The organism is Dialister sp. (assembly GCF_036343215.1).
Lineage (GTDB): Bacteria > Bacillota > Negativicutes > Veillonellales > Dialisteraceae > Dialister.
The window spans coordinates 1-40,931 of record NZ_JAZASU010000008.1; the positions used below are offsets into that span (position 1 = coordinate 1).

Genomic DNA, 40,931 nt, shown 5'->3' on the forward strand with positions numbered 1-40,931 from the left:
TCACGAGAAGCATACGCCCATTACGATTTCTGCTGCCGATTGATCAGTATGTCCCGGAATTCTGGGAACCCGGCTCTATCTTCCAGTCCTTCATTTACAGGAGGACTTGTTTTCGTGCTTAAAAGCCGCTCATCACCATGTGATGGGCGGCTATTTTGCGTTATAGTTATCAGTGTTCCCATTCGGGCGGGTCCGCTTGGGTTTCATTTATCTGAAGATTGTGCAATCATTTGGAAATACAGCTGCCCGCAGGGGTGGGAGACTGCGAACTGATAACTTTCTAAATCAAAGTCATCTCACAAAAAAGTTGGCTTTCGGACTAACAGCTAACCAGTCATTTCAGTGTCGTCGCGAGGAAGAACATCAGAAATAAAATCATAATCATCTGGCGGTTGTTTCTCTTTTTGATTTCTTTATCAGAAAGGGAAATCCCCCAGTTCCACTTCGTATAAAGGGCCATGGCGAGCCACATGAGGAATCCTGCTACGGCCACGCGATAGACGCTGTCTACGGGAATCGGAAGGAGTCCCACATCCGCTGATACCAGGATCAGAAGAGAAATACAAACGATGACGGTCACCAGCCAGAGAAGCCATCTCGGCGCTTCATCATGAATGAATTTTTCTTCCTTCGTATGGCAGATGCCAAGGATATAGGATTTGATAAACCAGAGGCAGATGCCCACTGCCACTACGTCAAAAACATAACTGTGCTGCATAGCTTCACCTTCCATAAAGATTCTTTATCTATTATGGACCAGAAAGGAAAATGGGGCAACCGAAAAGTGATTTCTATTTCCCGCCGGAGCTCAAGGAGTCCTCAAAGAGTTCCGGATAAACCGCTTTTGCAGCGGCTTCCATGGCATCGGTGATATGCTGGCTCATGACGTACTTGTATTTTTCAGGGAAACGGACCAGCTCATGATTTTTCACTGCCTTTACGTCCTGAAAGGCAGGATTTGTCATAAGTTCCCTGGCAAATTCATTTTCATTGTCCCCCTCCTTCACTTTCCATACCGGCATGAGGAGGATATCCGGAATGATCTCGGGAAGGATTTCATTGGAGAGATAGGCATTGGTCCCCCTGGGCACGTCATAGACTGCTGCTCCGTCTCTCACATGAGCCATGGAAAGGATTTCGCTGAAAAGAGTGCCTTTCTTCCCCAGGATGCCCCGGAAGGACAGGGCCAGGGCGGTCCGCTCTTTTTCCTTTGGAATGACGGAAAGTTTTTCATCCAGGGCCTGCCTTTTCCGATTCATTTCAGAAACCATGGCTTCTCCTGCTTTTTCTTCATTCACCGCTTTCGCCACGCCCCGCACCTTGATTTCCATTTCTTCCCAGTTGGACGCAATGAGGGACGTATACAAGGGAATTCCCGAATGCTTCAATACTTCCAGCGTATCGGAGGGCACAGAAGTGGAAGCGATGACAAGATCCGGCTTCAGGACCAGGATGGTCTCCGGATTCGTATCCACTTTATTTCCTACTTTTTCTGCCTGTTCTTTCGTGGTAAAAGTGATATCCCCGTTTCCCGCATACCGGGAAAGTCCTTTCACCCTGGAAATATCCACCAGCCCCAGCAGGATTTCGTCGGTCCCATAGGTCAGGGAAATAATGCGGGAAGGATGGAGAGAAAGGCGCACCTCCCGGCCCAGATCATCCGTAATGACCCTCGTCCCCTCCGCCTTTCTCCCGCTTCCGCAGCCGGAAACCATGACCATCAGCAGGCAGGAAAATAAAAGGAAAACCTTTTTCAGAAACAGATTCATATGCACTCCAGTGATTCATTCTCATCAATCATGAAAATAATTATAATTTAATTATTATATTTCTTCTCTCATCTGTCAAATGCCCCACTGAAATACACCGCACAATGAATCACACAGCGAAAAACGACTCCCAAACGGAAGCCGGAGACAAATTACCATGTAACGCCAAAGAAACTCTTCGAAAGTTTTGTTAAATCCGAATCACGTACCACGACAGCCCAAAACCGGCCTCAAAGGGAGCAGGAACGAAATTGCCATATGACACCAAAGGAACTCTTCTAAAGTTTCGCTAAATCCGAGCCACGAGTCACGAGCCACGAATCACGACAGCACAAAGCCGGCCCCAAAAGAGAGCCGGCTATATGTTGAATAAATCTTATTTCCCTTCTTTTTTCAGTTCTTTTTCCAGAGCCATTTCCAGGGTATGCCAGCCGAGGGTGGCGCATTTGACGCGGACCGGCATCTTGGAGATATCTTTGAGCGTAATGGCTGCTTCCAGCTCTTCAAGAGCTGACTCATCGGTCACTTTTCCCCGGATCATATCGAGGAAAAGGCGGCAGAGACGGAGTCCTTCTTCCACGGTCCGATCCCGCAGAAGTTCGGCCATCATGGCTGTGGAGGCCTGGGAAATGGCGCAGCCTGTGCCCGTATAGGCCAGGTCTTTGATGATGCCCTTTTCCACGATCACTTCGATATCGATATCATCGCCGCAGCTCGGATTGTGTCCATGTTCATGGAGGGTGGGGCAGGCGATTTTTCTCTTGTTGGTCCTGTCCTTGTTGTATTCAAGGATGAGGTCCGTATACAGCTGTTTCAGTTCCATCAGTCGTCATACCCCATCACTTTCCGGACGTTTTTCAGCTTTTCGAGGAAATAGTCCACTTCTTCTTCCGTATTGTAGAAATAGAAGGAAGCGCGGCAGGTCGCGTTGATGCCCAGGTATTTATGAAGCGGTTCGGCGCAGTGATGGCCTGTGCGGATGCAGATGGCGTCAGCGGAAAGAATCTGTGCCACATCATGGGGATGGACATCTTCCACGGTGAAGGCGATGAGTCCTTCTTTTTCTTCCGGATTCTTCGGCCCGATGATATGGATGAAAGGCAGCTTTTTCATGCCTTCCAGGCACCGGGTGACCAGTTTTCTTTCCTGGGCCCGGATTTCATCAAAGCCGATTGCCTGGATATATTTGATGGCTGCTACGAGGGAAACTGCCCCTTCCACATACTGGGTGCCGGCTTCGAATTTAGCCGGAAGTTCGGCAAAAGTGGTATGCTGTTCTTCTACCACGTCGATCATATCTCCGCCCCGGAGGAATGGTTCCATTTCCTCCAGCAGTTCTTCTTTCCCATAAAGGACGCCGATGCCTCCCATGGAGCACATTTTGTGTCCGGAGAAAGCGAAGAAATCGCAGTCCAGATCCTGTACGTCCACCGGTTTATGGGGAGTGGACTGGGCTCCATCGAGGACTACGATGGCTCCGTGGGCATGGGCCCTCTGAATGAGGGGTTTCGGATCAAAATCGATGCCCAGCACATTGGAAACTTGCGCAAAGGCAAGAATCTTTACTCTGGGATCGTCAATTTTTTTCAGTTCTTCTTCCGGGAAATGACCGGTTTCTTTGTCTACATAGATATAGTCAAGAATGGCTCCCGTCTTTTCAGCCACCCGCTGCCAGGTGACGAGATTGGAATGGTGTTCCGCAATGGTAATGAGGATATGGTCCCCTGCCTTTACATGGGTTTCTCCCCAGGAGCGGGCCACCAGGTTCAGGGATTCCGTGGTATTTCTCGTATAAATGATTTCTCTTTCGCTTCTCGCGTGGATGAAGTCCCGGACCACTTCCTTGGAAGAATCATAGGCTTCGGATGCGGCGATGGCAAAGACGTGGGCTCCCCGGTGAGGATTGCCATTCTGATGGGTCACATAGTCCATGACCGCCTGAATCACGGGGAGCGGTCTCTGGGTGGTGGCGCCGTTATCAAAGTACACCACTTTGTGACCGCCCACTTCTGTATTGAAAATAGGAAAATCTTTCCTGATCAGTTCACTGTTCATTTAATCTCCTTGGAATCCAGTTTTTCTCTGAGTTCTCTCAGTACTTCTTCTCTCACCGATTCATCCATCTGATCGATAATCGGACGGATGAGGGCTTCAATGACGATTCTTCTTGCTTCTTCCAGGGAGAAGCCGCGGCTCATAAGGAAATAAATGGTATTTCCATCCAGCTGGCCTGCGCTGGATGCATGATTGCCCTGGACGTCATCTTCCGTGCAGAGAAGAAGAGGAAGGGAAATATTCTTCGTTTTCGGGGAAAGCTGGATGGCATAATCGCCTTCATCCCCCACGGAACCGCTGCAGCCTTTCTTGAAGTCCAGGGTTCCCCGGAAAATTTTCTTTGACGTGTCATCCAGGGCGCCTTTCACGTCGATTTCTGCTTTTGTTTTTTGTCCCACATGATCGATGTGGTAGAAAAAGTCCAGATGCTGGCTGCCTTTGCCTGCATAGAGGACCCTTTCAAACATCTGGGAATGATTTCCCAGGAGTTTTCCATAGCTGTGGATGTAAATATTTTCTCCGCCCAGTTCGGCCGCCGTAAAGTCGGCTTTCGCGTTTTCAGAGAGCACCGTATGGCGCTGGTCAAAAATCTTCGCACCTTTGAGGCCGCTTACAAGACGGGACACTTTAAGATTTGCATTTTTATCCAGCTCATAATAAGCAGCAGCAAGAGAAGTGCCCTCGTATTTTCCTTCCATGCGGTATATGAGATTGAGATCTGCTCCTTCTTCCAGCTTGAAAAGGAAGGCAGCCGCAAAGTCGGGATTTTCCGTATTTCCTGAAAGGGTAATGGTCAGATCTGCTTTCACCCCTGCAGGAATGGTAATCGTATAATGACTGCCCTTTTCCAGCGCTTTTACGGTCTCCGGGGAAGCGCCACGGAAAAAGTCCGGAAGCTTTCCTCCTTCGGATACGTAGGAAATATCGGAAAAGGCAGGTGTATTTCCATTCTTCGGCGCTTCAAAGTCCACTTTCGTATCGTTCGTATGAAGATAACGGTACGTGAGGAGAGGCAGCCGGTTGATTCTGATTTCTTCCATATGCCCTCCTTAGCCTATAGCGCCTTCAAATTCAAGATCGATGAGACGGTTCATTTCCACTGCATACTCCAGGGGGAGCGCTTTGGAAATAGGTTCCGCAAAGCCCCGGACCAGCATGGCCTTGGCATCTTCTTCCGAAAGGCCGCGGCTCATGAGGTAGTAAATGTCTTCATCCGGAATGCGGCCGATCTTTGCTTCATGGCCCAGATCGATGTCATCGTTTTCAATGATGATATCCGGAATGGTATCGGATCTGGATTCATTATCCAGCATCAGGGATTCACAGGAAATGGAACCCTTCGTGCCCTTTGCATTCGGTCCGATATAGACAACGCCTCTGTAAATGGCAATGCCTCCGGCTTTTGAAATGGATTTGGAATTCACCGTCATGGAGACGTTCTTTCCCAGGGCTTCCACTTTGGAGCCCGTATCCAGGAACTGTCCCTTCCCGGCAAAGGTAATGCCCGTAAATTCGCAGGTGGACTGGTCGCCTTTCAGCACCGTATCCGGATAGAGGCAGGACGTATGGGAACCAAAGGAACCGGAAACCCAGATCATGTGGCCGTCCTCTTCCACCAGGGATTTCTTGGTGTTCAGGTTGTACATGTTCTTGGACCAGTTTTCAATGGTGGAATAGCGGAGGGAGGCTCCCTTCTTCACATAAAGCTCTACGGCTCCTGCATGAAGGTTGGCCACATTGTAACGGGGTGCCGAACAGCCTTCGATGAAGTGACAGTTGGCCCCTTCTTCCACGATAATCAGGGTATGCTCAAACTGGCCTGCTCCCGGCGCATTGAGTCGGAAATAGCTCTGGAGGGGCATTTTCACATGAACGCCCTTTGGCACATAGACAAAGGAGCCGCCAGACCATACGGCATAATGGAGGGCCGCGAATTTATGATAACTGGGAGTAATCAGTTTTCCGAAATAAGGCTTGATGAGCTCCGGGTATTTCTTCACTGCCGTTTCGAAATCCACATAAATGACGCCCTGTTCTTCCAGCTCTTTCTGGATATTGTGGTACACCACTTCGGAGTCATACTGGGCGCCCACGCCGGCCAGCGATTTCTTTTCCGCTTCCGGAATGCCCAGCCGGTCGAAAGTATCCCGGATGTTCTCGGGAAGGTCTTCCCAGCGGGCTTTCATGTCCGTCTTCGGACGCACATAGGTATCGATGTGCTCCATGTCCAGCTCGGAAATATCCGGCGCCCAGGGCGGGATATCGAGCTTATTGTAAATTTTAAGAGCCTGCAGCCGCTTCTCCAGCATCCATTCCGGTTCCTCTTTTTCGGCGGAAATCTGGCGGATAATGTCTTCATTGAGGCCTTTGTCCGCTTTGTAGGAGAATTCCACCTTGTCCTTCACGTCATAAATGCTGCGATTGACATCTTCGACCTGGCTTCTTACTTTTTCCTCAGCCATGGTCACACCTCGCTGCGATAGGCATCGAAACCATTGGTTTCGATCTCATCCACCAGTTCCGGTCCCCCTTCTTTCACGAATTTCCCGTCAATGAGGACGTGAACGAATTCAGGCCTGATGAATTTCAGGATCTGGTTCAGATGGGTAATGATGAGGATGGAATTGTTTTCATTGTGATATGCGGAAATATTCTTCGATACGATGCGGACTGCATCCACGTCCAGACCGGAATCGGTTTCATCCAGCATGGCCAGCTTCGGGTCCAGGATACGCATCTGAAGAATTTCACTCTTTTTCCTCTCGCCGCCGGAGAAACCGTCATTGAGATACCGGTCCCCATAGGAAGGGTCCATGGCCAGATCTTCCATTCTGCTCTTCATGAGACGCTTGAAAGGGAAAAGGCGCTGCTGTTTGCCGGAAATGGTGGTCTTGGCTGTGCGGATGAAATTTTCCATGGTAATCCCTGCCACGGAAATAGGGTTCTGGAAAGAAAGGAAAATGCCAAGTCTGGCACGTTTGTCGACGGAAAGGTTTGTAATTTCCTCCCCTTCGAAATAAATATGTCCCTCAGTGACTTTGTAGACCGGATTTCCCATGACGGCATGAAGCAGCGTCGACTTGCCTGCCCCGTTAACACCCATAATGACATGGACTTCCCCCGTGTTCACGGTGAGGTTAATGCCGTGGAGGAGTTCTTTCCCGCCTACAGATACGTGGAGATTTTCCACGCGAAGTAATTCGCTCATTTGATCACCTCATATATTGTAATCTGCATGCGCCTTTCGACGTATACAATTAAAAGCTTATTCCATTTTACTGTATTTATCTCTATATGTAAATACAGGGCCCCGAAAAGAAAAAAGAGTTTTGTTTAAATGGAATCCCCGAAATTAATTATCTAGCTTTTTCTATATGAAGTCAAGTTTTCCCTTTTCCTGAAAAAAGCACAACTTCTATCCCTCCGGTTTTCCCTGTTCTTTAAAGAAATGATAAAATAAAAGAAAAAGGAGATCTCCCCATGAATAAGAAATTACTGATTGCTGCCGCGGCAGGATTCATCACCCTGGGCGGCTTTGGCGTATTTGCCGAAAACAAGGCGGATGAAAATGAATATTGTTATGGCGCCCAGGGCGGTTACTGCTATTCCGAAGAAAGCAGGCAGAATGAAACCTATGGCTGTGAGAGCTATGAAAGAAAGGATGGCTGCCGGCCCTATCGGGGCTGCGGATGCGGATACAGAAGATAATCAAAAAAGGACATCGATGGATGTCCTTTTTTGATTGTCTATTTATTTCTTTTCTACCGCTTTATCTTTGAAGAACCATTTCTGTGAAAGGGCATCATAGGTGCCGTCGCTCATGACTTTCTTCAGTGCCTTGTTGACTTCGTCCGCCAGTTTCTGATTATCTTTCGAAACGGCAATACCGAAGTTATCTTCCGCCGGAATGAGTCCCACAATGGTGAGTTTCGAGGATCTTCCTGCTTTCAGGCCATAGATGGAAGCCGGTTCATCCGTAATCCCTGCATCGGCTTCTCCCTTTTCCACGGCATCAAAAACGCGATTGTAATCGCCCATGGATTTGATTTTGGCTGGGCCCATTTCCTTTACTTTTGCTTCACTGGTACTTCCCTGCAGGGTTGCCACCGTCTTCCCCTTAATGGCCCCTTCCCCGCGAAGGCCGGAGTCCTTTTTCACGATGATGGAGTAGCCGCTCATTTTATAGTAAGGATCGGAGAAAGTGACATGTTTTTTTCTCTCATCCCTGATGGAAATGGCGGAAATCCCCATATCCACTTTTTTGCTTTTCACGGCAGAAATGATTTCGCCAAAGTGCATGGTTTCCACTTTAATTTCCGCATTCATTTCCTTTGCCACTGCTTTGGCAAGGTCTAATTCGAAACCCACCACATGGCCATGTTCATCTTTGAAAGAAAGGGGCGCATAGTCACCTTCCGTAGCTACGGTGAGAACCCTTCCGGAAGAGGAAGACTGAGAAGCTTCTTTCTTTGGCGCCTCCCCGCAGCCTGCGATCGTCAGGGAGCCTGCAGCAGCAAGCAGTAAAAGAGCCATTTTCCAATTTTTATTCATTTGATTTCCTCCTGTTCTGAAATCAAGCAGTCATGAAACGTGTTCATATGGCTCTACTATATAGGAGGTTTTCTATGATTTCAACATATACTTTTATTTCTTTAATTTTTCAATTTTATATTCTTATAGTTCGGAATGATTCCCATCAAAAAACCGTGAAGGCCATGGCTTTCACGGTTTTTCATATTTATTTCTTCATGGCCGGCGCTTTATCCGCATTTTCATCGGCAAACCATTTGTCATGAATCTTGTCGTATTCCCCATTCTTCATGAGTTTGTCCAGGGCATCGTTGACCTGTTTCTGGAGGCCTTCATCCTTCTTGTTCAGGAGCATGACAAATCCGCCGCTCCCGGGAAGAATGGCCGCCTGTTTCAGTTTGTCCGAAGCTCCGTGAGCGAGATAGAAACGGGCTACCGGTTTATCGAGGATGAGGGCATCGGCCTTGTTATCCTCTACGGCTTTGATGATCTGGTCATGGGAATCATACTCTTTCACTTCCGCCCCGCATCGTTTCGCGGTTTCCACATAGAGGGTCCCCTTCTGGACGGCTACTTTCTTCCCTTTCAGGTCTTCCGGAGATTTGATCTCATTGTCATCTTTCCCGGCCAGGACGGATACGCTTTCCTTGCTGTAGTAAATATTGCTGAAATTGACTTTTTCCTGACGGTCTTTCGTCATATCTGCAGCGGAAACGGCAATATCGGCCTTGTTGTCTGTCAGGGCAGGAATAAGTTTGTCAAAAGGCAGGGCTTCGTAAACGACTTCTGCTCCCAGCTCTTTGGCTACTGCTCTGGTGATGTCCACGTCAAATCCTGTGATGTTTCCTTTTTCATCTTTGTAGGCAAAAGGCGGATAGGTGGCATTGCAGACGACTTTCAGTTCTTTTTTGACCGGCGCCGATTTGGCGGGAGATGAAGAAGCTTTCTCTCCGCCGCAGCCTGCCATAGTGCCGAGAACGGTCAGTGCCAGGATGGCTGCGCCTGCTTTCGTCCAGTGATTCATAGAGTACCTCCATTGGAAAATATGAATTTGTCTCCATTTTTCTTCATTATATAGAGACCGGCGCCGATTGGCAAATGGAATGTGTTCCTTTAATTGGGAACAGTAGTAAAGCACACAAAAACCGTGAAACAGGAAATCCTGTCTCACGGTCTCGTTATTTCTTAAATGGAAGAAATATTATTTCTTCTTTTCACCAAACCATTTGGCGTAAATCTTGTCATAGGTGCCGTCAGCTTTCAGGTCTTTCAATGCTTTATTGACAGCAGCTACCAGTTCTTTCTTGTCTTTGTTCATAGCCAGTGCCAGAGGTTCGCCGGCTTTCGGGCTGCCTACTGCCTTCAGGTCTTTATCTGCGCCCTTGTGGAGATAGTAGAGGCCTACCGGTTTATCAATGACGAAAGCATCAAGGGTTCCTGCCTGCAGTTCCATGAAGCCCTGGGAGTTGGTATCCAGCTGTTTTACTTCTGCTGCTTTGGCTTCTTTGGCAACGTTGACCTGATCGGTGCCTACCTGAGCACCCACTTTCTTGCCTGCCAGATCAGCCCAGTCTTTGATGGACGTATTGTCTTTCTTGACAATGATGGTATAGCCGGCATCGGTGTAGTAAGGATCAGAGAAAGCAACGGTCTTTGCTCTTTCCGGAGTAGCATTCATGGCTGCAGCAACAATATCAATCTGACCTGCCTGAACTGCCGGAATCAATGCATCGAAGCCCATGGACTTGAATTCCATCTTGCTGCCCATTTTCTTAATGATGGCATCCGTGAGATCCAGGTCGAAGCCTACATATTTATCATTTTCAGTGAATTCAAATGGCGGATAGGTGGTTTCGGAGCCAACGCGGATCACCGGCGGAATTCCGCCTGCTGCAGAAGATGCAGCTTTTTTGTCTCCGCCGCCGCAGCCTGCTGCCAGAAGAGTAGCTGCCATAGCGCCCATAGCCAGTGCGATTTTCAGTTTTGTACCCATCATAACGATCATCTCCAGATTCATTACCCCTGCGAAGGGTCCTGTATATTTATCCTGTCCCTCCGCTGAAATAAAGCTGCTGAGAAATACGGATGATTTCCCATTTCTCCCATCGATGCCCAAGAGCCAACAGAATTTCTGTATTTTCAGTATCTTTATACAAGCTATGCATATTTTATCAATTTTCTGCATAACTGTCAATTGATTTTAAAGAGTATATTGCGATTCTGCAAATATTTTTATTCCCCCTGAAAAGGCGAAATCATATAGCCCATTTCCCTGAAATTCCATTTCTTTTAAAATCTATTACATATAAAGAGGGCAGATTTCGTTGACCCCGATTCTTTGTCATGCTATTATTTTATATACGAGTCCTCAAAGGGGCGAATTTAATATTTTATAAATTCTGCATAATGAATAGATACACTTCCCGATTTACTTTAATCGCAGAATCACATATGGATTTGAAAGTCCCGCCAGCCGGGCAAAAGGTACTTATGGAACTGATTATTACTTTTCTTTCGGACTGGGGTTATCTGGCGCTTTTCATCTGCATGGTGCTGGAAAACATGAATGTCCCCATCCCCAGCGAAATCATCCTGGGCTTCGCAGGATTTCTTGTATCCCAGGAAATATTTTCTTTCTGGCCTACGGTCATCATCGGAACCCTTGCCGGTATTGTCGGTTCCGTGGGGTCCTACTACATGGGTTACCATGGCGGAAGGGATCTCATCCTGAAGCATACGGCCAAAGGAGGCCTGGGGGCAAAGAAAATGATTGCCGCCAGGGACTGGTTTGAAAATTATGGAGCCATCGCCATTTTCACGGGAAGGCTCCTCCCCGGCGTGCGGACTTTCATTTCCCTTCCTGCCGGCATCGCTCAGTTTCCCATGGGCCAGTTCATTTTTCTTACCATTCTGGGTACCGTGCCCTGGACAATTTTCCTCGTCTACATGGGTTCCATTCTGGGTCATAACTGGCGTCTGCTTCTCGATTATAAATGGGAAATCGCCGCTGTCTGCATCCTGATCTCCGCCATCGTGGCCGGCGGGTATTATCTGTATCACAAAAGAAAGTCTAAATGAAAATCAATAAAAACTGTATCTCTCTTTTTATATTCTGCCTCCTCCTCTATGGCACTTTCTGCGGTCTCATACCGCTTCTGGATCCTGATGAACCGGTTTATGGGGAAACGGCCAGGGAAATGCTTCTCACGGGGGACTGGATTTCTCCCCGCATTTATGGGGATTTCTGGTATGACAAGCCGCCCCTTTTCTACTGGCTGGAGGCCATTTCCTTTTCCATTTTCGGCCTGTCCACCTGGTCAGCCCGTTTTCCATCGGTTCTCCTGGGTGCCCTGACTCCGGTCTATCTGTATCTCAGTTCCAGAAAACTGATTGGTGAAAAGGCTGCCCTCCGGGGAGCTTTTATTTGTGCCTCTTCCCTTGAAATTATTGTCCTGGCACGATCCAGCGTCACCGACACGCTTTTGACCTTTACTCTGACTCTGGCACTCATGAGCTTTCTCCGAAAAGAATATTTCCTGGCCTATATTTCCTGTGGTTTGTCACTTCTGGCCAAAGGTCCCATCGGCTTTGGATTTCCTGCTCTTATCGTGGGAATCTGGATGATACTTACGAGACAGTTCAATCTGAAAGGTATCCTGGGCCTCAAATGGTACTGGGGAATCCCTCTCGCCTGTCTCGTGGGTCTTCCCTGGTATATCGAAATGGGCATGCTCCATGGCGATGCTTTCATCGATACCTTCCTGGGCTACCACAATATCACCCGTTTCACCAGTCCGGAACATGCGGGGCAGAACCATTACTGGCTTTATATCGTGGTGCTGCTGGCCGGTTTCTATCCCTGGTGCGGGACCCTTCCCGGCATCTGCCGGAGAGCAAAAGCATGGTTTAAAGATCAAGTCCTTGCCTACTTCATGGTCTGGGCCGCTTTTATTTTTGTTTTCTTTTCCATTTCCTCTACCCAGCTTTTTTCTTACATTCTCCCCATGTTCCCGCCCCTTTCCCTGCTGGCAGGAAAATACATGACGGACTGTGAGGAAACCGGTCATTTTTCAAAGACCTTCCTGGCATTCCATCTCATTTTTGCCTTTGCTTCCGCCACAGCCATTGCTCTCGCTCCTGTGGAACCATTGGGAGGACTTCCCGTGCGAATTGGGGTCGTCCTTTTCATGTCGGCTGCCGCTCTCTATGCGGCATGGAATCTGAAGAAAGGATATTTCCGTCATTTCATGATTTCCCAGGGTGCATTGATCCTTATTTTCGTCATTTCCGTATGGGGTGTCTTTGCCCCATCCGTTTCTTCCAAATTCACTTCCAAAGTGATTGCTGAAGACTTTGCAGTGATGGAAAAAGACCCTTCTATTCCCATTTATATCGATACCTTTTATCGGCCGTCAGTGGCCTTCTATACCGGTATTTACGGTAAAGCGCTGCCGGAATTTGATGTGCGTAAAAAAGCGGTGGATGAAAGGAATGAAGAAAAAGGGGTCCTCCTCCCCGGAAAGGATCAGGAAACCCTTCCCGATACCGCCTATGTTTTAGTCCAGAAAAAAGTCCTCAAAAACTGGCCTGAATCAGAGAAAAAGGATCTTCACCTTCTCTGGGAAAAAGACACGGCCTGCGTATTTTTCAAAACAGGAGGCTGACACTTGAGCAGCACAAGACATAGAAACAAAAAAACGGCCTCTGCCGAAAATATTTCCAGAAAATCGAATACGCCTGCTACTCTTTTCTTTTTCTTCCTTACCGCCTTCATCTTCCTCCTCTGGGGAAGCTGGCTTCTCCCGGTGACAGATCCGGTAGAGTCGAATTATGCCTTGACCGCCAAAGAAATGGTGCTCTCGGGAGACTGGATGAGCCCTCAGATTTACGGGACTTACTGGTATGACAAGCCCATCATGGTTTACTGGCTTCTGTCTATTTCCTATACCCTTCTGGGTTTTACGGATTTAGCCTCCAGGCTCCCCGCTGTTTTCTGCGGCGCTCTTTCCGTGATGCTCCTCATCTGGTACATGATCCGGATCAAAAAAGACAATATCATTGCCACCTGGTCCGGCGCCATGCTGGGTCTGTCCCTGGAATTCTGGGTCATTTCCCATGCCATCATTACGGACAGCATGCTGCTCCTCTTCACCATTCCCACTATGCTTTCCGGTTATATCGGAGTGATGGAAAGAAATAAAAAGCATTTCGTCATCGCCTATGCAGCCGCCGGTCTTGCCTGCCTTTCCAAAGGGCCCGTAGGACTGGTCCTTCCGGGAGCGCTTCTTCTTTTCTGGTGTATTTCCATGAAATCAGGAAAAATGGCACTCCGCCTCTTCCCCTGGCAGGGCATTCTTGCCTTTTTCCTCGTGGTCCTTCCCTGGTATGGGGGAATGTACATCATCCATGGCAGTGATTTCGTAACCCAGTTCCTGGGTCTTCACAACGTAGTCCGTGCCACCTCTTCGGAACATCCCGAAGACAATCACTGGTATTACTATCTTGTCCTCCTGCCGGCAGCCCTTCTCCCCTGGACGTTTACGTCTTTCTATGAAATGGTGAAAGGGTGGAAAGAAAAAATCCCTTTCTATAAATTCCTCATGGTCTGGTGCTGGGGAACTATTCTTTTCTATACCCTGATGGCTACGAAATACGTGACTTATACCTATATTGCCACAGTTCCTGCCATTATCCTTGCCGCCCTTTCAGCACCCAAAATCAGGGAAGGAGAAAAATGGCCCTCTGTCACGGCAGCCATCGGATTTTTCCTTTTCCTCGTCATCGCCCTGGCCGGTTCTTTCTATATCAAAGAAGGTTCCTGGTGGGTGCTCTATGTGGTCATTGCCTATGCCATTTTTGCCCTCCTCATCCGCTGGAAAAAGAATTCCGGCAGAAGGCTCACCATTATGGCTGCCGTCACGGCTTCCGTTTTTCTCTGCCTCATGATGGAAGGACTGCCCCATTACCTTCCCCGCCGCTCTGCCGTGGCTACGGCGCCGGAGATTTACGAAAGGAAGGGAGAGCACTATTTCTTCCGTTCCTATCCGGCGGGCTACACCTTTTACACCGGCGAAATTGCCACCCGTCTTGTACCGCCGCCGGTGAATGAGGAAAATCGAAATCCTCTCTGGAATGAGAAATACGTAATGCCTTCTATTTCCGATCAGGAATTCATGGAAAAGTATCAAAACCAGGCCACCCCCATATTTCTCTTCGTTTCAAAGAGTGATGAGAAATACTTTAATCTCTGGTTCTTTAAGCATCGTTTCATGCCGGTGCAGCAGTTCATCAACGGTACCATCTATATCATGACCCTGGAAGAAGATGTGCCCGATTCTTTCAAAGAAGCCAAAGAAAAAATTCAGGATGAAATGGAAAAGGACCGGGAAAACGGGACCCTCCCGCCCAAACCGGATCCTTCGAAGAATTGACAGAAAAGAGGCAGCCATGAAAAAAGACTTTTCCTGTTTCATGAAACATCTCATAGAATTTAAAGGAGAAAATACCTTTAATCCCTGGAATGATACCAATCCGGACTATGAAGTGGCCGATGCCGTTTCGATTCGCAGAAATAACCTCAAAGATTACTTTTCCCGCCGCCTGGGAAAGGCAAAAATCCTTCTCATCGCCGAAGCCTGCGGCTACCAGGGCGGTCAGTTCTCAGGAATCGCCATGACCTGCGAGCGGATGATATTAAATTTCCATCCTGCGGTAAACAGTGAAATGATTCTGGGTCGGAAGGGCCGGCGCACCAGCAGGACTGACAGCCCCTTCATCACCAAAACCACCCAGGTGGAAAAAGGGTTCAATGAACCCACGGATTCCGTCGTCTGGAAAGCCTGCCTCGAAGCAGGTCTTGGTCCGGATGAATTCATTCTCTGGAACATTTTCCCCTTCCACCCCTACAAGAAAGGGAATCTCCTTACCAACCGCACGCCCACCGATGAGGAACTCTCTATCGGCCTTTCCTATACAAAGGAACTCATGGAAATTACCGGTTTCCTTCCCATCTTCGCCATCGGCAAAAAGAGCGAAACCACGCTGACCGATGCAGGTTTTCAGGTTACCGGGCTTCGCCATCCTGCCAATGGAGGAGCAAATATCTTCCGGGCGCAGCTCAGGGAAGCGATGAAATAGCAGTTGGCCGTTAGCTATTAGCTATTACCCATTACCCATTACCTATTAGCCATTTTCATAAAAAGCTGGTCATTACATGCTGGATAAAATCATTTTAAAGTTTTTCCCCTCCACAGAACGATTCTGGGAAGTTTTCCGCTTCCTCGTGGTAGGCGGTTCCTGTTTCGTTCTGGAATATTTCCTCCTCTTTGCCCTGACGGAATTCGTGGGCTTCGATCCCCTGATTTCCGCCCCCATTGCCTTTACCATTTCCCTCATCGTAAATTACATTCTCTGCGTCTATGTGGTTTTCCACGCCGAAAACCAATCGGGCCGGCAGATGTTTTTCTTCATCCTCACTTCCATCATGGGCCTTGGAATCAACCAGCTGGTCATGTGGTTCTTTATTGATATCATCGGAATCTGGTATATGTTTGCCAAGGTGATTGCTTCTGCTATTGTCATGATTTGGAATTATTTTACGAAACGGTATATATTAAAAAAGTAAAAAATCAGCCGTCAGTTGTCAGCCATCATTCATCACACAAAAACCGTCAATGGAAAATTTCCACTGACGGTTTTTATCATGAAAATTGGAACCCCGATTTCGGAAAATCACTTCTACGATTTCCTGAGCAGTATGCGAATCATATTCATCTGTATTTCCAGATTTTTTCTGGCGTTCTTCACTTCCGTATCCAGCACAAGACCGATACCGAAAGAAACGAGAGCGGCCATCATGAAAAATCCGGATGTCACGAGAGTCGGCATCTTTGGCACGAGGCCGGTGACCATGTATTCATGAAAAACAGGAATAAAAAGAATGAGGGAAATAAAGGCCAGAAGAAGAGCTGTGATGGAGAAGAACCGGAGCGGCCGGTAGTCTTTATAGAGCATAAAGATTGTCTTGAGCACTTTGATGCCGTCACGGAAGGTATGGAGTTTGGAAACGCTTCCCTTCGGCCGGTCCCGGTAGGTCACGGGTACATTGGCAAGGAGAAGGTTCTTGTCCAGGGCATGGATGGTCATTTCCGTTTCTATTTCAAAACCTTTCGAAAGGATGGGAAACGTCTTCACAAACATAGGCGAAAGGGCACGGTACCCAGTCATGACATCCTTGATTTCACAGGCATTTTCACCCCAGAACATATTGATAAACCGCCGCACCAGGACGTTTCCGGAATTGTGAAAAGGTCTTTTATTTTCTTCAAAATAGGTGGAAGACAGCCGGTCGCCGATGACCATATCCGCCTTTCCTTCCAGTACCAGATTCACCATGTCCCTGGCGTTTTCTGCAGAATACGTATCGTCCCCATCCACCATGACATAGCAGTCCGCATCGATATCCCGGAACATGGAGCGGATCACATTTCCCTTCCCCTGACGGTATTCATGCCTTACCACGGCTCCCGCCCTGATGGCAAGTTCTGCCGTGCCATCGGTGGAATTGTTGTCATATACATATATCACTGCTTCCGGAAGGACCCTTTTAAAATCCTTCACCACTTTTTCTATCGTAAGCACTTCATTCCAGCAGGGAACGAGCACGGCAATCCGATCCATGTCTTACCTCCCAAAATATAGTTATTTCTATTGTACTCTATTTTGGAAAAATTGGAGACCCTTGTGGAAAATTCTGCACTAAAAAACTGCCCCATTTCATGGAGCAGTTTTTTAGTAAAAATTTCTCAGCCTTCAGCAGCTTTTGCTTTCTTGGCTCTGAAGTACTGCAGAGCAAATATGCCGGCCAGAATAGCAATCCCAATGATATCGGTCAAAGTGTGCGGATCGATCAGGCACAAACCACCGGCAAGAAGAATGAGTCTTTCAAGAGGATTGGCTTTCGTATAGAACTGGCCGATCATGGCCCCGGAAATACCAGTCATACCGATGAGGGCAGTAATGGTCGTAAAAGTAACATTCAGGAATGTAGCCCCTATGCCAAGGATGGATGGTGAAAGGACGAATACATAAGGTATGATAAAGGCCGCGATACCCAGTTTCGAAGCATTGACACCGGTCTTCAGCGGATCACCGCCGGAAATAGCGGACCCTGCATAAGCCGCCAGGGCTACCGGAGGAGTGATATCGGCGATAATGCCGAAGTAGAATACAAACATGTGAGCAGCCAGGATCGGTACACCCAGCTGAATGAGGGCCGGGGCTGCAATAGTAGAAGTGATGACATAGTTTGCCGTCGTCGGAACGCCCATGCCAAGGATCAGGGATGTCAGCATAGTGCAGACAAGGAGAAGCATAAAGTTACCTGCTGCCACAGTGACGAGGGCAGATGCCAGTTTCAAACCTACACCGGTTTTTGTGACAATCCCGATAATCATGCCGGCCGATGCACAGGCAATGATGACGCCCAGAGCGCCTCTGGCACCTTTGACAAGGCCATCCACAATATCCGGAATACTCATCCGGGTATTCTTGCGGAGCATGGCGGTAAGGATGGAAATAAAGATACCTGCCAGAGCTGCCTTCATCGGGGTGTAGCCGGAAGCCAGGAGACCGATGATAGCAATCAGCGGAATAGCCAGATGGCCTTCTTCCTTCATGATTTCGCCCCAGGGCGGAAGCTGGCTTCTCGGAGTCCCTTTCAGGTTGTTTTTCTTGGCTTCGAAATGAACGCCCAGGAATACGCCGAGGAAGTAAAGGATGGCCGGAACAACAGCTGCCTTCACGACCTCCATATAAGGTACGCCGACAAATTCAGCCATCAGGAAGGCTGCGGCACCCATGATAGGAGGCATCAGCTGACCACCGGTAGAAGCTGCTGCTTCTACGGCACCCGCGAAGTTTTTGTGGTACCCCAGTTTCTTCATCATCGGGATGGTGAAGGAGCCGGAGCCTACAACGTTTGCTACGGAAGAACCGGAAATGGTCCCCTGGAGAGCCGAGGAAATAACGGCTACTTTTGCAGGACCGCCGGAAGCCCACCCGGCAATGGCATTGGCGATATCAATGAAGAATTTGCCAAGCCCTGTCTTTTCAAGGTAGGCGCCGAAGAGGATGAAGAGGAAAATAAATGTGGACGATACGCCCAGCGGAATACCAAAAACACCTTCCGTAGTAAAGAAGATATGACCTACCATCTGGTTGATGGTCAGTCCCCTGTGCGCCAGAGGCCCCGGCATGTAAGGTCCGAGGAACCCGTAAGCCAGGAAGCATACAACTACGATAACAATCGGAAGGCCTACGATACGGCGGGCAGCTTCCAATACCATGAGCATGCCAAGAGTCCCGATAATCGCATCGGTCGGTGTAACAGTACCGGCGCGAAGGATCAGGGCCTGGTAATTGACCAGGATGTAAATCGGCGGAATCATGGCCAGGATGGCCAGAATCACGTCAAGAGGATTGAACCGGCCGTTTTTGATCCAGGATTTCTTAGTCGGGCAGAGCAGGAAAACCAGGCAGATGCCGAAAGAAAGATGGATACAGCGCTGGATCATGGCGTCCCTGGCGCCAAAGATACCGGTATAAATCTGAAAGAGGGAAAAGCAGATACAGATGATGGAAATAATGGTTCCACAGATGCCTGTATAATCTGCCGTATTTGATTCTTTGTCGAGAGCCTTTAATTTGGCCTGCAGGTCCTCGCTGAGCTCTCCCTCAGCCGGCGGGGCTCCTGCGCCAGTCTCTTTTTTCTCTAAATCAGCCAATGTGATCAACTCCTGATTTCTTTTTTCATGTACCACCCTTTATACAGCGGTGCTACATACAGCTTTAATTCCTTTCCCAGCGGGACGAGCTCGTCGAGATTGTAATTCGTATCCCCAACGGTCAGCACGCCATGATTGGTGACTCCGTTGCGGATGGAAAGTTCCGGATATCTCCGGTTGATGTCTTCCAGAATGAACCAGCCGTTTTCTTCCCGGAACTTGCCTTCATCAGCCGAGAAAGGCAGCCCCACCCCCATGGATTGATACCTGGTGGATTTAAGAACAAAACCATCTGTAATCTTGTTGACTTCCAGATATTCGTAAATCATCGTTTTCTGGACGGAATGGTGATAAGTGAGGGTAACCGGGGTTCCCGAGTCTACCCGCTGCCTCAGCACGAAGCCATCTGCCGTCTGCCCGAATACGTAGGGCATGCGGATCCAGTATCCGCCTACCGCCACGATGAGGCATATGATGATTCCGAAAACAATCATCACTGTTTCAAGTTTCCCGTTTTTTTGTTTTCTCATGAAAGCGAGAACGGACCAACAGGTCCGTTCTCCCTCCTTTCTATGCAAGGTTGGATCCTGTCAGGATTCTTCCTTATTTTGCCTTCAGGTACTTTTCTGCGCCTGCGTTCATCTTGATGGACATACCTTCGAGGGCGGTATCCTTCGTGATGTACTTGCCTACGGCATGAGCAGCTTTCATACGATCCAGGTGTTCATAGATGGCTTTTGCGATCTGGCCGCCCAGGTCATCATTGATTTTATCGGTACCAACGATGATGCACTTTACGGCTACGGTCTGAACGTCTGCATCCTGTCCGGGGTAGGTTCCCTTTGGAATGGTCATCTTGGTGTAGTACGGATATTTCTTCATCAGGGTATCGATGGTCTTTTCATCCAGGTTTACGATAGCTGCGGATCTGTTGGCAGCCAGGTCCTGAATAGCTGCGGTCGGATAGCCGGCTACAACTACGCCTACATCTACGTTGCCATCCTTCAGTGCATCAGCAGCTTCGCCGAAGGAGAGGTACTGTACGTCGATATCATTATAAGTGATGCCGTTAGCTTCAAGAATCTGACGGCAGTTTGCTTCTGCGCCGGAACCGGATGCGCCAACTGCGACCTTCTTGCCCTTCAGGTCTGCAATGGTCTTGATTCCTTTATCCTGGGTGGTTACGAACTGAATGGTTTCCGGATAGAGGGCAGCGATGCCGCGGAGGCTGTCTACTTTATTATCTTTGAACATTTCCTTGCCGTTTGCCGCATAGTAGGAAATATCATTCTGGATGAATGCCAGGTCTACGGAGCCGTCTTTCAGCATATTGACGTTTGCAACGGATGCACCGGTGGACTGGGCAGATGCATTCATGCCTTTAATATTCTGGTTCAGAAGTTCTGCCAGAGCGCCGCCCAGTGGATAATAGGTGCCTGCCGTACCGCCGGTTGCGATGTTCAGGAACTGTTTTCCGCCGCCTGCAGAACCACTGGATGCTCCACCGCCGCAGCCTGCAATCAGAGCTGTACCAGCCAGGCAGAGAGCGCCGGCTACCATCAGTTTTTTCAATGCCTTTTTCATAATACTGTCCTCCTTGAATACCCTCTTGGAAATGAAAGCCTGCTTCCATCCTTTTGAATTCCAGTGGCTTTCAAAATTCATGGAACAAAAAAACAGCCTGCCGCACAGAAAAAATCCATGCAAACTGCAAGCTGCTTCGCTCCATGTTATAAAGTTATTATTATAATACTACTTTTCAAAATCTTTGTAAAGAAGGCTCGGCTGAATTCCTTTATTATTCTGATACTTTCCACCGTTATAACTGTCTGCTTCCCCAAGAACCGTATGGAAATAGATCTGGCAGATTTCCACTCCCGCATAAATACGGATTGGCTGGACGCAGAACATTTCCAGTGTCCAGTATCCCGCAAAACCCACATCGCCAAATCCTGCGGTGACATGAATGAAAAGGCCCAGACGGCCGATGGAAGAGCGTCCTTCCAGCATGGGAACAAAGCATTTCGTCTTCGTATATTCATGAGTTCTTCCCAGATAGAGCCTGTTCGGCTGGAGCACGATTCCCTCCTCGGGAATATGGAGCATGTGGCCCAGATTCGGCTTCTTCATGTCCAGTTCATGATTGTCATAGACCATGAGCTCATCAGCCAGGGTGAGATTGTAACTGTTGGGATTGACTTTTTTCGGATCAAAGGGATCAATAATGATTTCTTCTCCCATGTGACGGACGATTTCTCTGCCGGATAAGATCATTTGGATTTCCTCGCTTCCTGGTTGAAAATTTTGCGATGTGCTGCCATGCGGCGGCGGATGAAGGGTCCTTTGGCTTTTTCTCCTTCGTTCAGATGGAAAAGATTTCGCTCTTCTTCACTGAGCTTTGTGGAAATAAGAAGTTCCCCCCGCTCATTGAATGAAATCAGATGGGCTGAAAAAAGCGTGCCATGGGTGGGACAGAAGAGAAGTCCCTTCGTCTCCCGTTCCCCATCACCATAGGGATAGGCCTTTAAGAGAGAAATCCGTTTTGCCCCGCATAGGAAGCAGCAGGGATCTTCACCAATGGATTTTCTTTGGAAATAGTCAGCCTCATCCAGCACCTTGCGGATCCGGGATACCGTGTTCTGCGGCGCACGGGAGAAAAGATTTCCTTCTTCGCCGGAAGCGGATTCATCCTCTTCCAGGATTTTCCGCAGCTTCCGGTTGTCCGGACCTCGGGCTTCCCGTATTTCCCTGAATGCCTCCACCGCTTCCGGTTTCAGGATCCAGAAATAGGTGCCGTCCTCCCCTTCGGCCCCGTCAAAGACGTATTCCCAGGGCGGCCTTTTTTCCTCTTTTTCCTCCGGAATGACTTCCGTATCGGCAATGACATCCTCTTTCAGTGTCAGAAGAGAGGGTACTTCTTTTTTCTTCTTTACTGATGATTGACTATCCTGCAGGGGCAGCAGGCCTTTTTCCATGAGGTCCTTGATTTTTCCCCCTGCCCAGCCTACACCCGCATTGAGGGCACGATATTCCATGTGAAGGGCGGAGGCGATATTTTTGCCATTATCCATGTGATCGGTGGAATCATAGAGACGTTCAAAAATTTCCATCATCAGATGGCTCATGACGGAAGTATCCCCCATGAGTTTCAGCCATCCATCCGTGGTAATCACATCCCACCGTTTCAGGCCTTTTCTTCTGGCCATCCCTTCACCGCCTTTCAGAAATTAAACAAAATACTATTATGGTTATTATAACATTTTTAGATAGGAATGGGAGAAATATTTTATTCCTCCCTTGATTCGTACTATTTATGAATAAGGGGATGAGGTGTAAGCCGTTGACCGTTAGCCATTAGAAGGGGCAGTCAGGCATCCGGATTTTTTCATTTCTCAAAGCAATAGAAAAGGCCGCAGAGGGAAACCTTTGCGGTCTTTATGAATGAAATATGGAAATATCTGTCCCGTATCAGGATTTTTTCGAAATACAGATTCCGGAGCTGTCTCAGTTTCCTTCCAGTTCGGCTACTCCAAGAGGTGGGCTTTCGAGGAACTTGACTTTCGGGTTGCGCTGTGCCAGCCAGCCTGCCTGCCATGCATTGGGGAGCAGGTATACCGGCCGTTCACGGCGGTCATAAACCACCATGGCATTGTCGATGCCTACCAGTTCTTCCGGCGGGATGTCCCCTTCGGTCCAGCGGGCAGCGGTATAGCCCAGAGGTTCCAGATTGACCTGGACATTGTATTCGTTCTCAAGACGGTATTTCATGACTTCAAACTGCAGCTGGCCTACGGCGCCAATGATGAAGGATTCCATGACGTAAGGCTGCCTGTATACCTGGATGGCCCCTTCCTGGGCCAGCTGGGTAACGCCGTTCAGGAACTGTTTTCTCTTCATGGAGCTCACCGGGGAAAGCCGGGCGAAAAGTTCCGGCGGGAATACGGGGAAATCAATAAAAGTAACCGGATGTTTCTTTTCGCACACCGTATCTCCTACACCCAGCTCACCGGTATCGAAAACGCCGATGATGTCACCGGGATAGGCTTTTTCTACCACCTGCCGTTCAGTTGCCAGGAACTGCTGGGGTTGGGAGAGACGGATCATCTTCCCGCTCTGACGGTGAAGGACACTGACTCCCTTTTCAAAGAGACCGGAGCAGATGCGCATGAATGCCACCCGGTCATGATGCTTCGGGTCCATATTGGCCTGAATCTTGAAAACAAAGGCAGAGAAAGATGGATCTTCGGGATCGATGGTCCCTTCCAGAGTTTTTCTCGCCTCCGGCGGCGGAGCGAGCTCCAGATATTTTTCCAGGAATGGCTGCACGCCGAAATTGGTCATGGCGGAGCCGAAGAACATGGGCGTCAGTTCCCCTCTGGCCACTTTTTCCGCATCAAAAGGATCTCCTGCTTCATCGAGGAGCTCCAGGTCCTCCTGAAGGGCTTCCAGCACTTCAGGTTCCACATGGGATGTAATGGCTTCATCGTCCATTTTGCCGGAAATGGTTTCCAGTTTCTTCACGCCATGGGCATTATCCTTGATGAAAAGATGGCACATTTCCGTTTCCCGGTCATAAATGCCCGTGTAATCCCCATTAACCCCGATGGGCCAGTTCATGGGGCAGGAACGGATGCCCAGCACGTCTTCAATATCTGCCATGAGGTCGAAGGGATTCTTGCCAAAATGGTCGATTTTATTGACAAAGGTAAAAATCGGGATACCCCGGTCGGAACAGACTTTGAAAAGTTTTTTCGTCTGCGCTTCTACGCCTTTGGCTACGTCGATGACCATGACTGCCGAGTCCACAGCCATGAGGGTACGATAGGTATCTTCCGAGAAGTCCGCATGCCCCGGGGTGTCAAGAATATTGATACGGCAGCCCTGATAGTCGAACTGCAGCACGGAGCTGGTAACGGAAATACCACGCTGTTTTTCAATTTCCATCCAGTCGGAAACCGCATAACGGGCCGTCTTTCTGGCTTTTACGGAACCGGCAAGATGAATGGCGCCTCCGTAAAGAAGGAGTTTTTCTGTAAGTGTCGTCTTGCCGGCATCCGGGTGGGAAATGATGGCAAAGGTACGGCGTCTCTTGATTTCTTCCTGATCAGTCATGATTCACCTCATGTAAACATAATAAGCCTTTATATTATACAACATACAGGGGATTATGGGTAGAGACACTTTGGGGTAGTCGTGATTCGTGGGTTGTGACTCATAATACTGATTCGTTCTTCGTTCTTCGAAAATATGATTTCCGGAGAGGCATCATGGCACGCAAAAAGCTGTCCCGTGACGGGACAGCTTTTATTTCAAATCATTAAATGGTCAGGGCCTTTGCGAAGTGTTCTTTCAGGACCTTGATGGAGTGCTGCAGCTCTGCATTTTCTTCATCGGTGAGGTGAAGTTCGATGATGTCTTCTACGCCGTCTTTGCCGACTTTGACCGGAACGGAGGCGAAGGAGTCTTCGATGCCGTAAGGTCCATTGAGGTATACGGAGCAGGGCAGAATCTTGTGTTCATTGTGATAAATGGCGCGGACCAGTTCTGCAGTGGCAGAGGATACGCCGAATTCGGTGCAGCCTTTGGTTGTATTTTCGATGTAGCCTTCTTCATGAACTTTTTTCAGGATCACATCTTTCGGATCCATATGGTAAAGCTGCGGTTTTTCAGCCAGCAGTTCATCCACCGGCTTGCCTGCTACTTTTACGTGGCTCCAGGGAATCATGGAAGAATCACCATGTTCGCCCATAAGGTAAGCGGTCAGGCTGCGACGGTTAACTTTAAGCTGATTGGCCAGCTGATACTGGAGGCGTGCGGAATCGAGAGCCGTACCGGAGCCGATGATTTTCTCTTTCGGCCAGTCCAGTTTATACTGCAGGTATTCAGCGACGATATCGCAGGGGTTGGAAATGGAAATGATAATGCCGTCGAAACCGGATTTTGCAATCAGCGGAATGAATTCCTTACTGGTTTTGATGCCGCCTTCCATCATGTCCAGGCGGGTCTGTCCCGGAAGTCTCGGTTTACCGGACGCGTTGATGAGGATGTCCGCATCCTTCATATCATCCACGGTGCCTGCATAGGCTTCAAAATGATGGGGCTGATAGCTGTTGGCGTCCATGAGGTCCAGAGATTCGCCTACTGCCTTGTCATTGTTCGTATCATAAAAAACCACTTCATCTGCCAGTCCCTGGACTGCAAACTGAAGTGCCAGATGGGAGCCTACGTTGCCGGCCCCGATGATACCGATTTTCCTTGTCTTGATTGCCATATTACTACTCTCCTTAATTTCCCATTTTACGCAGCTTCTATTCTTCTATCCTGCAATTCGGATGCATGCGTAAGTGATGCCGTTTCTTCTGGTAACGGTAAAAACATTATACACCTTTACCCATGGAGTGTACAGTACCGGAGGGCAGCCCCTTCTTTTTGTATCCCCTGAGGGCTTGACAGTAAACGCTTCAAGGTCTATAATCCAGTCATATGAGGAACGATGATGAAGAAGGGATAATGATTCTCGCCCAGAGAGGCAGCGGCCGGTGTGAGCTGCCGGAGCATGATTATCTTTCCACTTCGGAGCTGAAGACGATGAGTCTTCCGGGTATGCCCGATACAGCAGATCAAAGACGGCCGGAAGGCAATTTGGGTGGTATCGCGGGTGCTCTCGTCCCTTACAGGATGAAGGGCTTTTTTTATAGATACTCCCCCGGCTAAATTGGGTGGCACCACGAGAAAGAGAAGCTCGTCCCATGGGACGCTTCTCTTTTTGTTGTTTCAGGAGGGAAAAATGAAACGGGTATTCAATTTTAATGCAGGACCTTCGCCAATGCCGCTGGAAGTCCTGGAGGGAATGAAAGAAGATCTCACCAATTTTAAAAATACGGGCATGGGCATTACGGAAATTTCCCATCGTTCCAAAGAATTCCAGGATATGCTGGATGAAACAAAACTGCTTCTCCGCCAGCTCATGAACCTCAATGACGATTATGAAATCGTATTCATTCAGGGCGGTGGTACCATGCAGTTCCTCATGACAGGTTATAATTTCCTTCATACCCGGGCTGCCTATGCAGATACCGGCGTATGGGCCCACAAGGCCAGAAATTCGGCCGCTTTCTTCGGTGAAGTCTATAATGCAAACTCCGCGGAAGATAAAAACTATTCCTACATCCCCGATACCTATGAAATCAAACCGGATACGGACTATCTTTACATCTGCGCCAACAATACCATTTACGGCACAGAATACTGGAAATTCCCGGACGTGAAGGTTCCTCTCATCGCGGACATGTCTTCCGATATCCTATCCCGGAAAATCGACTTCAACAAATTCGATATGATCTGGGCAGGCATCCAGAAGAACCTTGGCGCTGCCGGTGTGGCTCTGGCCATCATCAAAAAAGATCTCCTTGCCAAAGCGCGCACGGATATCCCGGAATTCCTGCAATACAATACCTTCGTGAAAAAGGATTCCACCTACAACACGCCGCCGGTATTCTGCATCTATTCCCTGAACCGCATGCTTCACTGGATCAAGAACATGGGCGGCCTTACAGCCATTGAAGAAAGAAATAAGGTGAAGGCAAAGCTCATTTATGACGTGATCGATGGAAGCGACGGATTCTACAAGGGCCATGCGGAGAAAGAATCCCGGAGCCGCATGAATGTCACTTTCAACCTGGAGAGTGCTGATATGGAAAAAGATTTCGTGGCAAAGGCAAAGGAAAATGATTTCATCGGGGTCAAGGGCCACCGCCTGGTAGGCGGTCTCCGGGTATCCCTGTACAATGCGGTCACCCCGGAAGCAGCCGAAGCGCTGGCTGAGTTCATGAAAGAATACGAAAGAGTCAACGGTTAATATATTTCTATATTATATAGTAGGAGGAAAATATGTTTAGAATTTTCATTACTGCCGACGTAGCCAAAGAAGCAAAAGAAATCCTGGAAAAGGAATTTATCGTCGATGTCCGTCCGAACATGAAGGAAGATGAACTGTGCGAAGCCATTACGGACTATGATGCCATCATCACCAGAAGCCAGACGAAAATCACTAAAAAAGTCATCGATGCCGCTCGTAACCTGAAAGTCATCGGCCGTGCCGGTGTAGGTATCGATGGAATCGATATTCCGGAAGCCACCAAGAAAGGCATTACCGTGGTCAATACGCCGGAATCCAATACCATTGCCGCCTGCGAACACACCATTGCCCTCATGCTTTCCATGACCCGCCATATTCCCCAGGCCCATCAGTCCATCATGGAAGGCCGCTGGGACAGAAAGTCCTTCACCGGAATCCAGCTTCTGAACAAGACCGTAGGCATCATCGGCGTAGGCCGTGTAGGTTCCAATGTGGCCAAACGCCTCCAGGCATTCAATATGAAAACCATCGGCTACGACCCCTATATTTCCCTGGAAAGAGGCAAACAGCTGGGTGTCGAACTGGTAGACCTGGATACGCTCCTTAAAGAATCCGATTACATCACCCTTCATACCCCCCTCACCGATGAAACCCGCGGCATGATCGGTGCCAAAGAAATCGCAAAGATGAAAGACGGCGTACGGATTGTCAATGCATCCCGCGGAGCCGTCATGGATATTTATGCCCTGGCCGATGCCCTGAAGAGCGGAAAAGTAGCCGGAGCCGGCATCGACGTATGGGCCAATGAACCGCTGAAACCGGAAGACAACCCCTTCCTCGGCATGACCAATGTGGCCCTCACTCCTCACCTTGGCGCATCCACAAAAGAAGCCCAGGCCGGTGTAGCCACGGATGTAGCTATCGGAGTGGCCCAAGCTCTCCATGGAGAACCTGTTGCCACTGCAGTCAATGCTTCCCCGATCACGAAAGCTACCCTTCATGTCATTGCGCCCTATTTTGATCTCTGTGAACGGATGGGCAATATCGGCATCGATCTGGCCGGCGGCCGTATTTCCACAGTCAATGTAGAATATACGGGCGAACTGGCTGAAACAGAAACTGCTCCTCTGACCACGGCAGTTCTGAAAGGCCTCCTCACCCCGATCCTCCAGCAGACTGTCAACTTCGTCAATGCAAGAGGCATTGCTGAAGAACGTCATATGGATGTACGTGAAGTAAAGGCAAAGAAAGGTCATTATTTCACCAATACCATTTCCCTCACCATCGATACGGACAAGGGAACTCACCGTATTACAGGAACCCTCTTTGACCGCAAGGAACCAAAGATTGTTTCCATCGATCATTTCCGCGTAGATATCGAACCGAAGGGCTGCATCATCATTGCTCCCCACGAGGATAAACCGGGCATGATTGGACAGGTTGCTTCTGTTCTGGGCAAAGCACAGATCAATATCAATGGTATGCAGGTCGGTGCATCTCCGGAAGAAGGAACCAATGTCATGGTTGTAGCCGTAGATAAAGATATTCCTTCTGCTATCATTCCTGCCCTCATGAACATTGAAGGTATTCATGACGTGAAGATTATTCACTGCGAACATTAAGGAGCTCCTATGATACGCATTATCCTTCTCCGTCACGGAGAAACCACCTGGAATATTGAAGGACGCTACCAGGGTCAGGAAGATACCCCACTTTCTCCCCGGGGGCTGGAACAGGGGAAAAAGGCAGCCCTGGCGCTGAAGGACGTGCCCATCGACCGGGCCATTTCCTCTCCCCTTTTCCGTTCCTATGAAACCTGCCGCATGGCAGCCGATTACCATGGCCTTACCGTCGAAAAAGATTCAAGAATCACGGAAATTTCTCACGGAAAATGGGAAGGCATTCATGCTGATGAAATCGAAGCGCGCTATCCCACGGAATTCCATCTCTGGCACACCCACCCCGAGCAGGTACAGATGCCGGAAGGTGAAAATCTGGAAGATGTACGGAAACGGTGCAGGGAAGCTTTTGATGAATATGCAGAGAAATATGACGGAGAAACTATTCTCGTGGCAGCCCATGATGCCGTGAACAAAGCCATTATCTGCGACCTTCTGGGCCTCGATATGAGTCATTTCTGGCAGATCAAGCAGGATAACTGCTGTATCAATGTGCTGGAATGTGACAAAGGTATCTGGCGGATTGTAAGTCTGAACAACACGGCCCATCTTGGCTATCTCGTCAGCGGAATTGAGCAGAAAGGGCTGTGAGAGCTGTCAGCTGTTAGCCGTTAGCCATTAGCCATCAGCCATAAATCGTCATTGAGCGACGGAAGGATGGCAATTCCATATTTTCCTTAAAACAAAAAGAGTCGTAAATCAGTTTCCTGATTTGCGACTCTTTTATTCTGGAAAAGTCATTTGCCCCGGAAGCTTCGTGCGTATCTGCTAACGGTCAAAAGCTGACTGCTGACGGCTCATTCTTTAAATTTCGCCGCCTTTTCTTCATCTCTCTTTGCAGCCTTTTCTTTTCCCATCACCCTTCTCACCCGGGCACGGAATTCGTAACCTTCCTTATATTCTTCCTGTTCCAGGGATTTTGTGAAATAGACTTCCGCTTCTTTATAATTTCCCGTATTCATGTACATCTGGCCAATGCTGTCATAAACGGCATGGAAATCGGCCTTTGTCTTTGCCAGGGCGACAGACTTGTCATAGTCCGCTTTTGCCTTGTCATACTGCTTCAGATCCCGCCAGCATTCGCCCCGATTATTATAGTCCATGCTGTGTTCCCTTTTTTTAAGAGCTTTCGTCAGGTCCTCAATCCCTTTTTCCGGTTGTCCCGTGAGGGCATAGATGAGGCCCCGGGCAGAATAGATTTCAGGATTATCCTTATCCTGTTTTTCTGCACGGTTCAGGAATTCAAGGGCTTCCTCCATATTCCCTGCCTGCTGGGCGCATATTCCGGCAGTCAGGAAATTTCCCTGCCGGGCAGCGGCATAGGCCATGCCTTTAGAAACCACTTTTTGAGCTTCCGATTTCTTCCCCTGCAGTTCATAGACCCGGGCTTCTGATTTGAAGGTCTCTATATCGAAGGGATTCTGCCCCTGGGCCAGGCGGGAAAAACCGATGGCTTCGTCATATTTTCCCAGGCCGGAGGCATTATAGGAAAGTCCTGTGTAAATAACAGCCCGTTCGCCGGCAAACTGCGGATTCATGGACAGGGCCTGCCGGAAATCCTGATTGGACAAATCATATTTCTTTATATGGTAATAAATAAGGGCCCGGTTCACATAAAGAGACGGATCAGCCGGGGAAAGTTCGATTGCCTTCGACGCATCGGCTAAAGAAAGATCATACTTCTTCATAAGGCCGTAAATATTGCTCCGGTCCACATAAACTGAAGGTTTTTCCGGATAAAGTTCCACCAGATCCGTAGCAATCTGAAGAGCCTTTTTATAATGATGGACGGCTGCGGCTCCTTCCAGAGTGGTCACCCTGTTTTCTGCCTGAGAAGATTCCTGAGGCCCGGAATGCGCAAGGCCTTCTGCCCCGGCCATCCCGCAAGGCAGGGAAAAGGCCAGGGTAAGACACAAAAGGGCTGCTGCTTTTTTCATCGTATTCATGACAGGCCTCAATTTTTCATGACCGCTTTGGGGGTATTGTCAGAAGTTTCGCCCGTGAGAGATTTGGACACATCTGTGGGCACCCGGCGATAAGGGAATGTTTTGTAGACTTTCTTCATCAGATCGTCCATGATATACACGGTCCGTACGAAGCCTTCGTCTTCCGTATCGAAATAGGTTCCCCGGTCCTGACGCACGATTCCCTCTGTCTTCTTATAGGAATAAATATCTACAATGGCTCTTGTTTCCACGATGGCATCCCCGTCATCAAAGAAGTAGCGGTGGAAAACCCATTGTCTCCACTGGAGAGTCGGAAGAATGACGATATCGGCTCCTGTCTTTTCAGCAATCTCAGGAAGAGACGATGGAGAAACGGCCATACCTGCATAGTCAGAGGTATCGAGGGTACGATAATAGGGATATTTGAAGATATCCTTCATTTCCCTGTTCAGGATCGATGCGGCATATTCACTTCCCGAATACCGGGCAGGAAGAAGAAGGACGGTGCGGGTATTGTCGAAATAGCCCAGTTTACGGTTCATAGCCGGATCGGCGGCTTCTGCCAGCCATCCAAGGGAAAGAATCATCAGAAAGGCCATTAAAAAAGTTAAGATTTTTTTCATGGAAACCTCCTTTTAAAAACGTTTCATTTCCTTCATTTTACCACGATTTCAAAATTTCGTAATCAAGGATCATGGAAGTTACTCTATCCGTGCATAGAAAAAGAGACTCCGGAGAGTCTCTTTCTGTTTCAGTCAGGAATCATACTTTGAAATAGTCCCGCACATAATCTACAAACATTTTCACCGGGGTGGACTGGAGCATGGCCTGTTTGTAAATGAGGTGGCTCGGACGCAGGATGGGATGATGCTGCTTATCGTAAATCATTTCCCGATTGACCTGGGGCGCGCATTTCGGCAGGAGATCTGCCGGAATGAGAGAATGACCCAGACCTTTATTCACGATTTCCACACAGGTCAGGCAGTCGGAAACGGTAAGCATGAAATGAGGGGAATCTGTAAAATTCTGCCGCCACCAGCGGGTGCGGAGTTCATCGAGGGAAGGATCGCTGCGGTACCGGATGGACGGTTGGTCCGGAAGGGTATCGTAATCGATTTTCTTGGCGGAAATCAGGTACAGTGGGGCATCTTCAAGAAGGACATCCGAATCAGGCCATTCCTGATTGCCCCGGACGATAGCCAGGTGAATGTCTTCTTTTTTGACCAGTTTCACCAGACGGTCGCTGGTATCGGTGGTGAGGGAAATTTCAATATCACTGTATTTATCCACGAATCCCTTCAGGATGGCCGGCATGTGGGACTGGGCAAAAGACTGGCTGGCTCCAATCCGAAGGACGCCGGAAATAGAATTCGGTTCATGGGTAACGTAATTCTTCATATCCTGGTACTGCTGCAATTCCTTTTCGGCAAAAGAGAAGAGGCGGTTTCCTGCATCAGTAAAATGAACACCCTTATTGGTACGGATAAAGAGAGGGCAGCCGATTTCTTTTTCCATCTGGCTCAGACGGTAAGTCAGGGAAGGCTGAGTCATGAAAAGACGCTTGGCCACTTTATTGATGCTTCGTTCTTCACGAAGATAAATGAGGATTTTCCAATCCGTATTATTCATTGAAATTACCCCTTGCAAACATAAATAAGAAACTGTCGCGCATTGTGATATAAAATTATTTTATTAGATTATACCATATTTTGCAAGATATCTGTATAGGATTTTAAAAATATTGTTATATTCAATGAAAATAATTTTATTCTGACCTGTAATTCCAGCCTGCAAAATCAGGCAGGAACATCATCTATATTACGGAAAGCCGGTCACACAAATTCCCTGGGGAAACTATTGAGTTTTTTCGACCGTTCCCTGTAATCCGGAAGCCAGTGAGCCATGAGGGCATGGAAACGGGGCCCGTGTCCCGGCTCGAGAAGGTGGTTCAATTCGTGAACCACCACGGACTCGATCAAATCCCGGGGTTTCGTGAAAAGATCCAGGGAAAAGGTGAGTTCATGGGTTTTCACGTTGCAGCTTCCCCACCGGCTTTTCACCCTGCGGATTTTTATATTTCCCGGAGTAACGCCCATCTTTGGCGCCCACTTTCTGACCATGACAGAAATCGTGGCAAAAAGCGATTCTCCGGCCACCTGTTCATACAATTTTTTCCTGTCCGTTCTTTCTGAATGGAGAAACAGGGAAATGGAACCGGCCTCCAGGGTCCCCCCGTTTCTTTGTGACCTGTATAGTTTGAGAGGTGCAGGGCAGCCATAAACATAATGCATTTCGCCGGGGACATAGTCATAATGGACCATTTCCGGCACTTTGGCCAGAGATTTCTCAATCCAGTCTTTTTTCTTCTCCACAAATTCCCGTATCGTTTGATCCGGCATTCGAAGCGGGGCCGTCACCTGCACTCTTCCTTCCCGCGTGATGTGTAGATACATGTTTTTTATCCGTTTGCGGATGACGATGACTTCCAATATTTCCTCCATAAAAAAGAGGCAGGCCCAAGATGAAAAGGGCTCTGCCGCTTTAATCTTCCCGTACCGGTTCAGACTTTCGTACTTTCACCACGAATATGGTCTTCTGTTTCAAAGAGGGCTTTGGCAAAGGCCTGCGGATCAAACCGTTCCAGGTCGTCTTCCCTTTCGCCGAGACCAATCCATTTAACCGGCACATTTAATTCTTCATGAACCGAAAGGACCACTCCCCCTTTGGCAGTTCCATCCAGTTTTGTCAGGACCACACCGGTTAAAGGAACGATTTCTCCAAAATTCTTTGCCTGGCTGATGGCATTCTGTCCTGTCGTCGCATCCAGGACAAGAAGTGTCTGGTGAGGCGCATCCGGAATGACTTTTTTCACGACTCTGCTGATTTTAGCCAGTTCTTCCATGAGGTTGATTTTCGTCTGCAGTCTTCCTGCCGTATCAATCAATACCACATCAGCCCCGCGGGCTTTTGCAGCAGAAACAGCATCAAAAGCAACGGCTGCAGGATCGGCTCCTTCTGCATGTTTCACGATATCTGCCCCTGTCCTTTCAGCCCAGATGGTAAGCTGTTCAGAAGCAGCCGCGCGGAAAGTATCGGCTGCTGCCAGAAGGACTTTTTTCCCTTCTTTATGAAGACGGCCCGAAAGTTTTCCGATTGTCGTGGTTTTGCCTACTCCATTGACCCCTACTACAAGGATGACTTCAGGATGATGGGTATTTTCCTGATCGATGGTATCATCTTTCAGAAGTTCCTGTACTGTTTTTTCCAGAAATGGCATGACTTCATTTGTATTATGAATGGTGCCTTCCGTGACGCCCCGGCGAATCTGGCGCATGAGGTAATCCGTGGTCCGTACGCCAAGGTCTCCGGAAAGGAGTACCATTTCCAGATCTTCCAGGAAATCTTCATCAATCTGGGCATAGCCGATGACAACGGTTTCAATATTTTTAATGAGGCTTGCCTTTGTCCGGGTGAGCCCTTTTTTCAATTTGTCAAAAAATCCCATAAAATCCTCCGTTCGTCAATTTCTGAAATTTTTAAAAATCCCAAGACTCTTATCATATATATTGTATCATGAAGTGTCTCTGTTGAATACTTGCCCCGGAATTCGCGGGGCAGACCGGTTTTTCCGTCATTGACCGGTTCAAAGCCGGCCGCTTACATTCCTGTATCCGCCATTTTCACCGTAATGAGTGAGGATACCCCTTTTTCAGCCATGGTGACTCCCTGGAGGGTATCGGCAAATTCCATGGTTTTTTTCCTGTGGGAAATGACAATGAACTGGGTCTTCTTTTTATAGTCCGCAATCATACGGGAGTATCGTTCCACATTGGCATCATCCAAAGCTGCATCGATTTCATCCACAAAACAGAATGGTGCCGGCCGGTAGGCCATGAAGGAAATAAGGAGCGCAATCACCGTGAGGGCTCTTTCGCCGCCGGACATAAGAGTCAGGGGCTGCCGTTTTTTACCCGGAAGCTGAAGGTACATTTCCACTCCCCCTTCAAGGGGATGGGCTTCATCGGTGAGCTCCAGTCTGGCTTTTCCGCCCTGGAACATCAGCTGCATGATGCGGCCAAATTCTTCATTGACTTTTTTGAAAGCTTCTTTGAACTGGCTGGTCATGGTCTCATCGATATCCTGAATCACCGTTTCCAGTCCTTCTCTTGCCTTCTTCAGATCTTCAATCTGCACTTCATAGAATTTCCGCCGTTCCAGCTCTTTATTATAATCTTCTTCCCCGTTGGGATTGACGGAACCCAGGGCAGAGAGTCTTTCCGAAAGTTCCTCTTCTTTTTCTTTCATATCCGCCATGGAACCGGGGATACGGATTTTTTCCGCATCCGCCAGGGTCATGTGCCGTTCTTCAAGGCTTTGGAATTCTTCTTTTTCCTGCTCCCTGAAATGGTCGATTCGCCCCTGCTTTTCCGCCATATCCCGTTTCAGGGCCGACGATTTTTCCTGGGCCTTTCGCCATTCCTCATCCAGCGTTTTCCGGGTATTGGCAAAGGCATCGGATTCATCCTGCATTTTCGTCTGGCTGTCCTGATGAACTTTCCAGGCTTTTTCTGCTTCTTCATAGGCGCGAGAGAGCCGGGAAAGTTCTTCCTGCAGGTGAGTCAGCGCTTCTTCATTCTGCTGTTTTGCCTTTTCCAGTTCTTCTCTGTCCTTTTTCTGGGCTTCCTTTGCCGATTCGTGGTCCGCCAGCCGCCTTTTGCCGAAGTTCAGCGCTTCTTCCGCTTTCGTGAAAGACACATGGATGGCAAGGATTTCAGCAGTTTTATCATCGAGGGCTTTACGGAGTTTCCTGCTTTCTTCATCTTCTGAAAGGACAGGAATATCCTTCAGTTTTTCCAGTTCACCGGAGACCGTGGATTTTTTCTCCTCAGAAAGCTGGAGGGCCTTTTCCTTATCTCCCAGTTTTCCTTCCTCTTCTTCCGCTTCTTTCCTGCGGTCAGCCAGATTGGAAAGGAGACCTTCTTTTCTGGTGGTCAGGGAAACCAGGGATTCTTTGGCCTTCTGCCAGTTTTCCCTTTCTTCCATGACTTTCTGTGCCAGATCATCAGCCATCCGGTCCGCTTCTGCCGTTTTTTCACGGAAAGCGTCAAGGGCCTTTTTCTTTGTTTCTTCTTCTTTATATAAGGTATTGATTTCCTGCTTCCGGCCGAAGAAGGTATTTTCTTTTTTACGCATGGAGCCCCCTGCCATGGAGCCTCCTGCATTCACTACCTGCCCGTCCAGGGTGACGATCCGGATTTTGTAATTATATTTCCCGGCCACCCGTCTTGCGGCTTCCAGATTTTCCGCGAAAAGAGTCTTCCCCAGGAGTGATTCCAGCAAATCCCTGTACAGGGGAGCCGTAGAAAGGAGGTCAGACGCAATGCCTGAGATTCCTTTTTCTTTCGAAGCCTGAAGGAGTGTTCCTGTCCTTCCTGAAGGATGCATGGATTCCAGAGGGAAGAAGGTGGCCCTTCCCAGATGTCTGTCTTTCAGCCAGCGGATAATCTCTCCTGCCGCCTTTGTGGTATCGGTAACGATACAGGAAATACGGTTTCCTAAAGCCACTTCCGCAGCGTCCGTATATTCTGACGGGACCCGGATGAGTTCCCCCAGAATCCCGTGAATGGATTCGCCGAAAAGGTCCGCATTGTCCATAATGGTTTTTGTAGTGGAAGAGAAATTCGTGTATTCCCTATCCGCCCGTTCCAGATACTCCCTCCGTGAATGGAGACGGTCAATTTCCGATTTCTGATCTGCCAGTTCATTGTTCATGGCAAATCTCCGGTTCTGCGCTTCTTTCAGGGCAAGACTGTCTTTCTTCCCCTGCGCTTCCAGTTCTCCCAGGGATTGCTGCTTTTCTTTTTCCTCCTCTGTAAGGCGGGAAAGTTCTTCCTCCAGTGTCCGAAGGCTCTCTTTCTTTTCCTCCGTCCGGGAAAGGAGTTCTTCTTTTTCTGCCTTTTCTCTTTTTATGTCTTCTTCCAGATGGAGGAGTTCCTGCTCCAGTCTCTGTTTATCGGAAATTTTCTGCCGGTTCAGGGACAGTTTTTCCTCATAGGCTGCTTCAGCAAGAGAAAGGGCTTTTTCCAGTTCCTCTTTTTCCCGGTCCGCCTTTTCCTTCTTTTCTTTCCATTCTTTAAAACCGGTTTCGGCCTCGGCAAATTCTTTTCTGACTTCCCTGATTTCCTCTGTCAGTTCTTCTTCCGCCTGCCTCTGGTCTTCCTCATTCCGGACCAGATTTTCCTTCTTTTCCTCTTCATGGCGGAGAGCTTCCTGCTTGACCCGAAAGTCCCCCTTCAATTCTTCCATCCTGGCCTGGGCGCCCGCCGTTTCAACGCCCATATTTCTTAAATTTTCCTGATAGTCGAGAGCCTGTTTTTCCAGTTTTTCCCGCCTGGCGGAAAGAGATGTCAGTGTAGTCTCCCATTCCACCTCTTCATCTTCCAGATTCCTGTATTCATTTTCATAGCGGGAAAGCATGCGGCCGATGGAAGTCAGTTTCAGGACAGACATGGAAGCGGCTACAGCTTCTTTTTCCTTCATGATGCCTTTATAAACCCTGGACTTTTCCGCCCCTTCTTTGAGAGGGATGAGCTGTTCATCCAGAAGGGCCATCATATCCCTCACCCGTTCCATATTTTCCGCCGTTTTTTCCAGTTTCCGGAGGCCTTCATTTTTTCTCATACGGTACAGGGTAATGCCTGCCACATCTTCGAAAATGACCCGTCTTTCTTCCGGGCGGCTCGTCAGGACCTGGTCCACCCGGTTCTGTCCGATAATGGCCAGGGACCCTTTCCCAAGACCTGTGGGAGCCAGGAGTTCCTGGATATCTTTCAGGCGGCAGGATCTTTTATTGATGCGGAAATCGCTGTCCCCATTCCGGAGAAGCCGCCGCGTAATGGAAACTTCTGCCGTATCCAGAGGAAGTTCATGAGAGGAATTGTCCAGCACCAGGGTCACTTCGGCCCCGTTTCTGGGAGCTCTTCCCTTAGAGCCGGAGAAAATGATATCTTCTGCCTTCTGGCCGCGAAGATTCCGTACATTCTGCTCCCCCAGCACCCAGCGGACCGCATCGGAAATATTGCTTTTCCCGCAGCCGTTGGGTCCCACGATGACCGTCATGCCATCGGCAAATTCTACAGTTGTTTTATCGGCAAAGGATTTGAATCCCTGCAGTACCAGACGGAGTAATTTCATGGCTTTTCCCTTTCTTCATTCGTATCTTTATTATTATACAGGAAACAGGAAATACCTGCAGGAAATTTGCCTTTTCAGATGGATTTTAGAACGTGATTTCTTTATATTTCATTTATTCCCATTTTGGGCCCTTTCACCCCGTTTCAGCCTTTTTTTGCCCATATTTAACCGTTTTAAATACGATTTATCACGATTTTAATAAATAAATTGAAATAAAAACTTTTTATTCCTGTTAATTCCTTAAACTCCTCTGTTTTCCTTTGATTTCCTCATTTTTCCGCATTGACATGGAACCCATTCCGTTTTTATAATACAGTTAAAAACGGGAGGTGCTTCATGAAACAGTTAAAAATCGCCCTGGCCCCACTGGCAAAGGATCAGACCATGATTCCTGAAGGCTTCAAGACAGTCCCATTGGAGGGGGCAGATCTGACCGAAGTTTCTGCAGTCGTCATGACGAACCGGGACGAAATTCCCAAAGAATATGACACCATTCATTCCTTTGATATTCCCCTCTTCATTCTGGATACCGGAATGGCAGCAGGCAGAAATATATCCTCCATTTCCGGCATTCTGCTTCCCATCAAAGAAAAAGGATCCTGGAAAAAGAAAATCGCCAAAGGAGCATCGGATTACGAAAAGAAACTGCTCCCGCCCTTTTTTGGTGCCCTCATGCGCTATGCGTCCCGGCACAATGATGAATACGATTCGCCCGGCCATCACACCGGCGCCTTTTTCAGGAAACATCCGGCAGGAAAAGTTTTCTATGATTTCTACGGGCCCAACGTATTCCGGAGCGACCTTTCCTCCTCCGATGTGGATCTGGGAGACCTTCTCATTCATGAAGGTCCTGCCCTTCAGGCCGAACAGTATGCGGCCAAAGTATACAACGCAGACAAAACTTACTTCGTTTTAAACGGCACCTCCACCTCCAATAAAATCGTGCTGAATGCCGCCCTGGCTCCGGGAGATATCGTCCTCTATGACCGGAATAATCATAAATCCATGGATCTGGGACTCATTCTGACCGGTGCCGTTCCGGTCTACCTTGAAACTGTCAGAAATGCCTGCGGCTCCATCGGAAGCATTCCCGCCCGCTGTCTCGACGAAGACTATATCCGTAAACTGGTAGCGGAAAAAGATCCGGAAAAAGCAAAGCAGGAACGGCCCATCCGTATGGCCGTCATCGAACTGGGCACCTATGACGGCTGTCTCTGTAATGCCCGGCAGATTGTGGATGAAATCGGCTATCTCTGCGATTATATTTTCTTCGACTCCGCCTGGGTGGGCTATGAACAGTTCATCCCCATGATGAAAGATGCTTCCCCCCTCCTCCTTTCCTTGGGGCCCGATGACCCCGGTATCTTTGTGACCCAGTCCATTCACAAACAGCAGGCCGGTTTTTCCATGACCAGCCAGATTCATAAAAAAGACAATCACATCAAGGATCAGGACCGGTATGTGCCTCACAAACGAATGAACAATGCCTACATGATGCATGCCTCCACCTCCCCCTGTTACCAGCTTTTTGCGGCACTGGATATGAATGCAAGAATTCATGACGGCCTGGGAGGCATCAAACTCTGGGGCGATGCCCTCATGCTGGCCATCGAAGTGAGAAAGGAAATATTGAAACGGTGCCACCATCTGTATCCTTTCATTCCGGACAAAGTGGCGGGCAAGAAATGGGAAGACGCCAACAACAGACAGATTGCCGCCGACAGAAGATACTGGACCTTCAAACCCGGCCAGCGGTGGCATGGCTATGAAGGATATCGGGAAAACCAGTATTTCCTGGATCCCATGAAACTGATGCTCATTACCCCGGGCATCGATATCGAAAAAGGCATTTACGAAGACTTTGGCATTCCCGGGGCCCTGGTGGCTGAATACCTCCGTGAGATCCATATCATTCCCGAGAAAAACGACCTGAATGATATCCTTTTCCTGATTACTCCTGCCGAAACAGGAGAAAAACTTCACCGCCTCGTGGATGCACTGGTCCAGTTTGAAAAATTAATCGATGAAGATGCGCCCATGCAGAAAGTGCTCCCCCAGGTCTATGAAGCCTATGAAGCCCACTATGAAGGATATACCATCCGGCAGCTCTGCCAGGAAATGCACAATTTCTATAAAGAAAGAAACGTTTCCTCTCTCCAGAAAAAGCTCTTCCAGCATGAATATCTTCCTCCCTACATGATGAGCCCGCGGGATGCGGAAGGCGAATACCTCCGCGGAAACGGGGAACTCATCGAACTCTGCCATGCCCTGGGACGGACAGCCCTCGAAGGAGCCCTTCCCTATCCGCCCGGAGTCATCTGCATCCACCCCGGCGAAGCCTGGACACAGCCGGCTATCGATTACTTCATGGATCTCGTGGATTCCATCAATGCCTTTCCCGGATTCTCCCCGGAACTGCAGGGTGTCTACATCGAAGACGGAGACGATGGAAAGAAACATGCCTACGGATACGTGCTGAAAGAAAAGAAATAAGCGGCGTGATTCGTGATAGATCTACTTCCTCTAAAAATACCTGGAAATATAGTTATCAGCGAAAGTGGCCCGCATCAAACTGGATAGCGGGCCATTTTTAAACATAGTTCTCCTTGAAAATGTGTAAATTTGAAAAAAAGGAAACTTTTCCTGTTCAAAAGCCCGCCAAAGCTGAGAACCGATCACTGATCACTTTATAATTTCCGGAAACTCAATATATTGTGTAATGATTGTACAGCCCATTTCTCAGCCGCAATTTGCTTCCGCCATAAAGTTTAATAAAATTCTAATGATACAAATCGCGATTTTTGCTACTATATCCATGAAAGCAGCAAGAGCGAGGCCTCGGGCCGCGTTCCATTCCATCTGTCGAGCGCTCAAAAATTTAAGGCAGATCCGGAACAAAGCCCACGTGCTCAGATGGCTTTCAATCCTCGAGGAAAAGCAATATTTCTAAAGTTTTTACCAAAAAGAATAAACTCCCGCAAACGAGAAAGAAAATCTTCGGACCCGCGCCCCCCGCAACGTACCTTGATCACGAGATGACATATCCAGACGTAGGAATTTCTGCAGCCGATTGACAGGTAAGATCGGAAATCCGGACAACGAGATGTATTCTCAAA

At 48.5% G+C, this 40,931-nt stretch carries 34 protein-coding genes; 10 read left to right on the top strand and 24 right to left on the bottom strand.

The features are described 5' to 3' along the window. Positions 1–334: 334 nt before the first annotated feature. From VZT47_RS03560 to sufC, 7 genes are all read right to left on the bottom strand, one after another. A complete protein-coding gene (locus VZT47_RS03560) occupies positions 335–718 on the bottom strand; it encodes a hypothetical protein (RefSeq protein ID WP_330223601.1) in 384 nt (127 codons plus the stop codon). Positions 719–791: 73 nt separating this feature from the next. Then, positions 792–1,769 carry an ABC transporter substrate-binding protein gene (locus VZT47_RS03565; RefSeq protein ID WP_330223602.1) on the bottom strand — a complete coding sequence of 326 codons (978 nt, stop codon included), beginning with the start codon at positions 1,767–1,769 and terminating at the stop codon, positions 792–794. A 376-nt stretch (positions 1,770–2,145) separates the two neighbouring features. Continuing rightward, positions 2,146–2,592, bottom strand: a complete 447-nt coding sequence (gene sufU, locus VZT47_RS03570; RefSeq protein WP_330223603.1) for a Fe-S cluster assembly sulfur transfer protein SufU — start codon at positions 2,590–2,592, stop codon at positions 2,146–2,148. Next, on the bottom strand, positions 2,592–3,824 hold the full coding sequence (locus VZT47_RS03575; RefSeq protein ID WP_330223604.1) for a SufS family cysteine desulfurase: 1,233 nt from the start codon (positions 3,822–3,824) through the stop codon (positions 2,592–2,594). Before VZT47_RS03575 ends, sufU begins: the two co-directional genes overlap by 1 nt. After that, the gene (locus tag VZT47_RS03580; RefSeq protein WP_330223605.1) at positions 3,821–4,864 is read right to left on the bottom strand and encodes a SufB/SufD family protein; all 1,044 of its coding nucleotides are present in this window, start codon (positions 4,862–4,864) and stop codon (positions 3,821–3,823) included. The genes VZT47_RS03575 and VZT47_RS03580 overlap by 4 nt, the downstream gene beginning before the upstream one ends. A gap of 9 nt (positions 4,865–4,873) precedes the next feature. After that, positions 4,874–6,286, bottom strand: a complete 1,413-nt coding sequence (gene sufB, locus VZT47_RS03585) for a Fe-S cluster assembly protein SufB (RefSeq protein WP_330223606.1) — start codon at positions 6,284–6,286, stop codon at positions 4,874–4,876. Between the two features lie 2 nt (positions 6,287–6,288). Beyond that, positions 6,289–7,032 (bottom strand): Fe-S cluster assembly ATPase SufC, encoded by a 744-nt coding sequence (sufC, locus tag VZT47_RS03590; RefSeq protein ID WP_330223607.1) that lies wholly within the window; start codon positions 7,030–7,032, stop codon positions 6,289–6,291. Positions 7,033–7,304: 272 nt separating this feature from the next. On the opposite strand from sufC, the gene VZT47_RS03595 reads away from it, so the two are divergent. Continuing rightward, complete coding sequence (locus VZT47_RS03595) at positions 7,305–7,532, top strand: hypothetical protein (protein WP_330223608.1); 228 nt, start codon at positions 7,305–7,307, stop codon at positions 7,530–7,532. 42 nt (positions 7,533–7,574) lie between these two features. Here VZT47_RS03595 and VZT47_RS03600 read toward each other — a convergent pair whose 3' ends face one another. The 3 genes from VZT47_RS03600 to VZT47_RS03610 all read right to left on the bottom strand — a co-directional run bounded on the left by VZT47_RS03600 (position 7,575) and on the right by VZT47_RS03610 (position 10,350). After that, a complete protein-coding gene (locus tag VZT47_RS03600) occupies positions 7,575–8,375 on the bottom strand; it encodes a substrate-binding periplasmic protein (protein ID WP_330223609.1) in 801 nt (266 codons plus the stop codon). A 187-nt stretch (positions 8,376–8,562) separates the two neighbouring features. Beyond that, the gene (locus VZT47_RS03605) at positions 8,563–9,378 is read right to left on the bottom strand and encodes a substrate-binding periplasmic protein (RefSeq protein ID WP_330223610.1); all 816 of its coding nucleotides are present in this window, start codon (positions 9,376–9,378) and stop codon (positions 8,563–8,565) included. 177 nt (positions 9,379–9,555) lie between these two features. Beyond that, a complete protein-coding gene (locus VZT47_RS03610; protein ID WP_330223611.1) occupies positions 9,556–10,350 on the bottom strand; it encodes a basic amino acid ABC transporter substrate-binding protein in 795 nt (264 codons plus the stop codon). Positions 10,351–10,844: 494 nt separating this feature from the next. On the opposite strand from VZT47_RS03610, the gene VZT47_RS03615 reads away from it, so the two are divergent. From VZT47_RS03615 to VZT47_RS03635, 5 genes are all read left to right on the top strand, one after another. Further along, positions 10,845–11,432, top strand: coding sequence for a DedA family protein (locus VZT47_RS03615; RefSeq protein WP_330223612.1), 588 nt, complete (start codon positions 10,845–10,847; stop codon positions 11,430–11,432). Then, positions 11,429–13,018 carry an ArnT family glycosyltransferase gene (locus tag VZT47_RS03620; RefSeq protein WP_330223613.1) on the top strand — a complete coding sequence of 530 codons (1,590 nt, stop codon included), beginning with the start codon at positions 11,429–11,431 and terminating at the stop codon, positions 13,016–13,018. Before VZT47_RS03615 ends, VZT47_RS03620 begins: the two co-directional genes overlap by 4 nt. A gap of 3 nt (positions 13,019–13,021) precedes the next feature. Further along, positions 13,022–14,785, top strand: coding sequence for an ArnT family glycosyltransferase (locus VZT47_RS03625; protein ID WP_330223614.1), 1,764 nt, complete (start codon positions 13,022–13,024; stop codon positions 14,783–14,785). A gap of 16 nt (positions 14,786–14,801) precedes the next feature. Continuing rightward, complete coding sequence (locus VZT47_RS03630) at positions 14,802–15,491, top strand: uracil-DNA glycosylase (RefSeq protein WP_330223615.1); 690 nt, start codon at positions 14,802–14,804, stop codon at positions 15,489–15,491. A gap of 76 nt (positions 15,492–15,567) precedes the next feature. Next, a complete protein-coding gene (locus VZT47_RS03635) occupies positions 15,568–15,978 on the top strand; it encodes a GtrA family protein (protein ID WP_330223616.1) in 411 nt (136 codons plus the stop codon). A gap of 113 nt (positions 15,979–16,091) precedes the next feature. Here VZT47_RS03635 and VZT47_RS03640 read toward each other — a convergent pair whose 3' ends face one another. The 8 genes from VZT47_RS03640 to VZT47_RS03675 form a co-directional block, all read right to left on the bottom strand. Continuing rightward, positions 16,092–17,033: a glycosyltransferase family 2 protein gene (locus VZT47_RS03640; RefSeq protein WP_330223617.1), complete on the bottom strand. Its 942-nt coding sequence runs from the start codon at positions 17,031–17,033 to the stop codon at positions 16,092–16,094. A gap of 125 nt (positions 17,034–17,158) precedes the next feature. Beyond that, positions 17,159–19,138, bottom strand: a complete 1,980-nt coding sequence (locus tag VZT47_RS03645; RefSeq protein WP_330223618.1) for a TRAP transporter permease — start codon at positions 19,136–19,138, stop codon at positions 17,159–17,161. Positions 19,139–19,143: 5 nt separating this feature from the next. Next, positions 19,144–19,716, bottom strand: coding sequence for a DUF1850 domain-containing protein (locus VZT47_RS03650; RefSeq protein ID WP_330223619.1), 573 nt, complete (start codon positions 19,714–19,716; stop codon positions 19,144–19,146). Positions 19,717–19,741: 25 nt separating this feature from the next. Beyond that, the gene (locus VZT47_RS03655; RefSeq protein ID WP_330223620.1) at positions 19,742–20,722 is read right to left on the bottom strand and encodes a TAXI family TRAP transporter solute-binding subunit; all 981 of its coding nucleotides are present in this window, start codon (positions 20,720–20,722) and stop codon (positions 19,742–19,744) included. A gap of 168 nt (positions 20,723–20,890) precedes the next feature. Further along, a complete protein-coding gene (gene dcd / locus VZT47_RS03660; protein ID WP_330223621.1) occupies positions 20,891–21,412 on the bottom strand; it encodes a dCTP deaminase in 522 nt (173 codons plus the stop codon). Continuing rightward, entirely contained in the window at positions 21,409–22,344 is a 936-nt protein-coding gene (locus VZT47_RS03665; protein ID WP_330223622.1) for a type II restriction endonuclease, read from the bottom strand. Before VZT47_RS03665 ends, dcd begins: the two co-directional genes overlap by 4 nt. A 298-nt stretch (positions 22,345–22,642) precedes the next feature. Further along, complete coding sequence (locus tag VZT47_RS03670) at positions 22,643–24,250, bottom strand: peptide chain release factor 3 (protein WP_330223623.1); 1,608 nt, start codon at positions 24,248–24,250, stop codon at positions 22,643–22,645. A 205-nt stretch (positions 24,251–24,455) separates the two neighbouring features. Then, positions 24,456–25,409 (bottom strand): L-lactate dehydrogenase, encoded by a 954-nt coding sequence (locus tag VZT47_RS03675; protein ID WP_330223624.1) that lies wholly within the window; start codon positions 25,407–25,409, stop codon positions 24,456–24,458. Positions 25,410–25,925: 516 nt separating this feature from the next. Between VZT47_RS03675 and serC the strand changes: the two genes are divergently transcribed. The 3 genes from serC to VZT47_RS03690 are packed head-to-tail and all read left to right on the top strand — an operon-like array spanning position 25,926 to position 29,266. Continuing rightward, complete coding sequence (gene serC, locus VZT47_RS03680; protein WP_330223625.1) at positions 25,926–26,996, top strand: 3-phosphoserine/phosphohydroxythreonine transaminase; 1,071 nt, start codon at positions 25,926–25,928, stop codon at positions 26,994–26,996. 32 nt (positions 26,997–27,028) lie between these two features. Then, positions 27,029–28,618: a phosphoglycerate dehydrogenase gene (gene serA, locus VZT47_RS03685; protein WP_330223626.1), complete on the top strand. Its 1,590-nt coding sequence runs from the start codon at positions 27,029–27,031 to the stop codon at positions 28,616–28,618. Positions 28,619–28,627: 9 nt separating this feature from the next. After that, positions 28,628–29,266 (top strand): histidine phosphatase family protein, encoded by a 639-nt coding sequence (locus tag VZT47_RS03690; RefSeq protein WP_330223627.1) that lies wholly within the window; start codon positions 28,628–28,630, stop codon positions 29,264–29,266. A 206-nt stretch (positions 29,267–29,472) separates the two neighbouring features. Here the strand turns inward: VZT47_RS03690 and VZT47_RS03695 are convergent, their stop codons facing one another. The 6 genes from VZT47_RS03695 to smc form a co-directional block, all read right to left on the bottom strand. Next, a complete protein-coding gene (locus tag VZT47_RS03695) occupies positions 29,473–30,621 on the bottom strand; it encodes a tetratricopeptide repeat protein (protein WP_330223628.1) in 1,149 nt (382 codons plus the stop codon). 8 nt (positions 30,622–30,629) lie between these two features. Then, positions 30,630–31,244, bottom strand: coding sequence for a hypothetical protein (locus tag VZT47_RS03700; RefSeq protein WP_330223629.1), 615 nt, complete (start codon positions 31,242–31,244; stop codon positions 30,630–30,632). Positions 31,245–31,383: 139 nt separating this feature from the next. Further along, positions 31,384–32,250, bottom strand: coding sequence for a LysR family transcriptional regulator (locus VZT47_RS03705; protein ID WP_330223630.1), 867 nt, complete (start codon positions 32,248–32,250; stop codon positions 31,384–31,386). A gap of 203 nt (positions 32,251–32,453) precedes the next feature. Beyond that, the gene (locus VZT47_RS03710; protein WP_330223631.1) at positions 32,454–33,110 is read right to left on the bottom strand and encodes a M48 family metallopeptidase; all 657 of its coding nucleotides are present in this window, start codon (positions 33,108–33,110) and stop codon (positions 32,454–32,456) included. Between the two features lie 71 nt (positions 33,111–33,181). Further along, complete coding sequence (gene ftsY, locus VZT47_RS03715; protein ID WP_330223632.1) at positions 33,182–34,126, bottom strand: signal recognition particle-docking protein FtsY; 945 nt, start codon at positions 34,124–34,126, stop codon at positions 33,182–33,184. A 152-nt stretch (positions 34,127–34,278) separates the two neighbouring features. Continuing rightward, a complete protein-coding gene (gene smc / locus VZT47_RS03720) occupies positions 34,279–37,815 on the bottom strand; it encodes a chromosome segregation protein SMC (protein WP_330223633.1) in 3,537 nt (1,178 codons plus the stop codon). Positions 37,816–38,151: 336 nt separating this feature from the next. On the opposite strand from smc, the gene speC reads away from it, so the two are divergent. Further along, on the top strand, positions 38,152–40,308 hold the full coding sequence (gene speC / locus VZT47_RS03725; RefSeq protein WP_330223634.1) for an ornithine decarboxylase: 2,157 nt from the start codon (positions 38,152–38,154) through the stop codon (positions 40,306–40,308). Positions 40,309–40,931: the final 623 nt, after the last annotated feature.

What these genes read in the sequence shown, in the direction of transcription:
- VZT47_RS03675 (WP_330223624.1), bottom strand. Translation starts at nt 25,409, where the DNA reads ATGGCAATCAAGACAAGGAAAATCGGTATCATCGGGGCCGGCAACGTA.
- VZT47_RS03575 (WP_330223604.1), bottom strand. Translation starts at nt 3,824, where the DNA reads ATGAACAGTGAACTGATCAGGAAAGATTTTCCTATTTTCAATACAGAA.
- VZT47_RS03655 (WP_330223620.1), bottom strand. Translation starts at nt 20,722, where the DNA reads ATGAAAAAGGCATTGAAAAAACTGATGGTAGCCGGCGCTCTCTGCCTG.
- sufC (WP_330223607.1), bottom strand. Translation starts at nt 7,032, where the DNA reads ATGAGCGAATTACTTCGCGTGGAAAATCTCCACGTATCTGTAGGCGGG.
- sufB (WP_330223606.1), bottom strand. Translation starts at nt 6,286, where the DNA reads ATGGCTGAGGAAAAAGTAAGAAGCCAGGTCGAAGATGTCAATCGCAGC.
- VZT47_RS03695 (WP_330223628.1), bottom strand. Translation starts at nt 30,621, where the DNA reads ATGAATACGATGAAAAAAGCAGCAGCCCTTTTGTGTCTTACCCTGGCC.
- VZT47_RS03670 (WP_330223623.1), bottom strand. Translation starts at nt 24,250, where the DNA reads ATGACTGATCAGGAAGAAATCAAGAGACGCCGTACCTTTGCCATCATT.
- VZT47_RS03615 (WP_330223612.1), top strand. Translation starts at nt 10,845, where the DNA reads ATGGAACTGATTATTACTTTTCTTTCGGACTGGGGTTATCTGGCGCTT.
- speC (WP_330223634.1), top strand. Translation starts at nt 38,152, where the DNA reads ATGAAACAGTTAAAAATCGCCCTGGCCCCACTGGCAAAGGATCAGACC.
- VZT47_RS03620 (WP_330223613.1), top strand. Translation starts at nt 11,429, where the DNA reads ATGAAAATCAATAAAAACTGTATCTCTCTTTTTATATTCTGCCTCCTC.
- VZT47_RS03630 (WP_330223615.1), top strand. Translation starts at nt 14,802, where the DNA reads ATGAAAAAAGACTTTTCCTGTTTCATGAAACATCTCATAGAATTTAAA.
- VZT47_RS03635 (WP_330223616.1), top strand. Translation starts at nt 15,568, where the DNA reads ATGCTGGATAAAATCATTTTAAAGTTTTTCCCCTCCACAGAACGATTC.
- smc (WP_330223633.1), bottom strand. Translation starts at nt 37,815, where the DNA reads ATGAAATTACTCCGTCTGGTACTGCAGGGATTCAAATCCTTTGCCGAT.
- VZT47_RS03665 (WP_330223622.1), bottom strand. Translation starts at nt 22,344, where the DNA reads ATGGCCAGAAGAAAAGGCCTGAAACGGTGGGATGTGATTACCACGGAT.
- sufU (WP_330223603.1), bottom strand. Translation starts at nt 2,592, where the DNA reads ATGGAACTGAAACAGCTGTATACGGACCTCATCCTTGAATACAACAAG.
- VZT47_RS03705 (WP_330223630.1), bottom strand. Translation starts at nt 32,250, where the DNA reads ATGAATAATACGGATTGGAAAATCCTCATTTATCTTCGTGAAGAACGA.
- ftsY (WP_330223632.1), bottom strand. Translation starts at nt 34,126, where the DNA reads ATGGGATTTTTTGACAAATTGAAAAAAGGGCTCACCCGGACAAAGGCA.
- serA (WP_330223626.1), top strand. Translation starts at nt 27,029, where the DNA reads ATGTTTAGAATTTTCATTACTGCCGACGTAGCCAAAGAAGCAAAAGAA.
- VZT47_RS03690 (WP_330223627.1), top strand. Translation starts at nt 28,628, where the DNA reads ATGATACGCATTATCCTTCTCCGTCACGGAGAAACCACCTGGAATATT.
- VZT47_RS03565 (WP_330223602.1), bottom strand. Translation starts at nt 1,769, where the DNA reads ATGAATCTGTTTCTGAAAAAGGTTTTCCTTTTATTTTCCTGCCTGCTG.
- VZT47_RS03605 (WP_330223610.1), bottom strand. Translation starts at nt 9,378, where the DNA reads ATGAATCACTGGACGAAAGCAGGCGCAGCCATCCTGGCACTGACCGTT.
- VZT47_RS03560 (WP_330223601.1), bottom strand. Translation starts at nt 718, where the DNA reads ATGCAGCACAGTTATGTTTTTGACGTAGTGGCAGTGGGCATCTGCCTC.
- VZT47_RS03640 (WP_330223617.1), bottom strand. Translation starts at nt 17,033, where the DNA reads ATGGATCGGATTGCCGTGCTCGTTCCCTGCTGGAATGAAGTGCTTACG.
- VZT47_RS03700 (WP_330223629.1), bottom strand. Translation starts at nt 31,244, where the DNA reads ATGAAAAAAATCTTAACTTTTTTAATGGCCTTTCTGATGATTCTTTCC.
- VZT47_RS03600 (WP_330223609.1), bottom strand. Translation starts at nt 8,375, where the DNA reads ATGAATAAAAATTGGAAAATGGCTCTTTTACTGCTTGCTGCTGCAGGC.
- dcd (WP_330223621.1), bottom strand. Translation starts at nt 21,412, where the DNA reads ATGATCTTATCCGGCAGAGAAATCGTCCGTCACATGGGAGAAGAAATC.
- VZT47_RS03580 (WP_330223605.1), bottom strand. Translation starts at nt 4,864, where the DNA reads ATGGAAGAAATCAGAATCAACCGGCTGCCTCTCCTCACGTACCGTTAT.
- VZT47_RS03610 (WP_330223611.1), bottom strand. Translation starts at nt 10,350, where the DNA reads ATGATGGGTACAAAACTGAAAATCGCACTGGCTATGGGCGCTATGGCA.
- VZT47_RS03595 (WP_330223608.1), top strand. Translation starts at nt 7,305, where the DNA reads ATGAATAAGAAATTACTGATTGCTGCCGCGGCAGGATTCATCACCCTG.
- serC (WP_330223625.1), top strand. Translation starts at nt 25,926, where the DNA reads ATGAAACGGGTATTCAATTTTAATGCAGGACCTTCGCCAATGCCGCTG.